General features: G+C 38.8%; 62 protein-coding genes and 2 riboswitches (2 of these 64 only partly in view). Of the genes, 16 read left to right on the forward strand and 46 right to left on the reverse strand.

The genetic code is table 11. The features are described 5' to 3' along the window. From CEQ21_RS10500 to CEQ21_RS10520, 5 genes are all read right to left on the reverse strand, one after another. Window positions 1-684, reverse strand: partial view of a DNA-3-methyladenine glycosylase family protein gene (locus tag CEQ21_RS10500; protein WP_185764565.1) — the 5' portion only. It extends 177 nt beyond the left edge of the window; 684 of the gene's 861 nt are visible here — the first part of the coding sequence; it begins with the start codon at window positions 682-684; the stop codon falls past the left edge of the window. A 116-nt stretch (window positions 685-800) separates the two neighbouring features. Beyond that, on the reverse strand, window positions 801-1,544 hold the full coding sequence (gene pdaA, locus CEQ21_RS10505) for a delta-lactam-biosynthetic de-N-acetylase (RefSeq protein WP_185767221.1): 744 nt from the start codon (window positions 1,542-1,544) through the stop codon (window positions 801-803). Between the two features lie 111 nt (window positions 1,545-1,655). Continuing rightward, the gene (locus tag CEQ21_RS10510; RefSeq protein WP_328593474.1) at window positions 1,656-3,185 is read right to left on the reverse strand and encodes a fumarate hydratase; all 1,530 of its coding nucleotides are present in this window, start codon (window positions 3,183-3,185) and stop codon (window positions 1,656-1,658) included. Between the two features lie 134 nt (window positions 3,186-3,319). After that, a complete protein-coding gene (locus CEQ21_RS10515) occupies window positions 3,320-3,505 on the reverse strand; it encodes an SE1561 family protein (RefSeq protein WP_127741785.1) in 186 nt (61 codons plus the stop codon). Between the two features lie 213 nt (window positions 3,506-3,718). Next, window positions 3,719-4,210, reverse strand: a complete 492-nt coding sequence (locus CEQ21_RS10520) for a YtxH domain-containing protein (protein WP_185764566.1) — start codon at window positions 4,208-4,210, stop codon at window positions 3,719-3,721. Window positions 4,211-4,314: 104 nt separating this feature from the next. Between CEQ21_RS10520 and yfkAB the strand changes: the two genes are divergently transcribed. Further along, window positions 4,315-5,439: a radical SAM/CxCxxxxC motif protein YfkAB gene (yfkAB, locus tag CEQ21_RS10525; protein ID WP_185764567.1), complete on the forward strand. Its 1,125-nt coding sequence runs from the start codon at window positions 4,315-4,317 to the stop codon at window positions 5,437-5,439. Between the two features lie 40 nt (window positions 5,440-5,479). Here the strand turns inward: yfkAB and CEQ21_RS10530 are convergent, their stop codons facing one another. The 3 genes from CEQ21_RS10530 to cax form a co-directional block, all read right to left on the reverse strand. Then, window positions 5,480-6,205 (reverse strand): YfkD famly protein, encoded by a 726-nt coding sequence (locus CEQ21_RS10530; protein ID WP_419181612.1) that lies wholly within the window; start codon window positions 6,203-6,205, stop codon window positions 5,480-5,482. A 193-nt stretch (window positions 6,206-6,398) separates the two neighbouring features. Beyond that, complete coding sequence (locus CEQ21_RS10535) at window positions 6,399-7,010, reverse strand: YczE/YyaS/YitT family protein (RefSeq protein WP_185764568.1); 612 nt, start codon at window positions 7,008-7,010, stop codon at window positions 6,399-6,401. Window positions 7,011-7,411: 401 nt separating this feature from the next. Beyond that, window positions 7,412-8,485, reverse strand: coding sequence for a calcium/proton exchanger (gene cax, locus CEQ21_RS10540; RefSeq protein WP_235907237.1), 1,074 nt, complete (start codon window positions 8,483-8,485; stop codon window positions 7,412-7,414). Between the two features lie 227 nt (window positions 8,486-8,712). On the opposite strand from cax, the gene CEQ21_RS10545 reads away from it, so the two are divergent. From CEQ21_RS10545 to CEQ21_RS10555, 3 genes are all read left to right on the forward strand, one after another. Continuing rightward, window positions 8,713-9,132 (forward strand): pyridoxamine 5'-phosphate oxidase family protein, encoded by a 420-nt coding sequence (locus CEQ21_RS10545; RefSeq protein WP_185764569.1) that lies wholly within the window; start codon window positions 8,713-8,715, stop codon window positions 9,130-9,132. Window positions 9,133-9,270: 138 nt separating this feature from the next. Continuing rightward, window positions 9,271-10,446, forward strand: a complete 1,176-nt coding sequence (locus tag CEQ21_RS10550; protein ID WP_185764570.1) for an MFS transporter — start codon at window positions 9,271-9,273, stop codon at window positions 10,444-10,446. 201 nt (window positions 10,447-10,647) lie between these two features. Beyond that, entirely contained in the window at window positions 10,648-12,573 is a 1,926-nt protein-coding gene (locus CEQ21_RS10555) for a heavy metal translocating P-type ATPase (protein ID WP_185764571.1), read from the forward strand. Window positions 12,574-12,804: 231 nt separating this feature from the next. Here CEQ21_RS10555 and CEQ21_RS10560 read toward each other — a convergent pair whose 3' ends face one another. From CEQ21_RS10560 to CEQ21_RS10570, 3 genes are all read right to left on the reverse strand, one after another. Next, complete coding sequence (locus tag CEQ21_RS10560; RefSeq protein WP_185764572.1) at window positions 12,805-13,626, reverse strand: YihY/virulence factor BrkB family protein; 822 nt, start codon at window positions 13,624-13,626, stop codon at window positions 12,805-12,807. A 122-nt stretch (window positions 13,627-13,748) separates the two neighbouring features. Beyond that, entirely contained in the window at window positions 13,749-14,141 is a 393-nt protein-coding gene (locus CEQ21_RS10565; protein WP_185764573.1) for a YtxH domain-containing protein, read from the reverse strand. Window positions 14,142-14,173: 32 nt separating this feature from the next. After that, window positions 14,174-14,647 (reverse strand): low molecular weight protein-tyrosine-phosphatase, encoded by a 474-nt coding sequence (locus tag CEQ21_RS10570; protein WP_185764574.1) that lies wholly within the window; start codon window positions 14,645-14,647, stop codon window positions 14,174-14,176. Window positions 14,648-14,838: 191 nt separating this feature from the next. Here CEQ21_RS10570 and CEQ21_RS10575 point away from each other — a divergent pair, with 191 nt between their 5' ends. Further along, a complete protein-coding gene (locus tag CEQ21_RS10575) occupies window positions 14,839-15,063 on the forward strand; it encodes a DUF1128 domain-containing protein (RefSeq protein ID WP_127740065.1) in 225 nt (74 codons plus the stop codon). Between the two features lie 67 nt (window positions 15,064-15,130). Here CEQ21_RS10575 and CEQ21_RS10580 read toward each other — a convergent pair whose 3' ends face one another. After that, window positions 15,131-15,646, reverse strand: a complete 516-nt coding sequence (locus CEQ21_RS10580) for a type 1 glutamine amidotransferase domain-containing protein (protein ID WP_144456092.1) — start codon at window positions 15,644-15,646, stop codon at window positions 15,131-15,133. Window positions 15,647-15,724: 78 nt separating this feature from the next. Next, window positions 15,725-16,435, reverse strand: a complete 711-nt coding sequence (gene treR / locus CEQ21_RS10585) for a trehalose operon repressor (protein ID WP_185764575.1) — start codon at window positions 16,433-16,435, stop codon at window positions 15,725-15,727. Between the two features lie 347 nt (window positions 16,436-16,782). Between treR and CEQ21_RS10590 the strand changes: the two genes are divergently transcribed. Then, a complete protein-coding gene (locus tag CEQ21_RS10590; RefSeq protein WP_127740071.1) occupies window positions 16,783-17,106 on the forward strand; it encodes a helix-turn-helix domain-containing protein in 324 nt (107 codons plus the stop codon). A gap of 249 nt (window positions 17,107-17,355) precedes the next feature. Here CEQ21_RS10590 and CEQ21_RS10595 read toward each other — a convergent pair whose 3' ends face one another. Then, complete coding sequence (locus CEQ21_RS10595; protein ID WP_375545208.1) at window positions 17,356-17,475, reverse strand: anti-repressor SinI family protein; 120 nt, start codon at window positions 17,473-17,475, stop codon at window positions 17,356-17,358. A gap of 36 nt (window positions 17,476-17,511) precedes the next feature. Then, a riboswitch (cyclic di-GMP riboswitch) is annotated at window positions 17,512-17,597 on the reverse strand. A gap of 669 nt (window positions 17,598-18,266) precedes the next feature. Here CEQ21_RS10595 and CEQ21_RS10600 point away from each other — a divergent pair. After that, on the forward strand, window positions 18,267-18,593 hold the full coding sequence (locus CEQ21_RS10600) for a helix-turn-helix domain-containing protein (RefSeq protein WP_127740073.1): 327 nt from the start codon (window positions 18,267-18,269) through the stop codon (window positions 18,591-18,593). 84 nt (window positions 18,594-18,677) lie between these two features. Here the strand turns inward: CEQ21_RS10600 and CEQ21_RS10605 are convergent, their stop codons facing one another. The 5 genes from CEQ21_RS10605 to CEQ21_RS10625 form a co-directional block, all read right to left on the reverse strand. Next, window positions 18,678-19,592 (reverse strand): pseudouridine-5'-phosphate glycosidase, encoded by a 915-nt coding sequence (locus tag CEQ21_RS10605; RefSeq protein WP_185764576.1) that lies wholly within the window; start codon window positions 19,590-19,592, stop codon window positions 18,678-18,680. A gap of 17 nt (window positions 19,593-19,609) precedes the next feature. After that, the gene (locus tag CEQ21_RS10610) at window positions 19,610-20,707 is read right to left on the reverse strand and encodes a carbohydrate kinase (RefSeq protein ID WP_185764577.1); all 1,098 of its coding nucleotides are present in this window, start codon (window positions 20,705-20,707) and stop codon (window positions 19,610-19,612) included. 122 nt (window positions 20,708-20,829) lie between these two features. Beyond that, window positions 20,830-21,651, reverse strand: coding sequence for a flagellar motor protein MotB (motB, locus tag CEQ21_RS10615; protein ID WP_185764578.1), 822 nt, complete (start codon window positions 21,649-21,651; stop codon window positions 20,830-20,832). Beyond that, window positions 21,644-22,444 carry a flagellar motor stator protein MotA gene (gene motA / locus CEQ21_RS10620; RefSeq protein WP_127740082.1) on the reverse strand — a complete coding sequence of 267 codons (801 nt, stop codon included), beginning with the start codon at window positions 22,442-22,444 and terminating at the stop codon, window positions 21,644-21,646. The genes motB and motA overlap by 8 nt, the downstream gene beginning before the upstream one ends. Before the next feature lie 504 nt (window positions 22,445-22,948). Continuing rightward, entirely contained in the window at window positions 22,949-23,326 is a 378-nt protein-coding gene (locus CEQ21_RS10625) for a DnaJ family domain-containing protein (protein WP_185764579.1), read from the reverse strand. Window positions 23,327-23,477: 151 nt separating this feature from the next. On the opposite strand from CEQ21_RS10625, the gene CEQ21_RS10630 reads away from it, so the two are divergent. Next, a complete protein-coding gene (locus tag CEQ21_RS10630; RefSeq protein ID WP_164849731.1) occupies window positions 23,478-23,633 on the forward strand; it encodes a hypothetical protein in 156 nt (51 codons plus the stop codon). Window positions 23,634-23,789: 156 nt separating this feature from the next. Further along, complete coding sequence (locus CEQ21_RS10635; protein ID WP_185764580.1) at window positions 23,790-25,880, forward strand: DNA topoisomerase III; 2,091 nt, start codon at window positions 23,790-23,792, stop codon at window positions 25,878-25,880. 28 nt (window positions 25,881-25,908) lie between these two features. On the opposite strand, the gene CEQ21_RS10640 is transcribed toward CEQ21_RS10635, so the two are convergent. Then, window positions 25,909-27,099 carry an MFS transporter gene (locus CEQ21_RS10640; RefSeq protein ID WP_185764581.1) on the reverse strand — a complete coding sequence of 397 codons (1,191 nt, stop codon included), beginning with the start codon at window positions 27,097-27,099 and terminating at the stop codon, window positions 25,909-25,911. A gap of 192 nt (window positions 27,100-27,291) precedes the next feature. Here CEQ21_RS10640 and CEQ21_RS10645 point away from each other — a divergent pair, with 192 nt between their 5' ends. Further along, on the forward strand, window positions 27,292-27,729 hold the full coding sequence (locus CEQ21_RS10645) for a MerR family transcriptional regulator (protein WP_185764582.1): 438 nt from the start codon (window positions 27,292-27,294) through the stop codon (window positions 27,727-27,729). Between the two features lie 33 nt (window positions 27,730-27,762). On the opposite strand, the gene pgmB is transcribed toward CEQ21_RS10645, so the two are convergent. After that, window positions 27,763-28,431 carry a beta-phosphoglucomutase gene (pgmB, locus tag CEQ21_RS10650; RefSeq protein ID WP_185764583.1) on the reverse strand — a complete coding sequence of 223 codons (669 nt, stop codon included), beginning with the start codon at window positions 28,429-28,431 and terminating at the stop codon, window positions 27,763-27,765. 307 nt (window positions 28,432-28,738) lie between these two features. Between pgmB and CEQ21_RS10655 the strand changes: the two genes are divergently transcribed. Further along, a complete protein-coding gene (locus CEQ21_RS10655; protein WP_185764584.1) occupies window positions 28,739-29,971 on the forward strand; it encodes an aminopeptidase in 1,233 nt (410 codons plus the stop codon). A 48-nt stretch (window positions 29,972-30,019) separates the two neighbouring features. Here CEQ21_RS10655 and CEQ21_RS10660 read toward each other — a convergent pair whose 3' ends face one another. After that, a complete protein-coding gene (locus CEQ21_RS10660; protein ID WP_185764585.1) occupies window positions 30,020-31,141 on the reverse strand; it encodes a DUF4309 domain-containing protein in 1,122 nt (373 codons plus the stop codon). A 231-nt stretch (window positions 31,142-31,372) separates the two neighbouring features. Here CEQ21_RS10660 and CEQ21_RS10665 point away from each other — a divergent pair, with 231 nt between their 5' ends. The 3 genes from CEQ21_RS10665 to CEQ21_RS10675 all read left to right on the forward strand — a co-directional run bounded on the left by CEQ21_RS10665 (window position 31,373) and on the right by CEQ21_RS10675 (window position 32,802). Continuing rightward, window positions 31,373-31,642 carry an acylphosphatase gene (locus CEQ21_RS10665; protein WP_185764586.1) on the forward strand — a complete coding sequence of 90 codons (270 nt, stop codon included), beginning with the start codon at window positions 31,373-31,375 and terminating at the stop codon, window positions 31,640-31,642. Between the two features lie 52 nt (window positions 31,643-31,694). After that, a complete protein-coding gene (gene mscL / locus CEQ21_RS10670) occupies window positions 31,695-32,096 on the forward strand; it encodes a large conductance mechanosensitive channel protein MscL (protein ID WP_185764587.1) in 402 nt (133 codons plus the stop codon). A 67-nt stretch (window positions 32,097-32,163) separates the two neighbouring features. After that, window positions 32,164-32,802, forward strand: a complete 639-nt coding sequence (locus CEQ21_RS10675) for a Bax inhibitor-1/YccA family protein (protein ID WP_127740103.1) — start codon at window positions 32,164-32,166, stop codon at window positions 32,800-32,802. A gap of 34 nt (window positions 32,803-32,836) precedes the next feature. Here the strand turns inward: CEQ21_RS10675 and CEQ21_RS10680 are convergent, their stop codons facing one another. Both CEQ21_RS10680 and CEQ21_RS10685 read right to left on the reverse strand, forming a co-directional pair. Beyond that, window positions 32,837-33,112: a hypothetical protein gene (locus CEQ21_RS10680; RefSeq protein ID WP_185764588.1), complete on the reverse strand. Its 276-nt coding sequence runs from the start codon at window positions 33,110-33,112 to the stop codon at window positions 32,837-32,839. 13 nt (window positions 33,113-33,125) lie between these two features. Beyond that, window positions 33,126-34,550: an aminotransferase-like domain-containing protein gene (locus CEQ21_RS10685; protein WP_235907238.1), complete on the reverse strand. Its 1,425-nt coding sequence runs from the start codon at window positions 34,548-34,550 to the stop codon at window positions 33,126-33,128. A gap of 108 nt (window positions 34,551-34,658) precedes the next feature. On the opposite strand from CEQ21_RS10685, the gene CEQ21_RS10690 reads away from it, so the two are divergent. Then, the gene (locus CEQ21_RS10690; RefSeq protein ID WP_144456119.1) at window positions 34,659-35,567 is read left to right on the forward strand and encodes a DMT family transporter; all 909 of its coding nucleotides are present in this window, start codon (window positions 34,659-34,661) and stop codon (window positions 35,565-35,567) included. Between the two features lie 142 nt (window positions 35,568-35,709). Here CEQ21_RS10690 and CEQ21_RS10695 read toward each other — a convergent pair whose 3' ends face one another. Next, window positions 35,710-36,213 carry an acyl-CoA thioesterase gene (locus tag CEQ21_RS10695; RefSeq protein WP_144456121.1) on the reverse strand — a complete coding sequence of 168 codons (504 nt, stop codon included), beginning with the start codon at window positions 36,211-36,213 and terminating at the stop codon, window positions 35,710-35,712. A gap of 84 nt (window positions 36,214-36,297) precedes the next feature. After that, window positions 36,298-37,233: a magnesium transporter CorA family protein gene (locus CEQ21_RS10700; protein WP_185764589.1), complete on the reverse strand. Its 936-nt coding sequence runs from the start codon at window positions 37,231-37,233 to the stop codon at window positions 36,298-36,300. 150 nt (window positions 37,234-37,383) lie between these two features. Here CEQ21_RS10700 and CEQ21_RS10705 point away from each other — a divergent pair, with 150 nt between their 5' ends. Further along, a complete protein-coding gene (locus CEQ21_RS10705) occupies window positions 37,384-37,620 on the forward strand; it encodes a hypothetical protein (protein WP_185764590.1) in 237 nt (78 codons plus the stop codon). 17 nt (window positions 37,621-37,637) lie between these two features. On the opposite strand, the gene CEQ21_RS10710 is transcribed toward CEQ21_RS10705, so the two are convergent. From CEQ21_RS10710 to CEQ21_RS10805, 20 genes are all read right to left on the reverse strand, one after another. Beyond that, entirely contained in the window at window positions 37,638-38,189 is a 552-nt protein-coding gene (locus CEQ21_RS10710) for an RNA polymerase sigma factor (protein WP_185764591.1), read from the reverse strand. 87 nt (window positions 38,190-38,276) lie between these two features. Further along, a complete protein-coding gene (locus tag CEQ21_RS10715; protein ID WP_185764592.1) occupies window positions 38,277-39,605 on the reverse strand; it encodes a polysaccharide biosynthesis protein in 1,329 nt (442 codons plus the stop codon). A gap of 196 nt (window positions 39,606-39,801) precedes the next feature. Next, window positions 39,802-40,434, reverse strand: a complete 633-nt coding sequence (locus tag CEQ21_RS10720; protein ID WP_185764593.1) for a response regulator — start codon at window positions 40,432-40,434, stop codon at window positions 39,802-39,804. Then, the gene (locus tag CEQ21_RS10725; protein ID WP_185764594.1) at window positions 40,431-41,477 is read right to left on the reverse strand and encodes a sensor histidine kinase; all 1,047 of its coding nucleotides are present in this window, start codon (window positions 41,475-41,477) and stop codon (window positions 40,431-40,433) included. Before CEQ21_RS10725 ends, CEQ21_RS10720 begins: the two co-directional genes overlap by 4 nt. Further along, complete coding sequence (liaF, locus tag CEQ21_RS10730) at window positions 41,474-42,214, reverse strand: cell wall-active antibiotics response protein LiaF (protein ID WP_185764595.1); 741 nt, start codon at window positions 42,212-42,214, stop codon at window positions 41,474-41,476. The genes CEQ21_RS10725 and liaF overlap by 4 nt, the downstream gene beginning before the upstream one ends. Window positions 42,215-42,330: 116 nt before the next feature. Then, entirely contained in the window at window positions 42,331-42,978 is a 648-nt protein-coding gene (locus CEQ21_RS10735) for a PspA/IM30 family protein (protein ID WP_185764596.1), read from the reverse strand. A 20-nt stretch (window positions 42,979-42,998) separates the two neighbouring features. Then, window positions 42,999-43,349 carry a lmo0954 family membrane protein gene (locus CEQ21_RS10740; protein ID WP_185764597.1) on the reverse strand — a complete coding sequence of 117 codons (351 nt, stop codon included), beginning with the start codon at window positions 43,347-43,349 and terminating at the stop codon, window positions 42,999-43,001. A gap of 183 nt (window positions 43,350-43,532) precedes the next feature. Continuing rightward, window positions 43,533-44,537 (reverse strand): ThiF family adenylyltransferase, encoded by a 1,005-nt coding sequence (locus CEQ21_RS10745; RefSeq protein ID WP_185764598.1) that lies wholly within the window; start codon window positions 44,535-44,537, stop codon window positions 43,533-43,535. Continuing rightward, complete coding sequence (locus CEQ21_RS10750) at window positions 44,534-45,307, reverse strand: thiazole synthase (protein ID WP_185767226.1); 774 nt, start codon at window positions 45,305-45,307, stop codon at window positions 44,534-44,536. The genes CEQ21_RS10745 and CEQ21_RS10750 overlap by 4 nt, the downstream gene beginning before the upstream one ends. Continuing rightward, window positions 45,304-45,507, reverse strand: coding sequence for a sulfur carrier protein ThiS (thiS, locus tag CEQ21_RS10755; protein ID WP_127740131.1), 204 nt, complete (start codon window positions 45,505-45,507; stop codon window positions 45,304-45,306). Before thiS ends, CEQ21_RS10750 begins: the two co-directional genes overlap by 4 nt. Continuing rightward, window positions 45,504-46,634: a glycine oxidase ThiO gene (thiO, locus tag CEQ21_RS10760; protein ID WP_185764599.1), complete on the reverse strand. Its 1,131-nt coding sequence runs from the start codon at window positions 46,632-46,634 to the stop codon at window positions 45,504-45,506. Before thiO ends, thiS begins: the two co-directional genes overlap by 4 nt. After that, window positions 46,615-47,229 (reverse strand): thiamine phosphate synthase, encoded by a 615-nt coding sequence (locus CEQ21_RS10765; RefSeq protein WP_185764600.1) that lies wholly within the window; start codon window positions 47,227-47,229, stop codon window positions 46,615-46,617. The genes thiO and CEQ21_RS10765 overlap by 20 nt, the downstream gene beginning before the upstream one ends. Before the next feature lie 142 nt (window positions 47,230-47,371). After that, window positions 47,372-47,481: riboswitch (TPP riboswitch) on the reverse strand. Between the two features lie 94 nt (window positions 47,482-47,575). After that, complete coding sequence (locus tag CEQ21_RS10770) at window positions 47,576-48,772, reverse strand: Ger(x)C family spore germination protein (protein WP_235907239.1); 1,197 nt, start codon at window positions 48,770-48,772, stop codon at window positions 47,576-47,578. Continuing rightward, on the reverse strand, window positions 48,769-50,367 hold the full coding sequence (locus CEQ21_RS10775) for a spore germination protein (RefSeq protein WP_185764601.1): 1,599 nt from the start codon (window positions 50,365-50,367) through the stop codon (window positions 48,769-48,771). The genes CEQ21_RS10770 and CEQ21_RS10775 overlap by 4 nt, the downstream gene beginning before the upstream one ends. After that, window positions 50,364-51,482, reverse strand: coding sequence for a GerAB/ArcD/ProY family transporter (locus CEQ21_RS10780; protein ID WP_185764602.1), 1,119 nt, complete (start codon window positions 51,480-51,482; stop codon window positions 50,364-50,366). The genes CEQ21_RS10775 and CEQ21_RS10780 overlap by 4 nt, the downstream gene beginning before the upstream one ends. Before the next feature lie 36 nt (window positions 51,483-51,518). Continuing rightward, complete coding sequence (locus tag CEQ21_RS10785; RefSeq protein ID WP_185764603.1) at window positions 51,519-52,640, reverse strand: GerAB/ArcD/ProY family transporter; 1,122 nt, start codon at window positions 52,638-52,640, stop codon at window positions 51,519-51,521. Window positions 52,641-52,655: 15 nt separating this feature from the next. Next, window positions 52,656-52,898 carry a hypothetical protein gene (locus tag CEQ21_RS10790; RefSeq protein WP_185764604.1) on the reverse strand — a complete coding sequence of 81 codons (243 nt, stop codon included), beginning with the start codon at window positions 52,896-52,898 and terminating at the stop codon, window positions 52,656-52,658. Between the two features lie 165 nt (window positions 52,899-53,063). Then, on the reverse strand, window positions 53,064-54,209 hold the full coding sequence (locus CEQ21_RS10795; RefSeq protein WP_185764605.1) for a DEAD/DEAH box helicase: 1,146 nt from the start codon (window positions 54,207-54,209) through the stop codon (window positions 53,064-53,066). Between the two features lie 199 nt (window positions 54,210-54,408). Next, window positions 54,409-55,107 carry a GTP pyrophosphokinase gene (locus CEQ21_RS10800; RefSeq protein ID WP_185764606.1) on the reverse strand — a complete coding sequence of 233 codons (699 nt, stop codon included), beginning with the start codon at window positions 55,105-55,107 and terminating at the stop codon, window positions 54,409-54,411. Between the two features lie 190 nt (window positions 55,108-55,297). Next, on the reverse strand, window positions 55,298-56,861 hold the 3' portion of the coding sequence (locus CEQ21_RS10805; protein WP_185764607.1) for an ABC transporter ATP-binding protein. Its footprint extends 287 nt past the window's final position; only the last 1,564 of its 1,851 coding nucleotides appear in the window; its start codon lies off the right edge, out of view; it ends in the stop codon at window positions 55,298-55,300.

Genomic DNA, 56,861 nt, shown 5'->3' on the forward strand with positions numbered 1-56,861 from the left:
TAAAAGCACATTCTGAATCGTCCATTGGCCAATTCCTCTGTAGACGATCAATTCCTTCATAATCTCTTCATCTGTTCGATCATAAAGGCTCTCTAAGCTCAGCCTGCCTTCAGCAATTTCCTTCGATATATCAATAATATATTCTGCTTTTCTTGTGCTGAATTGCAGCTCTCTTAATTCTTCTACCGTGAGTGCTGCAACAACTTCAGGATTCGGGTAAAACCATGCTCCATTAAGTTCTGTTCCGTATGCTTTAACAAATCTTTCTGTTAAGGTGTATGCGAATTTTATATTAAGCTGCTGATGGATGATGCATTTTACGAGACAATTATATGGATGAAAGTCGAGTACGAGCGGTGTTCCGAAATGACTGTTAAACAGCTCCTTCAATTCGGTGCCTTGAAAATGCTCATGAACACCAATAAGTGAGCTTTCCCATTGAAAAATCCTTGTAAGCTCTCGAATAACTTTCTCTTCATACTTTATTGGAAGTTCTTCTAGCTGGAAGACTGGCCCTTCCGTTGTGCCAATTGCTTTCACCTTGACAACAATTTTTTCATTTTCTATACCAATAGGCACCTTTATGGACCTTTCTAAGGCATCCACTTGATGCAATGGATCTAAAGCTAAGCGGCTTAACACAAGATCAAAATTATATGGACCTGATACCGGGACAATACGCAATAGAATCACCTGTTCTGTTTTCCTCTATTATAGCATGGATATATGTGGAAGTTCTATGAAACAGCCTATACTTTTACAAAAAGAAAACAAGCCCACCGTAAAATGGGCTTGTAAGTTTATTTCTTCTGCTTTGCCATAAAATCATCAAGGCTTTTGAATGTATAGCCTCTTTTCTTCAAGTCTTTGATTGATTGCTCAAGAGCATCTGCATTGTCTTTAGACACAGTATGAAGGAGCATTATGCAGCCTGGATGTGCCTGCTTCATGATATTGTCATAGCTGTATTGCCAGCCTCTTTGCTGATCGGTTTTCCAATCGACAAACGCTAGTGACCAAAACACCTGTGTATATCCTAGCTCCTTGCCGAGCATTAAAGTCCGCTCACTAAAAATACCGCGCGGCGGCCGTAAGTATTTCATGCCTTTTTTCCCGGTTATCGCTTCTGTTTCTTTCGCAACCTTCTCAAGCTCATCTGTCAGTCTTTGATCAGAAACTTGTGTGAAGTCTGGGTGATGATAGGAATGATTTCCAATTATATGACCTTCGTCAGCCATTCGTTTCACTAAATCTGTGGCACTTTGCAAATAATGTCCTGTCACAAAAAAAGTGGCTGGTACCTTTTCCTTTTTCAATACATCAAGGATTTTTCCTGTATAGCCATTTTCATAACCATTATCAAAGGTTAAATACAAGACCTTTTTATCAGGACTGTCCTTATAAAAAGCCCCGTATTTTCCTAAAAGATCATCAAGCGGCTGCCCTGCTTCTGCTGGCTGCTCATTGCTTGCTTTTTTGAAACCCCAATGCAGTGGCTGATTGGAAACGTTCGCCAATACTGGATGCTGAATGAGCAGAAACATAACAAAAAAGGCCGAAATCAATTTGAAGTGCTTCACCTTTCTCCCTCCTTTTAACAAATCTAAACTTATTATTTGTTAGAGTTAGGGAAAAATGATTGGTAAATTAAACAATCATTTATAAACAGGTTCTTTAAACTGAGTGAGCTTCTCTAATGATGATTTTTCAATATCCTCATGTAGGGAATTACCATGAGAATCCATTGTCACAACAGCCCGGAAGCCCTCCACCTGCAAATGCCACATTGCTTCTGGGATACCGAATTGCATAAGGTCAACACCTTTAACTGCTTTTATGCAATCAGCATAATATTGGGCTGCACCGCCAATTGCATTTAAGTAAACACCGCCATGCTCGGCTAAAGCATGTAAGGTTTTTGTTCCCATCCCGCCTTTACCCATGACAGCGCGGATGCCGAATTTTTTCATAATATCTCCTTGATAAGGCTCCTCACGAATGCTCGTTGTTGGTCCTGCCGCTTTCACATGCCATATGTCTTCATCATCTTTTAGCATTACTGGCCCGCAATGGTATATTACTTGTCCATTTAAATCAACAGGAGAATCGTTTGTGCTTAAGTGTTTATGAATTGCGTCTCTTCCGGTATACATCATTCCGCTGATTTCAACAACATCGCCGACCTTCAGGCGACGGATTTCCGCCTCAGATATTGGTGCATTAAGCTTAATGACTGTATCATCGTCAGTTGATTTTTTTTTGCCGGCGAAGGTAATTTTCTCTCCATCCTGGTATTTCCATGCAATAATGCTGCCTGTATTTGCATCAAGCTTTATTCCTAATCTGCGGAATGCCCAGCAATTATATGCAACAGATACGAAGAAGCTTGCAGGAATGCGATTCATTACACCAATTTTGCAGCCAAGCAAGGTCGTTTCTCCGCCAAATCCCATTGTACCGATTCCAAGCTTATTAGCATTTTCCATGATATATGCTTCTAGCTCAGCAAGCTCCGCGTTTTCATTAACATCGTCAACCGTCCGGAAAAGCTGTTCCTTTGCTAAATCATAGCCGCTTGAGCGGTCTCCACCGATTCCCACACCAATAAAGCCGGCGCTGCAGCCTTGTCCTTGTGCTTGATAAACAGAATGGAGAATGCATTTGCGAATGCCATCCAAGTCCCTGCCAGCTCTTCCAAGCCCATCAAGCTCACAAGGCAGGCTGTATTGAATATTTTTATTTTCACAACCGCCGCCTTTTAAGATTAGACCGATATCTATGTAATCCTTTTCCCACTGATCAAATTTGATGACAGGTGTTCCTGCTCCTAAATTATTGCCGCTGTTTGCTCCATGAAGTGAATCTACAGAATTAGGACGAAGCTTACCTTTTTGTGTTGCCAATTCTATGCATTCATGAATTACTGCCTTTATTTCCAGTTGGTTTGTACCGACAGGTGTCTTAATCTTAAATGTTGGAAGCCCTGTATCCTGACAAATTGGTGACACTTCCATATCCGCCATTCCGATGTTCTCTTGAATTGTTTCAAGGCTCATCGCTGATCTCGTTCCAGCGCTTTCCCATTGCGCTGCTGATTTGATGGCACGGCGGACATCCTTCGGAAGATTTGTAGATGTTTCTTCAATCAATTGATATATACTCGTTCTTAAAGCTTTGATATTCATTTATTTTCCCCCTCAACCCTTTTTAAAGCATGTCTCCTTTTAAATTATACTCTTACTCATAAGTCTGTAACAGCCATTTGTAATCGTTTTCATATTTACAAAATAAAAAAAAGCCCCTTAGTGGAGCTTTCTCATTATTCATCTCTATGTTTAAATTCATTACATTTCGATTCAATATCGTCGATCATCTCAATCAAGCGGTCGATATCCTCAAGCTCCGCCTCTTCCGGATCAATAGCATCCAACACATCAAGAAACATATTTAATCTCGTTTTTAAAAAATCTACTTGTTCATTTTTGTTTGTAATAGAAGTGCCCAACAAAAATCTCTCCTTTCACTTTCATATCCATCGTACCGAAAATATCAGCTTCCGGCAATCTTTTTCCTTCTATACATATGTTTGCACAATAACACCGTTTTTACACCTGTCATCATTTTTGTTCCGAAAAAAAAGATCACCTACAGGTAATATAGGTGACGAGTTCGATTTTTTTTATGTTACACTATACTATACGTGCGTTTCGCATCATAATTATAAGGTAGCCTTTTCCCTTTCTATTAGGGAGTGGTCTTGTGCAACGACAGGGAGAAGCTCTGTGTCATTGGATGAGTTATTGTTCATTCCAATCTGGGACTTTGTCTCCTGTAATTTATGTTGGATAGACTGATATTGGCGCTTTGATTGAAAGTAAAGCTGCTTGAAATCTCCTGCTATTTCTTTTAAATCCTGTGTCCTTGCATTGATTGTGTTTTGAATATGCTGAAACATCGTTTGGCTGTCATTCATAACCTCTCGCATTGTATCACTTAAATAATGCAATTTTTCACTAGTGTCTTGCTTTACTTGAGCAGGGTTTTCTCTTAGCTCATGAACTAGCTGGTTGGTTGAATCCTTCCACTGCTGCACTTTCACCTTAGCATTTGTCCTTGTTGTACGATCCATGAGGGATAATGTTGTCCCGATGACACCGCCGATGACAATTCCAGCCAATAGTTTACTGTTTCCCTTGTTTTCATTAGACATCAGATCATCTCCCTTTTTTATATCAATACTTGTCTATTTCCCATATGATTTGAGATTTAAACAAGCAGATGCTTAATACGCAACTTTTTCAAAGGAGTAATAGCATGATTTCTCAAAAAAATCCGATTGTAAATCCTAAGAACGACCCTTGGGAAGCTTATATGGATATAACCCAGCATGGAGGGATGACCCTCTCCAATATAGAATTTACAACCACAACATTATGTAATATGCGCTGTGAGCATTGTGCAGTCGGCTACACTCTTCAGCCGAAGGACCCGAATGCCTTGCCAATCGATTTGTTACTGAAAAGACTTGATGAAATACCTCATCTTCGTTCTATGAGCATAACAGGCGGTGAGCCGATGATGAGTCGCAGGTCTGTGGAAAACTATGTTGTTCCGTTATTCAAGTACGCCCACAGCAGGGGTGTGAAAACACAAATTAACTCTAACTTGACTCTTGACCTTGGCCGCTATGAGCCGATTATTCCATATTTGGATGTTCTTCATATCTCCCATAACTGGGGAACAGAAGAAGAGTTTGCAGAAAGAGGCTTTGCGATGATGGCAAGAAAGCCGTCATATGAGCATAGAAGCAAGCTTTTCCAAAACATCATCACTAACAGCCGGGCATTGGTTGAAGCTGGTGTTGTCGTATCAGCGGAAACGATGCTGAACAAGCAAACACTGCCTTACTTAGAGCATATTCACCGCCAGATTGTTGACGAAATGAAATGTCAGCGCCATGAAATTCATCCTATGTATCCTTCTGACTTCGCTTCTACGATGGAAACTTTGTCACTAGAGGAAATGCGTCAAAGTATTCATCATTTACTTGATATTAGAGACGAAAATGTATGGATGCTTTTTGGTACACTGCCGTTTTATCCGTGCAGCAGCACAAAAGAAGATCAGGAGCTTTTAAAGCGTTTATACGCAAGTAAAAACGTCACTGTCCGCAATGATCCTGACGGCCGTTCTCGATTGAATGTTAACATCTTCTCAGGAGATGTTATCGTTACAGACTTCGGTGATACGCCAGCTCTTGGTAACATTAAAACAGATAAGCTTCCGGACATCTTCCAGAAGTGGATGGCAACAGACCTTGCTGCCTCACTTAACTGCCATTGCCCAAGTGTGCAATGTCTTGGTCCAAACGTGCTTGTCAAAAACAGCTACTATCGTGATATCGACTTCACAAAAAATAAAGCGCTAATAACACGCTAAAATAAAAAGCAGCGATTATCACCAATCGCTGCTTTTTTTATTATCTCGGTTTTTCGCTTGCAAGAAACCCGAAGGAAACATGATCCTGAACAGGAATCCATGCACCAATGCCTTGGGATGTCACGTTTTTGACGACAATTGATTTTTTGCCACCCTTAAGCATTAAATACACTTCACCGTAAGTGACCTTTCCCTTTTCATTAACTGCAGGTGCATATCCGTATAAATAGCCTAGTCTTTTGGCAGGAATGTTATAAATTTGGTCCTTTTTCGTTCCAGTTCCTATCACTGTTTCAAAGGCAAGTGGCAGCCCTGAATTTTGCATTGCTTTTAGCATCATCATTTTTTTGACTTCTTCTGCATTAGGTATCTTCGCAGTCAAACCGCCCCTGATGATTTTTTGGGATTCTTGTACATAATGAATTTGAAATGGTGCTTTGCCACCTCTGTTGTCATAAAAATTCGTATTTATTTTTTGATATTCCCAGTTTGGAGCTGTTTCTGTTGATTCGTAATTTAATGGCCATTGTCCAATATAAACAATCGCTTTATAACCAATTGCAAAAGGTGTGCTGTTAACAGTTGTCTCATTAAGCATGCGAATCAAATCAGGATTTTCTATCTTCACCTTTGAGGAATTAATAAGCGTCTGTGTCAGCTCACTTGGCTGCAGCTTCGGCAAATCCTGAGAGGGATTTGGATAGGTGTTTTCCTTCGTGATATTCATAACCGAATTCGGAATAGCAACCAGCTTTGATTTTGGCATATCTTGTTTGTCCTTCGGTTTTTCTGCAAATGCTGGTGCAATACTAGGCAGTACCATAAGCAAAGCTAGTAGAATAATACCAATGCGTTTCAAATTAAAGAACTCCTTTCAAACCTAACAGTAATGTTTACTGTTATTTTTTTCGGAGTTCGCCTAGATTATGCTACTTTGGACAAACAATTTTTTTCAGATGCTATTTAATCGCCAATTTATCCATGATCCCGCAGCAGATTGGATGGAATACTTGAATGGCAGGTCCGATTCCAATCGCAATAATAACTGTTCCAACTCCAATCGGTCCATTAACCATAAAGGCAAAAATCAATGCCAAAATCTCACCAATTAGCTTGGATGCCATGATATTAAGTCCAAATCTTTCTTGCAGACTCACCATAAATTCGTCAATTGGGTTTAAAGGAAAACTAGCCTGCAAATATAGAGAAATTCCCAGTCCGATAATAACAAGTCCGCCAATTAACAGCAGCAGCTGATTCATAAACAGGAAATAATTGAAAACGTTGATAAGATGCGCCATCCAAAAATCAACAAAAAACCCAAGAATAAACACAGTGAACAATGACAGCAATGCAGGCTTTCTTCTTAGCAAAAGTGCATTAACGAAGATTAGCAGGATGCCGATAATGACAATCCAACTGCCAATTGTTAAGCCAATTAATGCCGACAAGCCAACATTCAAGGCATCCCAAGGTCCTGCTCCCAAATTTGCTTTAATGGTCAATGTCGCCCCAAATGACAAAATCAACAGTCCAACAATGTAAAAAAGGCTCCGGTAAAACAAAGCCATATGATAACTCCTCCTTTCTTTTAAGCTCGTCTTTTATACATATGCGCTAGTCCCAGAAAACTTGTACAAAAAACTTAAAATTAAATTAACTGAATATTTACATTAATCTAATTTTATATTATAATAGGCTTATCAAACAAAAGGAGGGCAGCTAATCACTTCGCTTAATACAAAAGGAGGATAGACCATTTTTGACAAAGGACAGTTTAGCATTAACCGTATCTATTAAAGAAAAGTTGGTGGTGGTCCGATGGAAGCGACTTGATTTTGTCCGAGGAAACATAAGCAAACAATAATTATACTTATTTAACCTACATCAAAACGATAAAGGTGATGCCATCTATAAAAAGCCGTCCAGCTGTAAAGAAAGCTGGACGGCTTTATGTTTTTTAAAGTACTGCTTACAGCAGGTAGAATCCCACTCCCATAATCAAGTAAGCAGCAAGCAGTGTTGCGCCTTCAAACCAGTTCGTTTCCCCATCATTTGAAATGATAATCATGAGTAAAACAGCAGATGCCATCGATACTAGCTCTGGTAAACTAAATACAAGTGACAAGTTTGTCGGGAACATAAGCGATAGCAATACGAGCAACGGTGCTACAAACATTGCTACCTGCAAGGTGGAACCAATTGCAATTTCAACAGAAATGTCCATCTTGTTTTTATATGCCATAAGGACTGCAGAAGCATGTTCTGCTGCATTCCCAACAATTGCGACGATAATTATCCCGATAAACAGCTCTGACCAGCCGAACGATTCTGCAACAATTTCAAATGTATGAACAAGATTCTCAGATATGTAGGCAACCGCCAATGTTGCAAGGGCGAGTATTAGCACACTTCTCTTTACACTCCACTCAGGCACCTCTTCATGGTGGCTTCCTGCAGCTCCACCCTCTTTGTTACTTTCTGTTTGATATACGCCTCGATGTGTAACAAGCTTAAAGAATAGTGCTGCTAAGTATAACAAAATAAGAATGATGGAAATTCCAATACTTAATGTTAATGTTTCTGATTCATTCATGGATATCGAGAATACCTCTGGAATAACAAATGCAACGATAACCGCAAACATCAGTAAGCCTGAATTATGTCTTGCATCAAACACATTATATGTTTGTACCTTGTATTTAAGGCCGCCAATAAAAAAGGACAGTCCTGCAACAAGCAGCAGGTTTCCAAGAACGGAACCTGTCAAGGAAGCCAAAACAACCTCTGTCAGTCCCTCTCTCAAGGCAAAAATCGCAATGATTAATTCGACTGCATTGCCAAATGTGGCATTCAGCAAACCGCCAATTCTTGGTCCGGCGACAATCGCCAAGCTTTCTGTCGCTCTCCCCATAAAGCTTGAGAGGGCAATGATGGTCAAACAGTATACGATAAACATGAGAATGCTCGGCCAGTGCAGCAATGAGCCAATAACAGAGATTGGAACCCCAATGAGGACTGCCAGGGCAAAAATTTTATTTATCACTTACCCCACTCCTTTTATTTTTAAGATTTAAAAGTCCCTGAATTTATTTTTCCTAAACATCGTTTTTTCAAACCTTTCTCACAGTTCACAGACCAGTATATTTCAGGTTTATCTAAACCATTCCGTAATATACCAACATTTTCTGCTTTTTTAATTAGGAATCAGGGTATATAAAATACAGATAATCCACCAATACTAACAAGGAATGGAAAGGAGTTTTTTAAATTATGAGTGAAGCATTAAAGACAAAGATACTGGAACTATTTAAAAATCAAAAAACTGGCACATTAGCGACAATACAGGATCAAAAACCATACAGCCGCTTTATGCTTTTCTTCCACGATGACCTGACACTTTATACAGCAACAAATAAAGAGACACATAAGGTTGATGACATTGGACAAGAGCCAAATGTTCATATTCTTCTTGGTGCCCAGGATGCTAACCTTGCTGGTGCATATTGTGAAATTGAGGCAACAGCCACTATTGAGGATTCAAAAGATAAAAAAGAAAAATATTGGGATGACTCGCTCAGCAAATGGCTGGGAGGTCCCGATGATCCCAATTATGTGCTATTACAATTGAAGCCACAGAAAATTCGTTATTTCGCAGACTCTGCTTCACAAGCAGAAGTGCTTGAACCGTAAAAATTTGAGCTGCCGCAAATATAAAGCGGCAGCTTTCTTTATGTAAATCGACATTTTCTTATTGCCAATTCTTCGCTCCTTACGTTACCATTATTTAGGGATACTAAATTTTTTTACAGCTATAAGGAGCAATACATAATGACTAATAAAAAGTTTGCAATACTGATCAGCATTGTCAGCATATCAGGCTTCAGCCAAGGGATGCTGCTTCCACTGATTGCTGTTATCTTTGAAGGTGACGGCCTGTCTTCAAGTTTAAATGGATTGAATGCAGTAGGCTTATATATGGGCATCCTGCTTATTTCTCCGTTTATGGAGTACCCACTCCGAAAATACGGATATAAACCAGCCATTGTTTTTGGCGGACTGCTCGTTATTATATCTTTAGCTATGTTTCCGTTATGGAAAACATTCTGGTTTTGGTTCTTTTTGCGTTTGCTTATTGGCATTGGAGATCATGCCCTCCATTTCGCAACACAAACATGGATTACAACTGTTTCCTCAGAAAAAAACAGAGGAAGGAATATTTCCTTGTATGGCGTGTTTTTTGGTATCGGATTTGCAGCTGGCCCTCTAATGACACCATTAGTGAAACTAAATGAGGCCATTCCCTTTATACTCTCATCTGTCTTATGCTTTGCCGCATGGATATTCACCTTGTTCTTGAAGAATGATTTTCCTCGGCAAACGGTCGAGACAAATTCATTTAAAGATACAATTTCTCGTTTTTCATCTGCTTTAAAATATGCATGGGCAGCTTTTCTTCCTCCATTGGCATATGGTTTTTTGGAATCGAGCTTAAATTCCAGCTTTCCTGTTTACGGACTGAGACTGGATTTTCAGCTTTCTGAAATCTCCATTCTATTAACATGCTTTTCCATTGGTGCGATTGTTTTTCAATTCCCGCTTGGAATATTAAGTGATTCTTTCGGACGAAGAAGAACTTTAATAACCATTCTTTTTGTCGGCTTTGTCTGTTTTCTTTCAGCAAGCTTTGTGGAACAAAGATTTATCGGGCTTGCAATCTGCTTGTTCATCGCTGGCATGGCAGTTGGCTCGACCTTTTCCCTTGGTGTCAGCTATATGACCGACCTAGTGCCGACAAGCTTGCTTCCGACTGGAAATTTGCTGTGCGGAATGGCATTCAGCATCGGCAGCTTAACAGGACCATATCTTGGTGGCCTGTTTATTCAATATGTTGATAATCTTAGCTATTTCCTTGTTATAAGTACAATGCTATTGCTGTTGGGCTTCATCATTTTTATTTCCGCCAAACAAAGAGGTCAGAAGCAAGCAAATACAGTCCCAAATTAAGGCAAAAGTATACCAATTGCTGTTAGTTTATGTTAGGATGAATATAACTAAATACGAATGAAAGCACAAAGTCTGATTTTCTATCAGCGTGCTTATGAAATTTTGCTGTCACCTATACAGGTGGCAGCTTTCGTGTTTTTTAGGGGTAATGAAGCTGATTATCTTTCTCATTAATAATAAAAAAAATTAGGAGGAATACCTATGTTGACGGAAACAAAACCAAATACACAACAAGCACCTGCACCTAAGTCAGCCTTCTTAGAAAAGGTCCTGCCACATCTTGAACTGATTGCTGCCGGAATATGTGGTCTGTTGATTCTTACAGGCTGGCTGCTTAATCACTATCATTCAGAAGCACTATCCACTATCTCGTATATACTCGCATTTATTATCGGCGGCTTTGCGAAAGCAAAGGAAGGTATCGAAGAGACGATTGAAAACAAAGCATTGAATGTCGAAATGTTGATGGTGTTTGCTGCTATTGGCTCGGCAATTATTGGCTATTGGACAGAAGGAGCTATATTAATCTTTATTTTCGCTGTTAGCGGGGCTCTAGAAACATACACGATGAATAAAAGTCATAAGGAAATATCTGCATTGATGAATCTTCAGCCAGAAAAGGCATGGAAGGTTATGGTTGATGGTTCAGTTGAGCTAATTCCGGTAGCCTCCCTTTCCATCCATGACAGAATTTTAATAAAGCCAGGCGAAAGGGTCCCAGCAGATGGAAGGATACTTTCAGGCGAAACGGCAATAGATGAAGCAGCTATAACTGGCGAATCACTGCCTGTAACAAAAATTATTGCTGATGAAGTTTTCGCTGGGACAGTGAATATTAGCGGTTCTGTGACAGTTGAAATAACGAAAAATGCTGATGAAACACTTTTCCAAAAAATTATCGCACTTGTCCAGTCAGCGCAAAGTGAAAAGTCGCCTGCTCAAGCATTTATTGAAAAGTTTGAAGGCACTTATGTAAAGGTAGTATTAGCCATTGTTGTTATTATGATGTTCCTGCCTCATTTCGTTTTAGGCTGGAGTTGGACTGAAACATTTTACAGAGCAATGATTCTTTTAGTTGTTGCTTCTCCTTGCGCACTTGTGGCGAGCATCATGCCTGCGACCCTTTCCGCCATTTCTAATGGAGCACGAAACGGGATATTGTTTAAAGGCGGCGTCCATTTGGAAAACTTGGCAGCAGTCCAGGCAATTGCCTTTGACAAAACAGGAACACTTACAAAAGGAAATCCGACTGTAACAGATATATATGTGAAGGATGGCTATGAAGAGGAAACGGTACTCCTTTATGCAGCAAGCATTGAGAATCACTCAAATCATCCACTAGCCAAAGCAATCGTGGAGAGTGCAGCAGCAACCATTCAAAAGCCGCTGTTGGCACTTGCTAATGTTCAAGACAGCTCTGGTTGGGGCGTTACTGCAAATATTAATAATATAGAATGGAAAATCGGAAAAGCAGAATTTGTGGGTGCAAGTGAAGCAAAAAGCTTCCATGGCTCTATTTATGACCAGTTATCACAGGAAGGAAAAACAGTAGTTTTTATTGCGACAGACGGTGAAATAATTGCATGTATCGGCTTAAAGGATATTGTCCGCAAAGAAACGCAAGCAGCAATTCAGCTATTGAAAGATTATCAAATTCACACACTTATGCTGACAGGTGACAGTGAAAAGACAGCACATGCGATTGCCAAGGAAAGCATGGTCCATGAGTATATAGCAGAATGTCTGCCAGAACAAAAGGTTGATCATATAAAGACACTAAAGAGTCGATATGGTATGGTGGCCATGGTTGGTGACGGCATCAATGATGCACCTGCACTGGCCACTGCTCAAGTAGGAATTGCCATGGGCGGTGGCACAGATGTGGCCCTTGAGACAGCAGACATTGTCCTAATGAAAAATGATCTTCCAAAAATTGCAGAAGCGATAAAATTATCAAAACGCATGAATAAAATCGTCAAACAAAATGTCGTATTTTCTATCACTGTTATTATGCTGCTGATTATTTCTAATCTCCTGCAAGCAGTTGATCTCCCCTTCGGCGTTATCGGCCATGAAGGCAGTACCATTCTTGTCATTCTCAACAGTCTCCGTCTACTGCGGAGCTAAATAAAAAAACAGCCACTTCACACTGAAGTGGCTGTTTTTTTATTTAGTGATAACCATTTTGTCCGTTTGCTGAACCGGATGTTTTATGTTTTGGCTTGCTCTTACTGTTTTGTTTAGTCTTTTTGCCCATTGTTATCACCCCGTTATAATAATTTCCCCAAGCTTATTTTATGTTTCCTGGTCATTTTTATAAGAGGTAAAATTCGGGCTTTTTACACATATGCTGGCAATTTAGCAAGGCTTCTTCTTGCGGCTTGTGAATATTGCGTTGACAATTCCGCCAATAATGATAATAATCCCTGTTAAATAAAACCAGATCATCAGCACGATAATTGCACCAATCCCGCCATATGTTGCTGAATAATTGCCGAAATTACCTACGTAAAAGGAAAAGCCCAGTGATACAAGCACCCAGCCTATTGATGCAAAAAGGGCGCCAGGAATGGCACTTACACAAGTGATTTTCTTATTCGGAGCTACCCAATATAATGCAAGAAAAACAATAAACAAGATGACAGGAGACACTAAAAAGCGCAGTGCTCTCCAAACACTTAGAAACTCATCCGATAAATTGAACTGTGAAAACAAAAACACACCTATCTGTTCACCAAACACTGGCAGCAGCAATGCAATTACCACAACAGCAATCATACCAAGTGTTAATACAACAGACATAGCTCTTGCCACAATAAAGGAACGTGTTTCTTCTACTTCATACGCCTTATTGAGTGCCTTGATAATCGCATTCAATCCATTTGAAGCAGACCAAATTGTTGCAATGATACCAAAGGAAAGCAATGTCCCGTTTCTGCTGAGAACTTGCTCTAGGTTTGTTTCAATGATATCCATACTGTCACCTGGAGCAAATTGTGCAATCAAATTTAATAAATCATCCTTTGTGATTGGCAAATACGGCAATAATGTCATCATAAAAATGATGAGCGGAAAAATTGAAAGTAAAAAATAATATGCGAGCTGTGCCGCAAGACCAAATACATCATCATTTTTCACTTTTACTGCTAATTGCTTCACAAAACTAGTTGCCTCTCCCATAAACCCCACCTGCCTATTTGTCGGTTTAGCTAATATTGTTCTTTTCCCCTACTTCCAGCAAGGACAAACCTGTTCTTGATATTATCCCCTTAGGACAGGCATTAGCTATAATAGTATTGGGTTTAATGTGTATACTGAGGCAAGTACTGTGTGCTTGATGTGCTTGATATGCTTGATGTTAGTCCTTGCGGCTTGTACTCCTCCTGTATACTGCCTGAAGTGAACGCATCCTTCGTTTCCTTCACAATGCTTGCGATTGTCGGCGTAACCTCTTTTAGCTCCTCGACCTTTTCCATAATGAATGCAACATCGCTAGAAACCTTCTCAGCTGTCAGCTTTACCTTTTCAGATGTATCTGTAATACTTGAGCTCATTGAGTCAAAATCGGTGAAGGAGGACTTTAAATTTCTCATTTTATAAATAGAGTTCTGTCTTGTTTGTTTATCAAGCATACTTAAAGAAGCTCCTATCAAACCGCCCAATAAAATCCCTTTCGCTAAGCTAATCTGTGCCATATGCATCTTCCTTCCGGTTAGAATTTGGATAGTTACAGATGGTATTTATTCCTGATTTTTGTCAGCAATCCCTTACATCCATCTGTTACCATCTGGAATACCTCATCAAAGTTGCCAGTATAATACGGGTCAGGTACTTCTTCATATACCCGATTCTTTGCAAAATCCATCAGCAAATGGACTTCGATTTCTTCGAGTTGTTCATTAAGAATCCTAATATTTTCCCGATTGCTGTTATCCATTGCAATTAAATAGTCGAAGCTGTCCAAATCAGCTAGTTGCAGCTGCCTTGCCAGTATCCCTGTATCGCTAATTAAATTCTTTTTCAATATTTCTCTTGTTCCTTGATGCGGCGGATTACCTGTATGCCATCCGCCAGTACCTGCTGAGTCGCATGTGATGCGGTCTTGTAGCTTTTCTTTTTTGACAAGATCTCGAAATATTGCCTCTGCCATTGGTGAACGACAAATATTTCCTAAGCAAATAAATAACACACGAACTTCCATCCTATTTTTCCTCCAATTCATAAGAACATACATTAATTCCTAACAGCATGTTTTGTTTTAGCTTATCGCAATTTGCTTCATTTTGAAAACACAAATATGAATTGACATTTGTTCGTGCACATGAAAAGATAGAAAAAAAGTGGGACAAAAGATTTGCTTGATCTAAGATCCTGCAAAAAGGAGAGATTTTTGTGAACTTAGAAATTAAATCAACAGAAAATGTGGAATATATGATTGAACAAATAAAAGAAAAGCTTAAGGTGCTTAATTTTGGCGCAATCAAACCTACACATTTTGATGAAGAGATGTATGTGGAGTTAAAAGAAATTTATGAGCATATCATGAAAAGAGATTCCTTTAGCCCAAATGAAATGCAGGCATTGGCTGAAGAATTAGGAAACTTGCGTAAGAAATAATATGGCGCTTCTTTTTTTTGCATCATAATAACAACAAACCTGTTAGCATCAGCTAACAGGTTTGTTGTTATTTCTCAAGCAGCTTTAATGATTCTCTAGTAAATGCGGGAATATCTTCTGGTGTTCTGCTTGTCACAAGCTGGCCGCCGCAAACTACTACTTCTTCATCTTTATAAGTTGCGCCTGCATATTCCATGTCTACTTTAATAGACTTATACCCAGTCGCATTTCTTCCTTCTAATGTTTTAGCTGTAATCAATAGCTGCGGTCCGTGACAGATTGCGAAGACTGGTTTATTGCTGTCCATAAAGGATTTTGCGAATGCAACAGCACGATCATCTCCACGGAGCTGGTCAGGCGAAAATCCACCAGGTATAAACAACGCATCAAACTCATCTGGAGTAACATCATCGATACTTTTATCGATTTTTACTTCTGCTTCCTTTTGTTTGCCTGTCACTGTTTTTCCTGCTTCGAATTCAATTGTTACTACCTCGTGTCCAGCTTCCTTGAAGGACTTTGCCGGCTCCGTATACTCTGAATCCTCGAACATATTAGTTATTAATGTTGCAATTTTACTCATATAGGGAACATCTCCTTCTTTTTGATTTCACAGATAAAATTCCCCAAATGGACAAGTTAAAACATTAAAATGCTAAAATTATTCATTTCGCCTTGCAAAATCAACAAATCTGAACTTGTCTGGCCTATGTCTTGATTCAGTATATTGGAAAAGGGTAGCGTTTTCAAAATAGATATAATTCTTCACAACAACAATCGCTTGAAACCCGTCTAAATCAAGAAGCCGATAATCCTCTTCTGTTGGAATCTCAACCGTAAATTCCTTTCTCGCAAAACCGATCTTCAGCTTCAAATCCTTTTCGATATAATCGAAGATCGAATGACTGCAGATTTCCTTTGTAAGTCCAGGCACAAATCTTTCTACAATATAGTCTTTATCAAGAATGATTTTTTCTTTATTTATTTCCCTGATACGAGACACTTCCCAAATCGGTTCATCCTTTTTTAGATTCATTTCCGTTTGGAGAATTGCTGTAGGTATGTTTTTATGAAAGCTCTCAATATGAGTCACCGAGCTACTGCCCATTTTTTCAGCTAATTCCTTAAAGCTTACAAGTCCTGATATTGGAAACTGCAGCTTTTGCATATCTAGTACTAGCGAACCTTTTCCGCGCAATTTTTGGATATAGCCCTTCTGAGCAAGTATATTTAATGCCTTGCGAATTGTTTCTCTTGATGTATCATACCGCTCTGCCAATTCATTTTCAGAAGGCAGTATACTGTTTGGCGCATATTTTCCGTTTCTTATCGCTGTTTCGATTTCTTCAAAAATTACTAAGTATTTATTCATCCTTTTTCACCAACGTTCAATTAGCCTTTTATTTCTTCGCCTCTATTCTACCTTTTTTATTATGGCTTGTCTAAATACGAAAAAACTAAAAAAATTGTAAAAAGAGGTTTAGGCGGTGAAAAAACAGGGTAATGACTATGATGAGTATTAATAAATAGGATACAGGAAAAAATTTTGTTCATAATTTTTCATAAATTAGTACCATTTATTTCGGTAAAATTGTATAATTTATGAACTTTTTTTGGTAGTATTAACAAAACCATCGAACAATTTGTTCTTTATATGGAACTTTTGGATTATATTTGTTATGATATTATTACATATAGTGATAAGGTGTGTGAGACTGTATGATCGGTGATCGTGTTAAAAAACTTCGCTTAGAAAAAAGAATGTCATTGTCAGAACTTGCTGAACAAGCAGGTGTTGCAAAATCTTATTTAAGTTCCTTGGAGCGCAATCTCCAGTCAAATCCATCCATACAGTTTTTAGAAAAAATTGCTTCTGTTTTTAATGTTCCAGTGGACCATCTTATAAATGAACAGCAAAATAAAGATGACCTTGATACAGAATGGCTGAAAATTGTGAAAGAGGCAATGGACTCTGGTGTTTCCAAAGCTGAATTCCGAGAGTTTCTTGAGTATAATAAATGGAGAATTGAACAAAAAAAATAGAACTTTTACAGTTCACTTAAATAAGATAATCATAAGACACAAGCAATTGTGTCTTTTTCATTTATTCTTTAAAGTAGTCTGTAAAAGCAATATATAAACGTACAAAAATAAATCTATGCTTGCTTCATTATATATCTGAATTTTAAAACAATTTAAGGTGTAATAAAAATAAAAAATTGCGCGCAAATTTTCCCTTTACATGAACTAATGAGGTTTTATTAAATACTATTTTTTGAATTAAGTAGTCTTTTAATCGTTATTGATGAAATTACGCACATCTTTTATGTCCAGTCCTATTTTTTTTGCTTCCTTCATTAACTGAATCCATTCTGTGTCTAGTTCTTCTACAACTAATTTTTCCTCTATCACTTAATTCTGCCCCTCTCCCAAAAATACTTATTGTACTTTGGCAGTCCGGCTGTCATTGTTTCACAACTTTAGACCCGTGACTTTGCGTCCCAATCTTTCGAATTGGTTTGCCCTGTTCTTTTATGCATTTTATTATATAACTTTTCTTTTTACATATGTGCATAAATTTGTCAGAAATATAGTATTTTAACAAATTATTTTTCTACTTTTTTCTACATTCTACCTTTTTTTGGTATGTATTTTCGTGCTATTTGTTTAATCCTGTTGGTTTCTGTCAAAATATCCGACTAATTTTTATTTGTCTTTTTTTACATATTGATTTCTATATGCTGATAAAACTTTCTTAAAAGAATAATTTACATGAATTTTTTCAAAGGTCATTGCATCAAAAAACGGGTACTTGGTAAGGTCATTATTACAGACTGGACAAAACCATTCTCCTCTTTCACTACTGCTGTATGATGGCCTATTGCACTGATCACAGTTTTTTCTATACATATTACACCTGCTTTACATATTCAATAGTCGCTTGAATGGCTGATGACCATTAATATCAAAAATAGTTCTTTTTAAATGATTTTTTGTTCTTTTTATAGAACTTATAAATTCAGTATAGTTCAATTATCTCATTTTGGAAAATTCTAAAATCTGCTATTTTTTCTCTTTAACGAACGAATATCGTTCTTTTTCTCGAATATACTCCGTTTTGCTAGCTTTTTTGTATTTTTTATTGAACAAAACGTTCGTTATAATGAAATTATGTTTTATATTACATAAGGAGATTTTTCTAAATGGTTGGTACAGCATTGAAAAGATTGCGGTTAGAAAAAGGCTACTCTATTAATGAGTTATCTGACCGGGCAGGTGTCTCGAAGTCTTACTTAAGCTATATTGAGCGGGGAATTCAAAAGAATCCTTCCTTACAGGTCCTTTCAAAGCTTGCTTCTACCCTTGACACACATGTGGAAGAGTTACTCGAAACAAATCCAACTTCAACGGACAACTTGGATTCAGAATGGGTAAACTTAGTAGAGGAAGCCATTAAAGAAGGAATAACAAAAGATGAGTTTTCTTGCTACTTGGAGTTCATTAAATTCAAAAAGTCATCTGCAGATTAACGGCAGCTTTTAATGGATTCGCTTCCATTAAAAAAAGACATATGGATCAACCAAAAAAGGAAGCACCATATGTCTTATGCCGGATCACTTTTTGTTTAATTCAACAGCAATCCTTGAGCCTACTTCAGCATTATTTTTTACTAATGCAATATTTGCAGTTAAGCTTGTACCTTCAGTAAGTTCCTTCACTTTGCTAAGCAAGAAAGGTGTAACGTTCTTACCGCTAATGCCATTTTCCTTCGCTTCATTTAATGCCGTTTCAATGATGTTTGTAATATATGACTCTTCCATAGCATCATTTTCAGGGATTGGATTTGCAATTACCACTCCGCCTTTAAGGCCAAGCTCCCATTTTGTACGAATCATGTCTGCTGCCAATTGTGGCTCATCAACAGTGAAGTTGACGTTAAATGGACTTGTTCTTGTATAGAAGGCAGGTAATGTTTCTGTACCATATCCAACAACAGGCACACCGAATGTCTCCAAGTATTCAAGTGTTAATCCAATATCAAGGATTGACTTCGCACCAGCACATACAACAGCTACACTTGTTTGAGCCAGTTCCTGTAAGTCTGCAGAAATATCCATTGTTCGCTCTGCTTCACGGTGAACTCCGCCGATTCCGCCTGTCACGAACACTTCTATCCCAGCAAGCTCAGCACAAATCATCGTTGCAGCAACAGTAGTTGCACCATTTTTCTTATTTGCAATCAAATATGGCAAATCTCTTCTGCTTGCTTTTTCAATATCATTGCTTTGTGCTAAAAATTCAATTTCATCATCAGAAAGTCCTATCTTAATTTTCCCATCAATAATGGCAATTGTTGCAGGCACTGCACCGTTTTTACGGATAATGTCTTCAACTTCTTTCGCCGTTTCTACATTTTGCGGATATGGCATTCCATGAGAAATAATCGTTGATTCAAGTGCCACAATCGCCTTGTTGTTCTTCTTAGCCTCTAATACCTCATTTGAGTACTCTAGCCAACTTGTTTTCATGTATTCATTTCTCCCTTTTAATCAAAGTATTTTTTGAAGGTATCTTGCAGTTTTTTCTGGTTTAATAATGGATTAACTGTTTCGTGTGATTGCAGTGTCAACAGTGAGCAAGCAATGCCAATTTTGCAGCAGTTTTCTGTATTCAACCCTTTTAAATAAGAGTACATTATGCCAGCAACTAAAGAATCTCCCGCACCTGTTACGTCTTCAATTTCAATAGGAGGGGGCAAAATGACACCAGCTTCCCCTAGTTTTGTAAAGAAAATCAGCCCCTTGTCCCCACGAGTTATTACCACTCGCTCGACGCCTTTTTTCATGATGATTTCAGCGGCCTTAAAGAAGTCACCTTCCTCGTAAATCCTCATATCAGATAATGCCTCTGCTTCATCCTTATTGGCAATAAGCCAGGTTACTCCCCTTAGGTCATTCGGCAGCTTCTTCACTTTTGGAGAAGAAACAGGTGTGACACAAAGCTGCAGATTTTCCTTCCTGCTTCTGACAATAACTTGCTCAAGAACGTCAGCAGGGAAGTTTGTATCTAAAATTATTAATTCGGCGGAGGCAATATGACCCCAGCGCTTTTCGATTATGTCTTGTGTCATACTGTCGTATATAGACATATCGGCCAAAGCGACTGTCATCTCTCCTTCTACATCAAGTAAAGCTGTGTATGTACCTGTAACATAATCTTCTGAAACGAGAGTTGGTTTCATATCAGCGTAAAGCTTTGTATAGTCAATTATCCAATCACCGCTATGGTCTGCCCCCACCATTGTTAACAGGGAGCTGTCCATTCCAAGACGCCCAAGGTTTTCTGCAATATTGCGGGCAACCCCGCCACATGATTGACTCGTGCTGGCAGGATTTGAGGTTCCGAACTTAATCTTCTCCTCGACTTGAATTTTTCTGTCTATATTAGCACCACCAATGCAAATAACTTCTCTTTTTTGTGGTAATACATAGGCCCTTCCTAGCAGTTTCCCTTCACGTGTTAACGCAGAGATATATCCTGCAACTGCTGATCTTGATAATCCTGTTTTTTCGGCAAGTTCATTTTGCGTTAGGAACGGATTTTCTTGTATCAGCTGCAATATCGTAATCTCTTTTTCATTCATTTTTTTCACCTCCATATTTTACAACTTATGTTTAAATTATAAACTTATGTTTATTTCAGAACAAGCATTATTTTCTAATTTTTCGAAACTATACGGTTTTGACAAAAAAAAGAAGACTATTTCTAGTCTTCTGAAACGGTTCTTGGCTGTATTAAAATTTCAACACGTCTGTTTTTCTCTCTGCCTTTTTCTGTTTTATTGCTGGCAATCGGCTTAAATTCACCATAACCTTTTGCACTGAAGGAACTTGGATTCAGCTTGTCATTATTACGCAATAACAGCTTCATAAAGTTAATCGCTCTGGAGACACTTAAATCCCAGTTTGATTCGAACTCCGCATTCTTAATCGGTACATTATCTGTATGACCGCTGACAATGATGCTTCTCGGCGGGTCCATGATTAAAAGATTGGAAATCTCTGAAACTAAATGTTCATCCTTTTCTCTAATATTGGCATTTCCTGATGTAAACAGGACATTATCTCTTATGGAGACAAGCAAACCTTCATCTGTTAAGGAAGTCTCCAATTTATCTTCTAAGTTGTTTTTTTCTATATAACTATCTAATTTATCTTGAACACCTTGCAGCTCTTCTTGATCTTGCTTTTGCTGCGCCTCTGAAAGCTCTTCCTCTGACACATTTGTGCTCTTAGAAGATTCTTCCTGAGATGCGTCTCCCTTGGTTTTATTGTTTTCATCCAAGTCGGACTTTTCTTCTACTTCAGCAGGAGTAGGACTTGGATATTCAAAGATACCTGTTCCTGCTTGAAATTCCTGATTAAAAACTTCTGCCAATGCGGCAAACTTTTTCTGATCAACAGAGCTCATCGCATATAAAACGATAAACAATGCCAGCAATAATGTCAGTAAGTCAGCATATGGAACAAGCCATGATTCGTCAACATGCTCCTCATGATGCTCCTTTTTCTTTCTTTTCTTACTCATTTCCGCTCACGCTGCCTTCCATTTCCTCAAGGAATTTCTTCCTTTCAGATATCGGCAAATAGGATGCTAGTTTTTGTTCGATAACACGTGGTGCTTCTCCTTCTAAAATAGACAGGATTCCTTCAATCATCAAGTATTTTTGTTTTGCCTCGATTTTTGACTTTCTTTTCAGCTTGTTAGCAAATGGATGCCATAATACGTAACCTGTAAAGATACCAAGCATTGTTGCAACGAATGCTGCTGAGATAGCATGACCAAGACCTTCTGAATCGTCCATATAACCTAATGCGGCAATTAGCCCGATAACAGCTCCAAGTACTCCAAGTGTCGGTGCATACGTTCCTGCTTGAGTAAAGATTAATGCAGAAGCCTGATGGCGATCTTCCATCGCTTCAATTTCTTCTGATAGAACATCACGAATATATTCAGCACTTTGACCATCTACTGACATAGACAAGCCATTTTTCAAAAACGGGTCTTCCACTTCATCTGTTTTTGATTCTAATGCCAACAAACCTTCTTTACGTGCTAATTGAGCCCATTCAGAAAACATGCGGATAAGCTCCTTCGTGTCTGGAACCTTTTGTTCTTTAAAGATGACTCCAAATAATTTAGGAACTTTTTTAATTTCACTTGTAGGGAATGCAATAACTACCGCTGCTATAGTCCCTAATATGATAATCAAAAGGGCAGCTGGGTTTGCAAGAACAGAAGGGCTTACCCCTTTAAAGACCATTCCGACCCCGACTGCGATAATTGCTAATATAATACCAATCAATGATGTTTTATCCATAAAAACCACCTATCATACAGTTTATTCTTTTATCTTTTATTGCTATTACTTTTTTGTTTTATTACATTTTGATGACTTTCTCTTCCTTTTCTTCGACATTTCTCAGCAAGTTTTTAGAAAAAAATTGATTTTTATTTATATGAATTTTGTGAACGTTTTTTGAACACGACAAAAACAGCTGAAAAAAAAGCAAAATATAACCTTCTAAACATCAATAATTATTATTTCTGCTAGCTAAAACTACCTTGGGATTTCAAATATAGTATAGGTTTACATTTAGTTCATCCACTGCGTGCGACGACTAGCTTTCCCTTAGTAGAAGTCGTGTGTCTCCGCTCCATCTCACTAGTATTTAAAACTAAGAACAAAAAACTGAACTATTAATCGATATCCGATAAATAGTTCAGTTTTAACTAAGACTTATTCTTATGTCACAACATCTTTCTAACGGTGAATAAACACTTTAAAGGTGGATTGAGTAAGTATTGTTTCTAAATAACCAGGCTATCTCCTCAATTTATCCTCTACCTTTTGCTGGTAGCTGCCAAATAGTTTTGAATGGCTGGTCCCTGTTCTTTTTTTCATTATTTGGTGGAATTGGATTAGCTTCTGATTGTATTTGGTTTGTAATTTTGCTGTTTCAGCTTTATCCGTGCATGCCTTGATAAGATCCTCGATTGAAAGCAATTCTTGCTTTATTTCATTTTCTTCGACTGAATGTCCGCTATTTTTCAAAATTCGGTAGGCCATGCGCAATTCCTGCGGCACAGCTGCCAAGCTGTCTTTAGGCAAGGGTTTTCCGAATCCAGGAAGATTATTGAATTCTCCGTCTTGATAAGCTCTTTTTATCTTATCTTCCGATACAATTGAAGAGAAATCCATCAATGCACATCCTTTCTTTTTTTATAAGTATAGCCTAGCAAAGGAGGAAATTCTTCACTTATACCCGTATTTGCGATTAAAAATATAACGTTTAGAAGAATAGAAATCTTTCTTTATCAGGACACTATTACAGTAAGAAAGGGGTGTAATAATGGCTAGAGGAAAACATTTCGAACATAAGAAAAAGCATCACCCAGGTCCACTCCCAGAAGGTGTAAGAAAACATACACATGCAGAAGATGCACCTGAAGATGAAGAATTTATCGTGACACAAGAAGCTTTTAAAAATCGTATAGAAGAAGAATGACTGCATGGAAAGGCGGCTTACTTGCCGGCTTTCCTCTCCATAACTATCCTCCGTTTATCCATTCCCGAACAACAAATGGTATAATATTGTTGATAAGACCTGAAGGCTGCAGGCGATTTGCCTGTTAAGATACAACAGGTGCTGGAAGGAGCAAATATGAAATCACTCGTACTTTGTGAAAAACCGAGTGTGGCAAGAGAAATTGCCAGAGTCCTCGGATGCAATAAAACATCGAAAAGCTATATAGAATCAGACAAATATATCGTGACATGGGCATTAGGTCATCTTATTGAATTGAAGATGCCTGAGCATTATGATCCTAAATATAAAAATTGGGATTTAGCCGACTTACCAATCATTCCAGACAAGATGGATCTTAAAGTCATGAAGCAAACAAGCCATCAGTATAAAGCAATTGAACAGCTTGCTAAAAGAAAAGATGTTCATGAATGTATCATCGCAACAGATGCCGGGCGTGAAGGCGAGCTAGTAGCAAGATGGATATTGGATAAAATGCGTTTCCAAAAGCCAATGAAGCGACTATGGATTTCTTCACAGACAGACAAAGCAATTCTCGATGGGTTCCGTAAATTGAAATCAAGCAAAGAGTTTGATTCATTATATGCATCAGCAGTATGCCGGGCCCAAGCAGATTGGCTAATCGGCTTAAATGTAACACGCGCATTAACGACTAAGTTTAATGATCCCCTTTCTGCCGGAAGAGTACAAACACCTACTTTATCTCTTGTTATTGAAAGAGAAAAACAAATTCAAGCCTTTGTACCGAAGGAATATTGGACAATCAGTGCCAAGATAGGAGAATCAAGCGCACAGTTTGAGAAAAATGGAGACAAACGAATTTTTTCTCAAGAACAAGTGGAAGGAATTATTAACAGCACGAAAAATGAGCGCGCGATGGTCACTTCCATGACACGTAAGGAAAAAACAGAGCATCACCCTCTTCCATATGATTTGACAGAGCTTCAGCGTGATGCAAACAAAATTTTCGGCTTTTCTGCTAAAAAGACATTAAATGTTATGCAAAAGCTGTATGAACAGCATAAATTAGTGACATATCCAAGAACGGACTCCCGCTACTTGACGACAGATATGAAGGATACCATGCTCGATAGGCTTCAAAGCGTGTCAGCAGCTTACAAGGAAGAAACACAAAAGCTGCTTGTCAAAAAAGGCAAAATGGAAGCAGCAAATATATTCAATAATGACAGGGTTTCGGATCACCATGCCATCATTCCAACAGAACAGGCTGTGTTCCTTCATAAGCTGGATAATGATGAAAAGAAAATATACGATTTAATTGTTAAGAGATTTCTAGCACTCTTTTATCCGAAGTATAAATATGAAGTTATTGCGACAACATTGACAATTGGCGGACATAGCTTTGTTATTCATGATACAAATGTAATCGAGCCTGGGTTTAAAGTTTTAACGGGCACAAAAGCTACAAGCAACACACTTCTCAGCTCCTTAAAGCAAGGTGAGGAAGTCGCCGTCAGCTCTGTTAAGAGTGAGCAAAAATGGACAGAGCCGCCACTTCGTTACAGTGAAGCGGATATACTAGGCAAAATGGAGAAGTTCGGCTTAGGCACACCTGCTACAAGAGCTGAAATTATTGAGCGCCTTGTTACAACAGAGGTTGTTGAAAGACAAAACGGCCGCTTCCACTCAACTCAAAAAGGGAAACAGCTTCTTGAACTGGTTAATGATGACTTGACTTCGCCTGAGCTGACAGCGACATGGGAGCAAAAGCTTGAGGACATTGCAAAAGGCAAAGCAAATCCAGATAAATTTATGCAGGAAATTAAACAGCAGACAAAGCAGTTTATTCTTGAAATAAAAAACAGCGATAAAGCATACAAAATCCAGAATCTTACTGGTTCTAAATGTCCAGAATGCGGCTCTTTCCTGAAAGAAAAGAACACCAAAAACGGCAAGCTTCTTGTCTGCTCCAGCATGGACTGCAATTTCAGCAAACGGAAGGATCCTAAGCTTTCCAATAAACGCTGTCCGCAATGCCATAAAAAGATGGAAATCCATAACGGAAAAGCAGGCACCTACTTCCAATGCCGTAGCTGTAATGTTGTTGAAAAGGCAGAAGATCGCAAGAAAAAAGTCAGCAAAAAAGAAGAACGAAAGCTTGTTCAGAAATACACGAAGGATGAAGGCTTCGGCAACAGCCTTGGTGATTTATTAAAGGCAGCTATGAATAAAGAGGACGATAAATAAGAAAAAGCAGACCAATGGTCTGCTTTTTTCAATGTGAAATTCGGTCTACATGGTGAAGATGCTTTCTGCCTGTTGCAACAGCTGCCATTGCCAGCAATACAAAAATTGCTCCGACTATAAATGGCACATGCGGAGAATATACCTCTGCCAATTTATTCGCAAGCCACGGTCCAACTGCTCCACCAAAAAAGCGAACAAAGCTGTAGGCTGCCGAAGCTGTTGCTCTCTCAACAGGAGCTACTTCCATAACTGCTGTCGTTATAAGTGTATTGTTTGTTCCTAAGAAAAGCCCTGCCACAATAACTGCAACAATAATTACTGCCTTGCTGTCTGTCCAGATGCCCATTGCGAGTAGTGTTGAAGCAAATAAAATCAGCATGGCAGTCATTGACTTAATCGTACCGAATCTTTCCTGCAGTCTTGGCGCAATGAAAACAGAGGTAACAGCTAGACATAAGCCCCAGCCTAGAAAGACGTAGCCTAAACCATGTTCATCCAATTCCATCACAAAAGGAGAGTATGCCATCAATGTGAAAAAGCCTATATTATATAAAAAGGCCGTTAATCCTAAACGGAATAATCCAGGATATTTAAGTGCCTTAATCGGATCTAAAACAGAGCTTTTCACCTTTGGCTTTTCTAATTTAGGCATTTTCAGCAATAATGCTAAAAAGGCGATAATCATTAAGATACTTACACCGAAAAATGGTCCTCGCCATGAAATCGAGCCAAGTTCCCCGCCAAGAAGCGGACCTACTGAAATACCTAAGCCAATTGCTGCTTCATAAAGTATAATAGCTTTTGCCGTTCCACCCGTTGATAATCCAACAATAGCTGATAATGCTGTTGCAATAAACAATGCATTTCCTAAGCCCCATCCGCCGCGGAAGCCGACAATCTGCCAGATACCATTAGAAGATCCTGCTAAGCCAGCAAATACGATTGTAAATAAAATCCCTGTCAGCAGTGTCCATTTAATCCCAATCCGGCTTGATACAACCCCAGTGATTAACATTGCAATCCCTGTGATCAAGTTATAGCTTGAAAACAATAAAGATACCTGACTTGGTGTCGCATCCAACTGCACAGCAATTGCAGGCAAAATCGGATCAACAAGCCCCAGTCCCATAAAGGAAATAATCGTTGCACAAAAGATTACCCAAATGACTAGCGGCTGTTTATTTGGTGTTTCCAATGAAGTAACAGTCTCCCTGCTCATTAATATCATCCTTCTTTTTATTAATTAATCGATTTAATAATCCATGTAAAGTATAACCCTTATTAACGTTTACGTCAACGTTAATGTTTGGTGGTGAATCGCTTGCTCTTTTCTTTTCAATATGCCAAAGTTAATAAGAGTTAGTTGGATTACATGCTGCTTTTTTAGAGCATTGTTAAAAGGAGCAACAATATGGAATTTCTGAAAATTGATGATGTAGCCAAAAGGAGCGGATTGACTAAACGGACAATTCGTTACTATGAGCAGATAGGACTTATCCCTTCCCCAGAAAGAAGTGATGGGGGTTATCGTTTATATACAGAAGAACATGTGACACTATTACAGAAAATCACCAACGCAAAGGATGTACTTGGCTTCTCCCTTCAAGAACTGCAGGAGTTCATTGCTTTAAGTGATGCTTTGGAGCTGCAGAAAATTGATTATCGGCAAGTAAAAGGAACGAGCCTGCAAAGAGAAAAGCTGGAAAGAATATTAGAAACGACATTAGAGCAACTGAAGCTGATTGAGTTAAAAAAGCAAAATATCCTTAAAGTCGAGGAGGATATAATCTCATTAAAGAACCGGGCGGAGGCTGCATTAAAAAGATGGGCCGAAGAAGACAGTAAATAACAGAAAGCCAGCATTCCTCATGCTGGCTTTCTGTTATTTACTATTTGCAAACTGGCTGAGCAATTCCTCAACAGTTAAATAATCTGTACTCGGTACATTCCACTCTGCTTGCTTCAATGTAGCGGAATTTCCGATGCTGACGGAAAACATTTGTGTTTCCATTATTCCTTTAAGCCCTGCCTCCCCATCTTCCACAGCTGCACAGCTCTCATATGGAACACCAAGGCAGTCGGCTGCTGTTAGGAATATTTCCGGATCTGGCTTTCCGTTTTTCAGCTTTTTGGGATCAACAATGCACTCAAACCAATCTTTTATACCGAATTTCTCCAACAGAAATGGAGCATTGGAGCTGGAAGAAGCAATCCCCATCTTAATGCCAGATTTTTTCAGATGGAACAGGAATTCATACATACCAGGAAGCATGTCTCCTTTTGTGAATTCAGCAATAAGCTCCCTATAGTACTCCCCTTTTTTATTTCCTAGCAGCAGCTTCTCTTCCTCTGTAACATCCCTGCTGCATCTGTTCGAAAGCTCGTCCATCAATACCTTCCGAGGTATCCCTTGAAAGCGAAGGTTGTCATCTATTGTATATGGAACCCCAAGCTCATCAGCAATTCTTTTTGTTGCTTCATAATAATGCTCGACAGTATCTGCAATTACACCATCAAAATCAAATATAACAGCTTTTAAAGTTCGTTTCATGATTTCCTCCGTCACGTAATAATCTATATATTATAGCAAAAACTTAGAGGTGATGCCGTCTCTCGCTAAATCAAAAATAAAGGCTAGTTATTATCGGAACATAGCTTTATTGCAAATAAATCTTCTACTATTATGACAAATCAGTTTATTTATGAACGTAAACAAGCTACAATGAATAAAAGGATTTGCCACATCAGACATTATATTGATAAAGCAGAACGACTCTTGCATGCAAATTGCGAGATATCGTATCAGCTCTTAAAAGGCAATCGTTACATATTACGCTCTTTAGCAAAGGAGAATAGCAATGAGTACATTTCAGCAGAATTTAGAAAAATACGCAGAACTTGCAGTGAAGGTAGGAGTTAATATCCAGCCTGAACAAACGCTTGTAGTTAATACAACAATCGATGCAGCAGAGTTTGTCCGCCTAGTCGTTCGCAAAGCATATGAAGCAGGTGCAAAAAATGTTGTCGTGAACTGGACAGACGATACTGTTACAAGAACAAAATACGAGCTTGCGCCCGCTGAGGCATTTTTAGAATATCCGGAATGGAGAGCAAAAGAAACAGAAGAGCTTGCTAAAGCTGGGGCTGCATTCATGTCCGTCCTATCATCAAGTCCTGATTTACTTAAAGGCATTGCAACAGAAAAAATCGCTAACTTCCAAAAGGCATCTGGAAAAGCATTGAGCACCTTCCGTAAATATGTGCAATCAGATAAGGTCAGCTGGACTGTTGTCGGTGTCCCTTCTGCTGCATGGGCGAATACTGTATTTGCAAATAAACCGGAAGAAACACGCGTTGACCTTCTTTGGGACGCTATCTTCAAAGCATCCAGAGTGGATCAAGAACAACCAATCGAGGCATGGAAGCAGCATGACAAGAATCTTCATGAAAAAGTTGATTACTTAAACAACAAAGCTTATAAAAAGCTGCATTACAAAGCTCCTGGCACAGACTTGACAATTGAACTGCCAGAAAACCATCTATGGTGCGGTGCTGGAAGTATTAATGAAAAAGGCTTTGAATTTATGGCAAATATGCCAACTGAGGAAGTTTTCACAGTACCTCACAAAACTGGTGTAAACGGCACTGTTGCAAGCACAAAGCCATTAAGCTATGGCGGAAACATCATCGACAACTTCTCCGTAACATTTAAAGACGGCAGAATTGTTGATGTGAAAGCAGAGCAAGGCGAAGAGATTCTGCGCCAGCTTGTTGAAACAGATGAAGGCTCTCATTACTTAGGTGAAGTCGCACTTGTACCGCATCGCTCGCCTATTTCAGAGTCCAATATTCTTTATTACAATACATTGTTTGACGAAAACGCATCGAATCATTTAGCAATTGGAAGCGCGTATGCATTCTGCATTAAAGGCGGAAAAACAATGTCCAGCGAAGAATTGGCTGCTGCAGGTTTGAACGAAAGTATTACACATGTCGACTTCATGATTGGGTCTGATAAAATGGATATCGACGGCATTACAGCAGATGGAAAAACAGAAGCAGTCTTCCGTAATGGAGATTGGGCTTTCTAAGAATAACCAAAAACAACCCTGGGAGATAAGTCTGCCAAGGTTGTTTTTTTATTTACTGTCTTTTTTGACAAGCTGAATTTGCTCTAATTGCTGGCTGCTGTCCAGAACGAATTTCATTTCATAATGGTTAGCAGAATACATAGCAATGTAGCCATCATGATTCTTGTTTGCTGAAAATGTATTTGGCTTACCTAATATCTCATTGATAATAGACATATTTATCTTAAGGCGCATGCCAGGAATCGCAATCGAAGTTACCTGCTTTGTCTGATCATCATAGTAGTATGTGACTTCCGGGTAAGTTACCATCATTGTTCCATCACTTTGCTTTGCATCTGTATACTCTTTATTTGACTTGGTAATTTCGCTTATGCTTGTACCAATTGGATACTGGCTGCCTAACAGCATCCCCTGCTCCGCAATTGTTAAAGCATCTTTTGAGAGAGTAAGATTTTTAAATGGCAAGTAGTATTCTTCCTCCTCAAGCCATTGCTCCATTTCCGTTTCTTTATCAATATAGGTTGTGTCCGTCTCTTTCAGCTGCAGACGCTCTGAACTCAACGTCCATGTAGTCACTTCGTACAAATCGGAATTCTTTTTTTCTGCTGTCTGCAGATAGTTTTGCTGGATACTTTTGATTTTGCGCTTTAAGACTGGAATTTCCTTATTAGAAAGGGACGCAAGCTCTCCGTCCTTCATCACATACAGTGATGCAACAGTATTATCCTTAGCCTTTGTTTGATAGACTGCAATAATACTATGCTTATTGACGGTATATGTGCTAATATTTTTATTTTTAGTATTAAATACGAGCGGTTCCCGCAGTTTAATCGCTTGTTTAAGCTCTTTTTTATCATCGTCTGACTCCGCCGTTAAATAAAGGGAAAATTCCCCTTCTACAATAGAATCATCTTTATCTCCGAGAAAGCTATCCTCTTTAAGTGGATATTTTTCTGTTTCATCGCCAACTAAATATGCTTCGTATACTTCATTGTCCTCCTTAAGTGTTAAAGAGGATATTGCATTTTCCATGATCCACTCTACCTGTGTTTCAGCAAGTTTCGCCGAAGCCTCACTCTCTTCGGTCTTTTTTGAACTTAGTTGAATTGCCCCCACGACAACCAAAACAGCACACAATATAAGTATGCCAATATATATATATAGTTTCATTATATTCTCCTGATTATAAAAACACGTAATTTGCTTATCTTTTTTTAACGTACTTATTAATATTAACAAAATGGCTACCTTTCTACAAATCAAGGTTTTTCCAGTTTTCGTTTACATATTATTTGGAAAAATCAGCATAAGGCTGCAGCCCTTTTGGGACTGGCTCCTTTTTATGTTATCCTATACTTAGTTCTGGTCAGAAAAACGATATATGGAAAGGGTTGATATTTAATGGTTCAATATCATCTTACCATCAACGGAAAGGTTCAAGGCGTCGGCTTTCGCTACTTCGTCCAAATGAAGGCAATGGAATATAATGTACATGGCTGGGTCAAAAACAGAGACAACGGTTCTGTTGAAGCTGTCATTTCAGGACCAAAGGAAACGCTTGAAGTATTTATTGCTGACATTAAAAAGGGAAACAGGTTTGCCGCAGTACAGAATGTGGAAATCACTGAACAGCAAGCCGAGTCGTTTCGCTCCTTCAGCATTCGTTACTGACTCTTGGTTAGGAACAACAAAAATTAGTGTTATTAAAGTTAGGAGTTTTTTTATGTGGAAAGAATTTAAAGCCTTTGCTGTCAAAGGCAATGTCATCGATCTAGCAATCGGTGTAATTATTGGCGGGGCATTCAGCAAAATTGTCAGCTCCCTTGTGAATGATATTATCATGCCGATAGTCGGAGTTCTCCTTGGGGGTGTTAATTTAACAAGCCTTAAATTAACCTACGGCAAGGCAACTGTCCTTTATGGACAATTTATCCAAACAATATTAGACTTTTTTATTGTCGCCTTTTCTATCTTTATGGTTATCAAGCTGATTACCAAGTTCAAAAAGAAAAAAGAAGCAGAAATTGTCGAAGAAAAGGCACCATCCATTGATGCAAAGGAAGAATTATTGATGGAAATCCGAGATCTCCTGAAAAAAGACCGAGTCAGACAAGAAGAAAATTAATTTTTTTTGAAACATAAACTATGTTTCATACGTAAAGAGGTTAAAATATAAACAATGGAGTGACTTTATGTACGCGCATAGTGTTAACACAAATCATTTACCTGCTGTCTTAAGAGCATTTGCCTTATCCTTAGGAATTGCAACTGTTGGAACATTAGTAGGTAACTTTATTCCAGCTTCACTCTTTTTACCATTAGCAATATTAGAGGTTGTGATGCTTGTTATTGCCTTCTTTCTTAGAAGAGGGAAATCAATGTCCTATTCCTTCCTTTATGCCTTTACGTTTATTTCGGGAATAACGACATATCCAATCGTTTCCCATTATATATCCACTATTGGTGCAAATGTCGTGATAATGGCTTTAGGAACAACAACAGTCGTATTTGCTGGACTTGCAATATATGCAACGACAACAAAACGTGACCTTTCCTTCCTCGGCGGAATGCTAATGGCAGCATTACTTGCCTTGATTGTGATCTCTATATTTAATATCTTCTGGCCTTTAGGCACCACTGCGATGCTTGTCTATTCCTTTATCGGAGTGCTTGTGTTCAGCGGATATGTACTTTTTGACTTTAACCGTATGAAGCACTACGGAGTTTCAGCAGAGCAGGTACCATTAATGGCTTTAAACCTGTATCTAGACTTTGTGAACCTGTTCATTAACATCTTAAGAATCTTTGGAATTCTTTCAAGTAAAGATTAACCTAAATGCTGCCTGTTCACTCAGGCAGCATTTGTTATTTCAGCAATCTTCCTTTCACATTGCGAATGAATTCGGCTGGATCATCCTTAATAATAAACGAGAAAACTCCTTTATTTGTGTGCAAGTACAGCATTTGATAAAGGTTATTTGTTTTTTTTACAGATATGTCATAAACAATCTCTAACTGAAAAACATTTTCCTCAGCCATAATTCTGTCACTGCAAAGAATCAGGCTTTGTTTTATCTCTTGGACGACCTGCCTATTAAATTCAATCCTTCTTGTGACAACATAATAAGCCAATTCTGCCATTATTACCTCCTGCTCATTTATGCATATTGTCTGTCAATAATGAATCATAAATACTTGTTAGTAAGTGCATTCCTTTTCTTATGCCTTGTTCATTTAGAAAGGAATAGCTGAGCCTTATATATGGAATATCCCGTTCTAAAGGGTCACAAATCTGACCCGGAACATAAGAGACAGAGTTTGCAAGCGCCATAGCCTTTAGCTTGTTTTTATCCATTGTCTCGTCTATACGCACCCAAAGGTTTAGCCCGCCTCCAGGGCTATCCCAATGGAAGGAATGGTCCCGAAGTGCCTCTTCCATCTTTTCCTTCCTTATCTGCAATGCTATTCTCAGCTTTTCCATATGTGTACGCACCCTGTCAGATGTTAGATAAAACAAAAAGGCCTTCTGGCTTAGAAGTGGTGTCCCATTATCAGCAAGTGCCTTTCCTTTAATCAGCCATTTCATCAGACTTGGATGTGCGACCATTGCACAAATTCTTAATCCTGGAGCCATATATTTGCAGAAACTTCGCAAGTAAATAATATACCCACCCGTATCATAGGAGTAAATAGGCGGTGGCGGAGTTTCGTGAAAGTAGATTTCACGGAAGGCATCATCCTCGAGAATGATACATTGATATTTTTCAGCAAGCTCTGCCAGCTGTTTTCGCTGCTCAATTGGCACAGTATAGCCTGTAGGATTCTGATATGTCGGATTTGTGTAAAACAACTTTGGCTTATACTTCTTCATAAAGTATTCCACTTCTTCTAGACAAAAACCTGCTGCTGTTATAGACACAGGTATAAGTTTTGCCCCTCTGTTTGCGAATATATCAGCCGCACCACTGTAAGTCGGGCTTTCTATCAGCACATAATCGTGTGCTTGAACAAATACCTTGGCAATGATATCAATCCCTTGCTGTGCTCCAGATGTGATTACTATTGATTCCTCTGGTATGTATAAACGGTCGTACTTTTGAAAGTAGGCTGACATACCTGCTATTAGCTCTTCATCACCTTTAACATTTGCATAAGTTCCAAGCAAAAGCGGATATTTGTCAAAAATCTCCTTAGCATGCTGAGAAAGGTACCTATTAGGCAATAATGTCGGATCAACAACGGATGCTGAAAATTTATAAGTGACTGGCTCACGATGGATATCGGAGAGATGACTGTTATGAATATAAGAACGAATTGCTGGCTGCTCCTCTGATATATTGCTTATATGGTCACTATCTTTTCTGTAATAGCCTGTTTTATCCTTTGCATAAACATGCCCTTCCTCTTTTAAAAGCTGGTATGCCTTCAAGATAGTCAAACGATGAACACCAAGAAGCCCGGCAAGGCTTCGTACAGAAGGAAGCCTTTTATCTTTTGGCCACTCCCCTGTTTGGATACGTGTTAGCATATATTCATATACTTGCTTGTAAAGTGCCGTTTGTTCAGATTTCATAACCATATTGATCCCTCCTTTATCCATTATTGTACCATTTCCTTAAATCTGTTCTATGTGAAATTATCTGGTCTGTCCTACCTGTTTTACAATAACGGCAGGAGGGATTTCATAATGACCATTTTCTTGTATAGTTTAATGTGTTTTATTTTTGGAACTACTTTTTTAGCAATCAAGGTTGGAGTTGACGAAGGCTTTCCACCCTTTCTGTCTGCAGGAATCCGTTTTTTGGCTGCAGGCGCAATTCTGTATATCATCCTGCTTGCCCGTAGAAAGACATCTTGGAAGCTTCTTTTGCGCAAAGAGCTGATGTTCACAGGATTTACCTTAACATTTATAACATTTGCTTGTCTTTATTGGGCAGAACAGTTTGTTTCCTCAGGAATTGCGGCAGTGCTGTCAGCTTCTGCTCCGATTATCATTATTCTTATCCAAACTGCCTTTATGGGAGTAAGAATTGATAAAGCCAGCATTGTCGGTATCATACTAGGATTCGCTGGAGTTTTCTTCCTATTTCTTCCGGGTCTATCCATCACTTGGAATACTTTCTGGATTATCGGGTGCGGAATTATCCTTTTTGGTCAATTTGGCTATGCAACAGGTTCAATTTGGTCTGGGAAAACGATTAGTACATTTAAAAAGGAAAGTCCAATGGCATTGAATGCTGTGCAAATGATATACGGAGGACTGTTTCTGCTGCTTTTATCTCTATTCGCAGGGGAACCTGCGCCTAATATAACCATACCGGGACTTTTGTCGATTCTTTATTTGACTGTAGCAGGGTCCATGATTGCCCATACTATCTATTACTATCTTGTCGCAAAAACAAATGCCTTTCTTCCTTCGACGTGGTTATATGTTTCACCTTTAATCGCGTTAACAATAGGTCACTTTTTTTATAACGAAGCTGTTCATCCGGTCATGCTTGTTGGTGTTTTACTGATTTTATCAAGCCTTATTTTAGTAAACCTTGGAAAGATACTGCAATTTGTGTCCATAAAAAAAATGGCATCCTCTAAATGAGGACGCCATTTTTTCAAGGGCTTTCGTCTAAATAAGACAAAGAAAGACGGATAAGACAAGATTCTAGAAATATCATCATTTCCTGGAAAATAATTTAGCTATTCGACAGCATTTCCTATAAATCACACTTCTAGATATCTGTTCACTTGGACTTATATTTCCGAGCAAGCTCCTGTGTCTCTGCTTTTCTGTTTCTTCTCATCTGGGCACGAACTTTACCTGATTCAAACAAACTGATTTCTTCTTCCGTTTGTGGGACAACCTGCGGCACTGCTGTTGGTTTGCCGTGTTCATCTATGGCAACCATTGTCAAAAAGCTGAGAGCACAAAGATGTTTTTCTCCTGAAAGCAAGTCTTCAGATGTCACCTTTACGAACACCTCCATAGAGGAGGTTCCTGTATAGGTTACAAAGGCTTCTAAACAAACTGAATTGCCCTCTTGAATTGGATGAAGGAAATCAACTGAATCAGTTGAAGCTGTCACAATATGCTTTCTTGCATGTTTCATGGCAGCAATAGCAGCCGTATCATCGATATATGCCATTAATTTTCCTCCGAACAATGTGCCATAAGTGTTCGTATCTGTGGGGAAAACAATGCTCGTTTTAACAACAAGCGACTCACTGCAATATTTAGAACCTACCATATATCCTCCTTAGGATTGCTTTCTAAGATTACTTACTATAAGTATTATATGTAATTTACTATTTGCCGTCTATTGGGCTTCATGCTATTGAAAAAAAGAATTTTTCTTTTTTGCCTTTAGAAGATCTCCCATCCAGCCCCTTGTTTTTAAATAAGCATAAATCAGTACAGTAGTCAGGACGATTAAGGCAAGCGAAATGGCATAGCCAAATTTCCAATCGAGCTCAGGCATATATTTAAAGTTCATCCCCCACAACGCTCCAAGTGCCATAATAGGCGTACAAAGGGCTGTAAACACTGTCAATGTCTTCATAATTTCATTACCGCGATGCTGAGAAACAACCTCTTCAAAGTGGACGAGATTATTTAATTCTTTTTCATACTCATCAACTAAAGTAAGTCCTCTCTGAATTCGTTTAGAAACGCGCTTATAATCTCTGCCATCTGTGACATCATCCCCAAAGGCTTCCTCAATGGCAAACTTAAGCTCTAAAAATGGCATCATGACGTTTTTCCAAATAAGTATTTCATGCCTTGACTGATAAATCTTATCTAAGGTTTTTGTACTATTTTTCTCTTTTACGTCCCATATCAACTCATCTAGTTTCTCCTCGTATGTATCAATATGGTAAAGAATATCTGTCATAATGTTGCCAAGTATCACCATAAACCCATCTACAGAGGAAATCGAATTGCTGGCAGATTGAATAATATCTGACCTTTTATTAAGATGCAGGCTGTTATCATGATAATCCAATGTGATGAGATATTTATCAAATAGGTAGAAGTAAAACAGCTCATAATCTCCTCTTTCCTCAATTTTGCGATTATAGATAAGCGAACCACTTAAAGACTCCTTGCCGATTATGGATGTATCCATTTCCAAATAGTTTCCCTTTTTTTCATTGATAATTTTGTGCCAATCTTCAATAGGAATGTCCACGTCTGCTTTTAATTGGTCGATCTCTTCAATCTTTTCAAGTGCATACCAAATCCACTCGCCCATGTGATGCTTTTTCAAAAAGACCACTCCGATCGTTTTTTGTTTCTATTTTCCCCTATTTCTGTAAAAAAAAACTTAAATGTATTTGAGCAAGGTTTCTCCGCTAATACTCTTGGGTAAATATAAGTAAGCAATAATTATTGGACAAACTATTCGGAGGGATGAATTATGAAAACGATGCGAACATTGGCGGTTGTAGGTGCAGGCGTTGGGAGTTATCTTCTCTTTACCTCAAAAGGAAAAGAAATGATGCAGCGAGTCACTCAGATGTTACACTCCAAAAAGGACGAATCAACTATCATGAAGGCTGGAAACCCCGATCCGCAAGATATCGATGACAATAATATGGTTAGTGAAGGCGCAATGTATTCAGTAAACTACTATAATAAGCAGCGACCAGAGTAAGAAAAAAGGTCTCCACATTAAATGGAGACCAGCTTATTTACTTTCGGACGCAATTGCTCTTTTGCTCTTTTCATGCGTGTTTTAACCGTTGAAAGGGGCGTTTTTGTTTTGTCGCTAATCTCTAACAATGTATTGTTATGATAATAGAATAATAGAAGAGGCTCTTTGTACATTTGTGGCAGCTCTTCTAATGTATCAATCATTTCTTCATGAGCGCATTTGTTTATAATCGTATCCTCTGGAGGCAAGGAAACGGACGTCTCCCGTACATATGTATATACCGTTTCCTCCCAGAATTTCTTCGATGTCTTTTCTTTTCTCCAATAATCACGGCATTTATTTATCGCTATTTTATATAACCAGCTTTTTGCTTTACTGTAATCTTCGAAGGAAGAAAACGATAGATAGGAAGATATAAGTACTTCCTGATAAATATCTTCGGCTAGTTCTTTATGTTTGACCAATGAAAGGATATAAGCAAATATCGCATTTCCATGTTCTTTAATTATCTCTTCATAACAGGCTTCATTACAATCACCTGTGTAGTTATTAATTAGGGGTTCCATCATTATCCTCCTTCCCCTAGGACGCTTCTACACAATAAACGAAACAGCACCTATAAACCCCTACACTTTTTTTAAAAGTTTTTTATTTTTTTATTGATGTGCTTGTTTGCCTGGTGAAAGCCAGATGGAAAAGCCGATTTTTTTGCAAATGGTTAAATAATGCAGCAGTGCCAGGATGACAGCGCCTAAATTCATGCCTATTGCTATGCCGCCCATCTGTAAATGGCTTAAGGAGCCAAGATAGTAGATAGCTGTATACGAAAAAATAGTAGCCCAAACCGAGTGGAATACCGCATCCTTTAAGAGTCCGAGGCCAATAAGGAAAGCCTGCATTGGAATCGTGAAATAGTGCAAGAAGAAATACGGCCATAATAATTGCACAATGGAAGCAGCTTGAGATGAGTGAAAGAATTTCATTGTCAGCGGCTCTGCATAAAAGTAAAAAATGGCAATAGCAACTGAACCGTACCCAAGAGTGATCAGCATCACTTGCTTAAGCAGATGCTGTAAATGTAAGTAATTCCTTTCAGCATAAGCCTTTGACACGGTCGGAATAAGCATTGTCATAAAGGAATGCGCAATGAATGCCGGAAAAAAGCCGATAGTCAAGGCAATCCCTGCAAGCATCCCATACTGCTCTGTCGCATTAGCTGCTGTTATACCCGATGCAACCAGTGCCCCCTTTATTAAAAAGGGCTGTATAGCATGGGACAAAGCATGAAAAATCCGCAAGCCTGTCGTCGGAATGGACACAGACAAAAGATCCTTCCAAATTGCCTTGCCACCCATCCGCTCATTTTCACCTTTTCTAATGCGTTGATACTGAACGAAAAACATATGAAGCAAATACAAAAATACAACTAAATCACTGCCAACAATGGTACAGAATGCGATTAAGACAGATGTTTCCAAATCAAAGGAAAACCATTGAAAAAGAAAAACAAGCATTCCTAGTTGGACAATTTTCCGCAGGAAATTAGATGCTGCTATTTTTCCCATTTGCTGTTTGCCCATAAAGAATCCTCTTGCGATCGACGTAAAGGAAATAACCGGCAGCAGCAAAAGAACGAGCCATTTTAAGATTGGGTGATAGTCCTGGAATATTGGAATAAACGGAATGACGAAACCAGCGACTATCGTCAGCACAATTGTAAAGATGATTGTCCATTTTATTACTTGTTGAAGCATACTGTGATGATAGACTGAATCCTTTTCAGCAATAAACTTCGAAATAGAGACAGGAAGCTCAAAGCTCGCCAGCAGCACAATAAGGAATATTGTTGGCAGAACTGTCATGAAAAGTCCAAGTCCCTGTTCCCCCAATTCCCGCGCCATAACCATGTTAATCAAAAACTCAATACATTCACCAAAAAACGCCGTAACAATCAATAAAAGCGTACCCTTATAAAATGAGCTCATCGATCTCTCCTTACAAAAAAAATAGATTATTTTCTTTTGCTTTTAAACCATCATATGAGACAAGTTATAAAAATATATTTATTTGTTTTAAATTGATGTTAATCAAACGTTTGTTTAAATAGGACAAACCCAATAACGACAAGGCTTTATATCAATTGAAATAAAAAAAATCCGCAAGATTTCCCTGCGGATGCTTCTATTCAACAAGCCGATATTTAAATGCATAAATAACAGCCTGGGTCCTGTCCTGCACTTGTAGTTTGCTTAAAATATTACTAACATGTGTTTTGACTGTTTTTATGGCAATAAACAAAACATCAGCAATTTCCTGGTTGCTTTTCCCTTCAGCCATTAGCAGCAGTATTTCCATCTCTCTTGCTGTTAGTTCGTCATGAAGCAAGATTTGCGGCTTCTCTCTCATTTTCATCATCATTTTATCAGTGACCTCTGGTTCGAGAACAATCTGACCATTAAAGGTAGAACGGACTGCCTCTGCTATTTCACTTGCCTTTGACGTTTTCAGCATATAACTGGTCGCTCCTGCCTGCAATGCTGGATATACCTTCTCATCATCCAGAAAGCTCGTTACAATAATAATTTTCGCTTCTGGCCAGGCTTCCACAATATGCTTTGTTGCTTCAATTCCATCCATTTCATTCATGACCAAATCCATTAAAATGATATCAGGACGCAATTCTAAAGCCATATCAATTGCCGTTTTTCCATTGTCAGCTTCACCGACGACTTCAATATCCGACTGTGCCGATAAATAGGAGGACACGCCTATCCGCACCATCTCGTGATCATCAACAAACAAAACTCTAATCATGCTTTCGCCTCCACATCTAAAATCATTGGCACCTTCACTTCAAGCCGTGTCCCTTTTTGCTGCAGACTGACAATTTTCAGCTGACCGCCAATTTCCGCTGCCCGCTCCTGCATATTCTGCAGTCCATATGAGCCGGTTTTGCTTTCTTCCACATCGAATCCAATCCCATCATCCATGACCCTTAAGATAATATATTGTTCTCTATGTAAAAGCTGCACATCAAACTTACTTGCTTTTGCATGCCTAAGAGTATTTGATACAGATTCCTGCAGTATACGGAATAAATGGTCTTCAATCCCTTTATCTAAACTAAATTCCTCTAGCTTCCATGTGATTTTCATTTCTACTTTATGGACAAGCTCTGATAAAAGCTCCATTATTCCTTCTTTTAACGTTTTATCCTTAAGAGCTGCAGGTCTCAAGTGCAGCAGCAATGCTCTCATTTCAAGCTGTGACTGGTGGATCGTCTCTTCAACTAACTTTAACTGCTTTGACTCAATCGGATCGCCTTCTGGTTGCCTTCTTTCATTGATTGCAGATAATAGCATGGATGCAGCAAAAAGCTGCTGACTGACAGAATCGTGAAGCTCTCTTGCCAGCCGATTCCGTTCATCAGCAATGACAGCTTGCACTCTAGTATGCTGATCCTCTGCTTGCTCTGTCACAAGCTTTTGTGATAGGCGAATCTGTTCCTTAAGTTTGTTTTGTACATTCGTTATTTTTGCCCCTAAAGAATGTATTTCCTCATAAAAGCCAGAGCTCTCTCGTTCCAATTCCTTATTTTTGTCTCCGCTGTGAATGATTCCATCAAGTGCATTAAACTGCTTCCTCCACGAATACCCGCTCATAACACCAAAAAAAAGACCTATTGCCACATCCGCACTTACCAGAAATAAAACAAATGGGATATCAAGGACTTGCTTTTCCCAAATATCATTCCAGCTATCTAGTGGAAACACAAGCAGGAAGGCACCAGATGTGAACAGAAGCAGAATTAATGCAATACTCATTCCCCATAAGATTTGCCTTTGAATTATGCTCATATTCTTTTCACCTCAAGATTTCCTACAAGGAAAGAGGTGATAATCTTCACTCTTGTCTCAGCCTGGTCAAAGCCAGTGCTGCTTCTCATAATATTCATATTGAATGCATTGACCGCATTTTCTTCATCAAATATATACGCAGAACCGAGCAGGACAGAATGGTTGACACTGACCTCTAAATCATAAGGAATGTATATCTTGACATTGCCGACTAAATTTCGTACTGCTATTACTGTCTCCCCTTGCGGTAAAACGGTATAGCTTAGATCGATGATTGTGTCGCTTGCACCTGTTTGAATATTGATATCCTTCCATTCATAAACATGATCAGGTGTCTCATTCCGATGAAACAGGCGATTGCGAAACATTGGCTCCTTTTTAATAATGACTTCATCATCATCATCTACTGCTTCCTTATGCTTGATGATCGGCTTGATTACTTCTTTATTGTTCTTTTTCTGGATATACTGCACAAACCAGTAAAAAAGAAGACTAAACAGCAGGAATTTAACTGTAAACATATTTAGAACACTGATTAAAAGTATAAGCAAGCCAGCCCAAAACATCAGCTTTCCTATTTTCCTTTTTCTTCCCTTTTTACCGTAATACATTAATCCAATCGAAACTACAAAGGAAAAAATCAGCCCTGGGTGTAAAACAAAAATCTCTAATAGAAGCAGGAATCCAGCGATGATGACAATCCAACCTGCAAAGTCTTTCTTTATTCTCTGAAACAACGGAATTCCTCCTTCCATTCATGCTTGCTACGCTCTTCCGGCTATTGATAATAGTATATTATCCACACTCGGAAAGGCGTATAAAAAACCTACGCCTTTTAAGAATATCATTTTTTTCAGGAAGTGAAAGTTTCATCTTTCTTTTCCTCAATCTTTTTTTCTAAAGCAGCTATTTTTTCATCAATTGTATGCTGATAGTACTTGTTTGTTATCTTTTTCTCCAGACCGTCAATATATGTTTCCATTTCGTCGAACTTAGCTGTTCCTGCAGAATTTCCTTGTTTATCGGTAATTTTATTCATTGTGTAAGAAGCTCTAGTCATGTTTTCCTTCCCCATCAGCTCAAGACGACGAATATTCATATCCTTCAGTTTGTGCTTCATTTCTGCATATTTTGCTTCTAGCTCACTTGTCTGCTTATCAGTGATTTTCAGTGATTCCGTTAAACGGACAATTCTTTCCTCATAATGATGTTGTTCTGTCTGTGCAAAAGAGAACAATTCCTCTTCGCCAGCCTGTGAAGCAATTTCTGCTTGCTTTTTACGTTTTGCTGCAAGCTCCTCAGCCTCTTTAAGCTCTTTTGTGAATGCTTCTTTTAGTACGTATTGTCGTTTCACAAGCTCTTTTACTTTTTCTGTTTCTTTTTCACATTCTCTTAAATATTGGTTAAGAAGCGTTAGGGGATTTTTGTTTTCCTTTTTGTCGAGCACTTCGTTTATATCTGCCATTACTGCATTTTTAATTCTTTCTAATAGGTTTGCCATAATTTTTTCCTCTTTTCTGTTTAGTTTTTATTTAGTTCAGACCATTGCTTTTCAAAATTCTGGAACGGATCATCTGAGTTTGATTTCTGTGTAACTGCGCCTGATTTTTTCCACTTCTTAAACACTAACAACAGGACATATGCTGCAACAAGGGCAATAATTGCTGGAAGGTTGCTTGCTGTGATGCACAGTAACACGATACCTAAAGCACCCCAGCCTATTTTTGCTCCAGTTGTACCTGCCTTCATAAATTGCTTGAACACAAGGTACAGCAATACTCCGCTAATAACTAATCCTACTAAAGGACCTAAATGTGACAGCAGAACAATTGCCGCCGTCGCTCCTATAAGAAATAAACCAACTTTTTTCATCAATCAATCTCTCCTTTCTTATACTCCTATCATAGCTTTCGACATGATTTTTCATAACGTGCTTCCGCTTGATTTCTTTCTAAGACTTGAGGCTTAGTGAATGCTCAGCATTTTAAGGCATACGAAAAAAAGACCTTCATGCAGAAGGTCTTTATATGTAACACCTTATAAACTCAATCCTTTTCACCCCACGAGTCTGCTGTAAATCGCCCTTGCTCTTGTCCGCTCGCTTGTACCATGAATAATGGCACGGCCGTCCTTAAAGAGAACAATGCGATGGTCTTCATATTCACATGCAAGCAAATATGGATTTACTATCATATTTTGAACAACATGCTGGATGCTTTGGGACAATGCCTTTAAATCATAAATATGGGAAATGCCAGGGCGTATTTGGATGGCATCTCTGCCGCATAGTATGTCTGTCTTTGTTTGATTAACAGCTTCTAAATATGGAAAGGCCTTGTGACTGCAGGCAGGACAATGCGAATCCTTCAGTTTTCCTGTATGAATTTCTGCTTTTTGCATATTCCAAATATCATAGGATATAAGCAAAGGTTCCACGGCCTTTCCAGTGAGAATTTTCAAGGCATAAGTCGTTTGAAATGCTGCCACAAGCTGGACAATTGGGCTGATGACTCCGACACTGTCACATGTCTCTGTTTGTGCAGGGAGATGCTTAACAATACAGTGCAGGCAGGGTGTAGTGCCTGGAATGACGGGATATGTTAAGCCATAGCTGCCGACACACGCACCAAATATATATGGTATATTCATTTTTACGGCTGCATCATTAATGATGAGTCTTGTTTCAAAGTTATCCATGCCATCGATGATAATCGAAGCGTCCTTGATGATTGTCTCAATGTTTTGACCTGTTATATCCTCTATACGACAATCTATGGAAACATCACTGTTTATTTTCTCTAATCTCTGTTTTGCAGCTACAGCCTTAGGTAGCTTTAAGGCAGCATCTTCCTCGGTATACAGCTGCTGTCTCTGGAGGTTGCTCCATTCGACATAATCTCTATCTATTATAGTCAGCTTCTTGATGCCTGCTCTTGTCAGCATTTCCGCTGTCGAAGAACCAAGTGCGCCGACACCTAAAATAACCGCATGACTTTCTTCCAGTCTTTTTTGGCCTCCAGCTCCGATGAACAGCTCCTGTTTGGCATACTTTCTTATCATGATGTTACCAATCCGCTTATTGGGCTGCTCGCTTCGCCATATTCCTTCACATCCATTCGGCCAGCTTCAAAGCCAAGTCTTCCTGCTTCAATTGCCAGACTCATCGCCTTTGCCATTTTAACAGGATCGCCTGCATTGGACACTGCCGTGTTCAGTAGGACGCCATCTGCCCCAAGCTCCATTGCATAAGCTGCGTCCTTAGGAGAACCAACACCTGCATCTACAATAACAGGAATGGCTGATTGCTCAATTATCAGGCGGATATTTAACGGGTTAATGATTCCTCTTCCAGAACCGATTGGAGCTGCGCCTGGCATCACAGCATGTACACCTAACTCCTCGAGACGCTTAGCTAACACCACATCGTCAGACGTATACGGCAAAACAGTGAAACCTAACTCCAGCAGCTTTTCTGAAGCCTTCAATGTTTCAATCGGATCTGGCAGCAATGATTTGCTGCAGCCGATAATCTCCACCTTAACCATGTCACAAAGACCTGAAGCCTTTGCAAGCTTTGCAATTCTAACAGCTTCGTCCGCATTTTTCGCTCCTGCTGTATTAGGCAGCAGCGAATATTTTGTTAAATCCAATTGCTCAAGGAAGTTAGGCTGAGATTCCTCAAACACATTCATTCTTCTGACAGCAAATGTTAATATCTCGGCACCTGAGACTGCTACAGCCTCTTTCTGTATATCATATGATGGATATTTACCTGTCCCAAGCAGTAATCTTGATTGAAATGTGTGATTTCCTATTTTCAACATAATTATCCTCCTCCTACAAAATGAATAAGCTCTAATATATCCCTATTAACAAGGGTTGTAGATTGATAGTTTTCTTTGTCAATAATTTCTCTGTTTAGCTCTGCTATAACTATTCTGTCCTTAAGTCCATACCATACTAGTAAATCTTGCAATGTCACAATCTCTTCCGGTATATCCGCAGATTTCCCATTCAATTGAATAATCATTGCAGCACACCCTTTCTTTCTGCAACTTTTTCTGCCCTATCAAGCTTGAAGGCAGTAACCCAATCCTTGTTAACACTTCTTCCCATTAATAAATCCCTGATCATCATCGCTGTTGCCGGTGCCATTAATATCCCGTTTCGTTGATGTCCTGCTGCAAAATAAAGGCCTCGGGTTTCAGGATGTTCACCGATAAATGGTCTTTTATCAAAGGATTGAGGCCTTAATCCTGCCCAGAACTTATGTGGCCGCATTGTCGAAATTTCCGGCATCAGGATTTTGGCCTTCTCCATTATTTCCTGGATTCCTCCGAAGGTCGGCAATTCATTCCAATCATTCCATTTCTGCGTTGCTCCGATAACCAATTGATTGTTATTCCTTGGCACGATGTAACTTTTCTCATGAAACAATGTTTTCGTTAATGGCATTTTGTCATTTATAACAGACAAACATTCTCCTTTTATGGGAACTATGGCATGCTGCAAGCCAGCCTCAGAAAAAAACTTATTTGACCACACTCCGCAAGCAATGATTACATTATCCGCATAAAAGCTGTTGTTCGTTGTCTTTATTAGAAATCCTGTACCTTCTTGGACTACTTCAAGCACCATCGTATGTTCAAAGATTCTGGCACCGTTTTTTAGGGCGCCCTTACAAAATCCATTGCAAGCAGATAATGGCGTTACATGAACATCGTCTTTCATATAGACAGCACCGAGTATTTCCTGACTGGCATGCTTTTCAGCCATATACACCTCTTCCTTTGACAGCCATTGGACAGGGGGCAGCTTCATAACATCTTCTAGTTTTCTTTTCTCGCCTTCTGAAAACACAAGGTTTAAAATGCCGCCTTTTTTCAGCTCGATATCAATACCACAAGTATTTTTTAATTGCTTTGATAGACTGTCATATTGACAATGGCTGTTTGCAACAAATGAGTATATATCCTTGAATTCCTCCCATTCAGAATGGGCACCGAGCATTCCTGCTGCAGCACTCGTTGTTTTTCCGCCGACTTCATTTGCTTCAAATACAGCGGTTTGAATGTTTTCTGCCGATAGGTAATAGGCAATCGCATTGCCTATAATACCGCCGCCAATGACAGCCGCTTCAAACTTTTGAATTTGCATACACTTTGCACCTTTCATAATAGTTTTGAGCGGCAAGTTGCGGATTTTCCGCCCCAAAAATCCCTGACATGATGGCAATGCCATCCGCTCCGCAATTATTTATTTCACTTACAAGCTCCTCCGTAATTCCGCCGATTGCATATACAGGAATGCTGACCTGCTTCTTTATTTCATGCAATATTTTGATTCCATTTGGAGGAACCCCTCTTTTACTTTCCGTATGAAAGCAATGCCCGTAAAGGAGATAGTCAGCTCCCTCCCTTTCTGCATCTAATGCTGATTGAAGGCTATGCACAGATCTTCCTGCAAGCCGGCAGGCAGTTTTCTTTCTGACTGCCTCAATTGGTAACCCCTTTTCAGGTAGGTGTACATGAAGCATATTGGCCAGCAGCAAAATTTCTCCCCTTCCATTAACGATTATTTTTCTTTTATCTGCTCCTTTTGCCAGCAGCTGTTTGCATAGACAATAAATTTCTAACATCGATTTTGACTTCTCCCTTATATGCACATAATCAACATATGGAAGAATTTTCAGGATGATTTCACCTGTTTTTTCAACTGAAAAGGAATCATTTGTTATTGCAGCAAGCTTCATTTTAAACCACCTTTACCTATCTACTTACTCAACATTAAAGTTTAGCCATCCCTCCAAATTCTGTCTTTTCCCAACAAAAAAACCACTTTCCCGCATAGGAAAGTGGTTTGTGATTTTGTACAATACTCCAAAAAGTGCACAACAAAACAATCTGCCACTTTCCTACGCAGGTGCGAACCTGTTCAGGTTATGAGGGTTTAAAAGTAGCTACTTTATTCTCAGCCCTTATCAAGGGATCCCCTAGTGATGATTTTCATTTTCGTTTTCTTTTGTACTTAAAGGATATCATATTCACCTTATATTTCAAGCAATTATGTGAAATTTTAAGAATCATTTATCTATTTCGTTATTTTTCTACTTCGTCAAGGAAGCTATCTGATCTAATTCCTGTCCTTCTTAGAATGAAATCAAAATTCACATTTACCTTCGCTTCCGCAAAGTAGCTATTCCAGTCATCCTTGATTTTTGCAAACTGATTATTATGCTGTCTTCTCATTATTTCCCCAAATCCAAAGATATCAAGTCCGTACTCATTTTGCATTTTCGCGACAGTTTTTTGTATTTTTTCAGCAGCTGACTTGCTGACAAGATCTTCATATTTCTTAAAGGTTTCTATTTTATCCAATGACTTATAGCATTGCGTTCCTTCAATATAACCCTCGGATTTAACGTTAATAGTAAATTCAGGCCTAACTCCGTCCATCTTCGTTTGAACATTTGTTGTTGAATGAATAATCCTAACAGCACTATATTCATTTTCACCGCATTGTACTGTTAATGTTGTATTTTTGAATTTGTCTGTTATCCATAAATATACCCTCGTATCGTCTAATGGCAGAAAACCCGCCAGCTTCTTCTTATTGAAGAAGGCAAGTGAATCAACTAATACAATCGCTTCGGGCGTTACATTATTCATATTCTCAACAGATGCTCCGACCTTTTTATCCCCTTCGACAACTACTGTATTTAAGACAGCCTCTTTCCCCTCTAAGGTGACATCATTGATAAAGTCATTTATCCGCATGTCCGGATCCCCGCCCCAATCTTGGAACATATTCTCAAGCTGTGTGGACAGCTTCAATGAAGACGACTTACGGTACAGATTTGTGACCTTCAATACATCAGACGCCTTATTACCTTTAGCGATGAGAATCTTAAAATCATCGCGCAGCTCTCTGTTTCTCTCTAAATAATCAATAAAATCAATCATACCTGACTTTGCCACTTCTTCTGAAATAACAAGCAGCTTCATATGAGAAAACACAAGATACTGTGCATAATATTGGCTGAACTGATGGCTGACTTCTGATAAGGTTTCCCCTTCAATCGTTTCAACTAATGACGGAGCATTTCCTCCGCTCGTCCGTGAATTCAGCTCTGCAGCATTCAAGGCTTCAACAGTAACCTCATATTTCCCGTCATCACCTTTATCGATAGCCATCCCAGAAACTAGCTTTATCTCTGAAAGCTCCTTTCGATCCCAGCATCCACCCAAAAGGCATACAATTAAAACAGAAATTAACATCTTTCCAAACAGCTTCAATCTCCGCTGCCTCCTTTCGACTGCTTAGGAGGAGATGGAGAGCCTTGAGGCTTTTGCTTATCCAGGGTGGTAGGACTTAAATAAGCTGGCCGCTTGTTTTGGAACCAAATCGGTGTGCGAATAAAGATATCCTTCTGATCCTCGACTATAAATGGTGCAACTGGCGCTAGATAAGGAACACCGACAGAACGGAGTGAGCTAAGATGTGCCACCATGAATATCAACACGAGTAATACACCATACAATCCTAGGATGGAAGCGACTATAATAAGAACGAATCGGATAAGCCGTGAAGCATTCGCAAAGCTGTAGTTTGGAAATACAAAGTTGGCTATTGCCGTAATTGCCACAATAATGACCATGATATTAGAAATGATTCCCGCTTCTGCTGCAGCCTGACCGATAACTAACGCACCAACAATTGAAACTGTCTGCCCTACGGCCCTTGGCATACGGACACCGGCTTCTCTTAGTATTTCAAAGGTTATTTCCATAATAAAGACCTCAATTACCGCAGGGAACGGCACACCCTCCCGCTGGGCAATAACGCTTAACAGCAATGTTGTCGGCAAAAGCTCTGGGTGAAAGGTCAAGACTCCTACATATGCAGAAGGCATAAGCAGACCAATCATAAAGGACAAATATCTTATCATCCTGATAAAACTGCTCATAAAATAGTTTTGGTAATTATCCTCAGACGATATAAAGAAATCTGTCAGTACAGCAGGAACTAGTAAAATAAAAGGTGTTCCATCTGTAATAATACAAATTTTCCCATCTAAAAGCGCAGAACTGACAGAGTCTGGTCGCTCTGTATTTAAAGCTAGCGGAAAAACAGTCGCTGATTTATCTTGGATAAGCTCTTCTATATTTGCAGACTCGAAAATAGCAGAAATATTGATATCTTTTATCCGCTTCCGAACCTCTTCTAGAATCTTCTCATTAACAATTCCTTTTATGGAACCAATGTACACACTTGTTCTTGTTTCATTACCTACCTTGAACTTTTCAAATTGGAGATTATGATTTTTGATTCTTTTTCGGATCAAGTTAATGTTTGTAGATATATCCTCAACAAAGGCATCCTTCGGTCCTCTGACAACTGTTTGTGTTGTTGGCTCTGAGACCGTTCTTCCTTCACTGTTAATAAAGCTTATAGTGAGTGCTGCCGGAACGCCCTTAATGATAACAGCAATTCTTCCTTCTAGAATAGTCTCAGTCATTTCACTTAGTGTATGGATGAGCTTATATCCTGAAACTCCAAAGGCTTTTTTTCCGAAGGCTTGCAGTTCATCTACACTGGTGATTCTTATATCCTGTTCAACAGGACTTTCTAAGGTTTGTCCAAGCATATCTTTGAGGAAATCCGTGTTAATTACCGTGTCCAAATAGAAAATAATTGCTTCAGACTTACCAACTAGGATGTCATCTGCCTTTAAATCAGCAGTATGTCCAAAAATCTTTTTCGTTTCATCCTTTATCGTTTCAAAGCTGATGTTTTTCATCTCAATTTCTTGTGCTTTGCTTGGTGTGGAATTGGAAGGAATTTGTTTTTTGGCGTTAATATTCATCAGTTTCTTCAAAAACTTATTCATGCTTTTACCTCCTTGCCTGCACTTCGGTCTTTTCTCCATTTCTTAAACAATAATGTGACAAGCACTAATATAGGCACTCCATATTCCATCGGCAAATGCAGGACAAAGATATCCACATAAAGACCTTCCCGAATATGATCCGAAAAATCATTACTAATGAAAATGGAAAACATCGATACGATGCATGCGATAGGAATGGAAAAAAAGCGATACGGCTTATTAAACACATATTCCAACCCCTTAAGACCTCCGTATATAAAAACAGAGCTTTTAATTAAAATCCCAAGCATAATAATGAAGACGACTAATGCATCAATTCTTTCAATAAATTCCCCGATGCTTACTAGCCTCGCCGCACTAAGTAAAGGAAAGTTAGAACGGATAGCGATGTTCTCCCCTAATGACGTAATTATTAGGAAAACAGACAGTAGCAAGAGCATGCTGGCGATAATAACGCCGAAAATACTAATAACTCTGCTGTATTTAAAGTTAGTCACATCAGCAAGCACCACTGTAAATGCAATCATCTCTCCATAAGGAAAGACAGATATTGATGGTACAATTGCTTTCACTATCGGTTTCCAGCCATTAGCAGCAACCGGTTCTAAATTAGAAATTTCAATATTGCCGCTGCCGTACAAGAAAACAAAAAGCATCAACATGAAGGCAAATGTATATGGTGTGAAAATTTCCGAGGTTCGGCCAAGTACCTCAATACCCATATAAAGAATGTAGCCTATTACAAGCGCAAGCAAAGCAACGGTGACCTCGATCGGCGTTAAGGGTAATATCGCCGCTGAAATCATTTCTCCAAAGTCCCTTATTACCCGACAGGCAATATAAAGAAAATAACAAATATATCCAAGTGACATGACAATTGCAACAGGTCTGGAAAAGCAAATTTCCAATATTTCGAAGAAGTTTTTTCCGGGCTGCAAGGAAAGTAAAAAATAATAAGCAGATATAATAAGCAAACCAATAAAAAGCCCTGCTATGATGACAATCCAAGCATCACGCTTTGCTTCCATACCTACCCCGACTACAATAGCGCTGCCGAGCAGGAAATTTATAACTAATGTAATTAATTGGCTTAATGATATGTTTTCCTTTAGCATACGCTCAACACCTTATGTCTTAATGCACAGCAAGATTTACATATTCCTTTCTTTCATCTGCTTGCTATGTTTTCCCCTCCATTTCTTAAACAGGAGGATTACCGTCAATAGAAGTGGCAGTCCGAACTGGAGCGGCACATGCAATAAAAACGGGTTGGAGAATAACCCTTCATCTAAATGATCCGAATACCCTTTTGCAATAAAGATCGAGAAAAGAGAAACCACACATGATATTGGGATTGCAAAAAAACGAAATGGAATAGTGAAAATATACTCTAGTCCCTTTAATCCACCATATATGTATATAGAGCTCTTCACTAATGTTCCTAATACCATTGTGAAGACAACAATAGCATCAACCCGCTGAATAAATTCGCCAATTGAAATTAGCCGTGCTGCACTCAACAGAGGGAAATTAGAACGAAGGGCAATATTTTGACCCAATGAAAGAATAATCAACAATGATGATGCTATGAGAAGAAGACTGGAACAAATCACACTGACCATCACAACCTTGTTGCTTAAATCTAATCTCGTTACACTCGGAAGAATGAATGTTAAGAAAAGGAGCTGACCATATGGGCGGATGAGCTCATATGGAAAAATCACCTTCCATAAAGGTTCAAATCCCTCTCCCAATACTGGCTTAATATTGGATAAATCTAAATTTTTCCCTGAATATAAAAACACACATAATAAGACCATAAATATGATGGCATATGGTGTAAAAATTTCAGAAGTTCTTGCAAGTACCTCAAGCCCTAAATAAAGCACATATCCAATAACAAGCAGCAGTGTAAATATGCTGAATTCAATCGGAGTTGTCGGAAGAACTGTAGCTGAAATCAATTCGCCAAAGTCCCTGATGATACGACACGCATAGTACAAGAAGTAGATAGAGTAGACTAAGCTTAAGCAAATTGCTATCGGCCTCTTAAAGCAATACTCAAACATCTCGTACAGGTTTTTCCCCGGAAGAAGCGCGCTTAAATATAAATAAAATGTGGTAATCAGTATCCCAAATGCAAATGCAATTAAGAGGGCAATCCAAGCATCCTCTTTTGCGTCTAATGCAAGTCCGAAAACAATGGAGCTACCAATTTGGAAATTGAATACAAGTGCTGCTAGTTGGCTTAAAGAAATATTCTCTTTCAGCATCGGACTCCACTTCCTTTAGTTTTTAGCTTGTGATTTATTGCCTTGCAGCTTCTTTTTCAGTCTTCTAAAGTCAACTACTACAGACCAGATAAAGCCAAAGACTGCCGTTAGGACAATGGTGATTGCTCCTGCTCCAACCTCCGCCTTGTAAATGTTCATAAAGCAATTTTTTAAGCTGTCATGAAAAACAAACAAATCAAGTATGAGTGTAAGGCTCCCCATCATGCCAATCATTAATAAATAAACAAATGTAACCATATATCATTTCACCTGCAAATAGTAATATTCTTGTCTTATCTTGTGAAAATTCTCCAATATTATGTAGAAAATATTTGCAGGGATAAAAATAAAAAATGCTGGTGAAAATTTCGCGGCATTTAAACTGCAAAAAAGCCGCTAATTAGTTAGCGGCTTTTCATTTGTCTATTGATTATTTACTTCTGAAATTTCACCTTTAAAGAAAACTTTGCGCTCTAGCGGGAGTTTAAGTTCTTTCAGCATTTGCTTTAATTCTCTTTCTTCTCTGTCTGTCACAAGGCTGATGACTGTTCCTTCCTTGCCGAATCTGCCTGTACGACCGGAACGGTGGATATACTGTGTTTTGTCTTTAGCAAAGTCATAGTGGACAACATGTGTTATATTTTGGATATCTAATCCGCGTGCTGCAACGTCTGTTGCAAGCAGCATAGATGTTTTGCCTGAACGGAATAGTCTTGTATATTTTTGTCTGTCCATTTTGTTAAGATCGCTATGAAGTCTGCTTGTTTGAATCTCTTTAAAGGCAAGTTTTTCGTGGAGTACATCCAATGTACCGATATCCTTAACAAAAACAAGCACTTTCGCATTCTCCAAACGAGAGATTTTCTCCATTAGCTTGATCTTGTCTCGATGCTCTGCCTGGAAATAGATATGGTTTACATCTGCTGCTTCAATACTCGTATCCTTTTTAACAGTGATAACAGCAGGTTCTTGCAGCAATTCCTTGCCAAGCGATGCTGTTCTTTCTGTCAGTGTTGCTGAGAACATAACAACCTGTCTTTCCTCTTTCTGTGTTGCTTTAATGATTTGACGGACATAGTCAATATGTTCAGGAACTAACATTTGATCTGCCTCATCAAGCACAATCGTTCTTACTTCATGCATTTTAAGCTTCTTCTGCTTAATAAGCTCCAACGCTCTACCAGGTGTACAAATAGCGAGGTGAGGACTTTTCTTCAGCTTTTCCAACTGTCTTTTTACATTGGCTCCGCCGATAAAGGAAGCGGAACGGATTCCACTGTTTTCTCCCCATTTTTGAACCTCACCAAGTATCTGCATAACCAGTTCTTGGGAGGATGCTAATATGATCGCCTGCATAGCTCTTGATTCAGCATCAATTTTATTTAAAACCGGCAGTAGGTATGCCAACGTTTTTCCAGTTCCTGTTGGTGATTCAGCGATGATATCTTTTCCAGCTAATATTTCAGGTATCGCCTGTTCTTGAATATTTGTCGGTTTTTGAAAGCTTGCTTTCGTCCAATTTTCTGCTACGAAAGGTTTCATCTTATTTAAAAGGTCTTGATTACTCATTTTATTCTCCTTCTTTACACAGCTTACGCTTTTGCTCTTCACTAGGAAGAAATAGCTTTTTTGCACTATGGCTGTTTATTGCCTAATATCTACTTATTATAGATTATTCTCCTAAAAATAGATATGCAATCATGATAGCTGTTAAACAATGAAAAAAGACTGTCGGCAAAGTTGCTGCCGACAGTCCTGTAAAAGTTTATTAAACAAGGGTTTGGGCATCTCCGACTGTTTGGTAAATATCCACCCTGTCCTTAATCTTTTTCATTTTAACATCCAGTTCATGTGCAGCATCTGCTGCTTCCTTCAGCTCTGCAAGCAAATATTCTGGAATGCCTTTATCAAATTTATAATATATTTTATGTTCAAGGCTCGCCCAGAAGTCCATCGCAATTGTTCGTATTTGCACTTCCACAAATACTTCTTCCATTCCATTGCTTAAAAACACTGGGACCTTGATGATTAAATGCAGGCTCTTGTAACCATTTGGTTTTGGATTTTCAATATAATCCTTTACTTCGATAATTTTCAAATCGCTTTGTCTCTTAAGCATTTCATATAAATCATAAATATCTGAAATGAATGAGCAGGTGATGCGGACGCCGGCAATATCGTGAATATGCTCCTTCGCATTTTCAACCGTTATGCCAAGACCTTTCCTATTAAGCTTCACCATAATTCCCCTTGGATCTTTAATCCGGGATTTTATATGTTCAATCGGATTATGATTGTGGATAAATTGAAATTCTTCATTTAATATTTTAAGTTTCGTATTAACTTCCTCTAAAGCAAAACGATAGACAATCAGGTTGTTTTTCCACTCTATCAGTTCATTGGAGAGATCATCTAAATTCCATTCGCTTATAGGTAGAAGTCCTTCATTCTTGTTAGTACGATCCATAAATCAATAAGTCTCCTTTGGTTTTCTTATAACCTTTTCTGCATTGACTCCTATGTTTTTCAAAAGCTCGATAATCTGATCGATCGTTTTCATTTAACCATTCACCTCTTCGCCAATGTTAAGGATGACAGCATCTAACCCTATTATAAAGAAAAATGACCGGTCAGTCAAATATCCTTTACCTGGCAATTTAAGGACAGGTTTCGTCGTTTTCGCCAGCATCTGTGCTGAACTGATTTTGGTTCAAGCGAGCATAAAATCCATTTTTTTGCAAGAGCTCGTCATGTGTCCCACGTTCGATGACTTCTCCATCATTCAAGACTAAAATACAATCAGCATGCTTAATTGTGTTAAGTCGATGGGCGACAACAAAGGAGGTTTTCCCTCTCATAAGCACCTGCAGCGCTTCTTGAATTTTCACCTCTGTTATCGTATCAATGCTGCTCGTTGCCTCATCAAGAATTAGAACCTTTGGATCGGCGAGTATTGCTCTAGCAATCGACAACAGCTGCTTTTGACCTTGACTTATGCTGTTTCCGTCTGCTTCCAGCACAGTTTCATAGCCGTCTGGCAGACTATCAATGAAGCCATGTGCATTGGCAAGTTGCGCTGCCTCCTCTACTTCTTTATCCGAAGCATCTAATCTTCCATAACGAATATTTTCGCGAATAGTTCCGCCAAATAAATAGGCATCCTGAAGAACAAAGCCCATATGCTTGCGCAAACTCTCCCTTTTTATTGACGTAATATCCTTACCATCTAGCTTGATGACTCCACCAGTAGCATCATAGAATCTGGACAGCAGATTAATGACCGTTGTTTTCCCTGCTCCTGTTGGCCCAACAAGAGCAACTGTTTCACCAGGCTTAGCACGGAAGCTAACACCCTCAAGTATTCCTTTATCTTCTTCATAAGCAAAAGACACATTGGAAAAGACAACATCCCCTGATACTTGAAAGAGTGAAACTGCCTTTTCTTCATCCTTTTCCTCGCGCTGCTCATCAAGCACTTCAAACACTCGTTCAGCACCGGCAATGGCCGACAATAATGTGTTGAACTGGTTGGAAAGATCATTCAAAGGACGAGTGAACTGTCTTGAGTACTCAACAAATATGACGATAACTCCAATAGAAATGTTTCCTGTTTTTAAAATAATTAGACCGCCGACGCCAACTATTAGGGCAAAACTAATATTATTGAGCATATTCATCAGCTTGGGGATAAACCCTGAATAAACCTGTGCCCAATAGCTGACATTCTTCAAATTTTCACTTTTATCCACAAGCTCCATAATCATTTTATCTTCTAATGAGAAGGTTTTAACAATACGCTGACCTGAAATGGACTCTTCAATAAAACCATTAAGCTCTCCTAATTTTTGCTGTTGCTGCTTAAAAAGCAGGCCTGTTCTGGCTGTAATCCATTTCATGCCCCAATACATGGCAGGTATGATAATTAAGCTCAAGAAAGTTAGGAGCGGACTAAGCCAAAGCATAATCGAAATTGTCCCTATAAGTGTCAGTACACTTGAAAAAATCTGAATGACAGAGCTGTTAAGTGTTGAGCTGACATTTTCAATATCATTTGTCACCCTGCTCATCAATTCTCCATGCTGTTTCTTATCAAAATAAGAAATCGCAAGCTCATGAAACTGGGCAAACAAGTCAGTTCGGAGCTTATAAACAGTCGATTGAGAAATGCCAATCATCCAGTAATTCTGCAAGAATAGGCTGACAGAATAACAGAAGTAAATA

The sequence above is a fragment of the Niallia circulans genome, from assembly GCF_007273535.1.
GTDB lineage: Bacteria > Bacillota > Bacilli > Bacillales > Cytobacillaceae > Niallia > Niallia circulans_B.

Bases quoted from the DNA above. Each gene is read 5' to 3' on its own strand.
- pdaA (WP_185767221.1), bottom strand. From the start codon at position 1,544: ATGTTTCTGCTCATTCAGCATCCAGTATTGGCGAACGTTTCCAATCAG.
- CEQ21_RS10510 (WP_328593474.1), bottom strand. From the start codon at position 3,185: ATGAATATCAAAGCTTTAAGAACGAGTATATATCAATTGATTGAAGAA.
- CEQ21_RS10520 (WP_185764566.1), bottom strand. From the start codon at position 4,210: ATGTCTAATGAAAACAAGGGAAACAGTAAACTATTGGCTGGAATTGTC.
- yfkAB (WP_185764567.1), top strand. From the start codon at position 4,315: ATGATTTCTCAAAAAAATCCGATTGTAAATCCTAAGAACGACCCTTGG.
- CEQ21_RS10530 (WP_419181612.1), bottom strand. From the start codon at position 6,205: ATGCCAAAATCAAAGCTGGTTGCTATTCCGAATTCGGTTATGAATATC.
- CEQ21_RS10535 (WP_185764568.1), bottom strand. From the start codon at position 7,010: ATGGCTTTGTTTTACCGGAGCCTTTTTTACATTGTTGGACTGTTGATT.
- CEQ21_RS10545 (WP_185764569.1), top strand. From the start codon at position 8,713: ATGAGTGAAGCATTAAAGACAAAGATACTGGAACTATTTAAAAATCAA.
- CEQ21_RS10550 (WP_185764570.1), top strand. From the start codon at position 9,271: ATGACTAATAAAAAGTTTGCAATACTGATCAGCATTGTCAGCATATCA.
- CEQ21_RS10555 (WP_185764571.1), top strand. From the start codon at position 10,648: ATGTTGACGGAAACAAAACCAAATACACAACAAGCACCTGCACCTAAG.
- CEQ21_RS10560 (WP_185764572.1), bottom strand. From the start codon at position 13,626: ATGGGAGAGGCAACTAGTTTTGTGAAGCAATTAGCAGTAAAAGTGAAA.
- CEQ21_RS10565 (WP_185764573.1), bottom strand. From the start codon at position 14,141: ATGGCACAGATTAGCTTAGCGAAAGGGATTTTATTGGGCGGTTTGATA.
- CEQ21_RS10570 (WP_185764574.1), bottom strand. From the start codon at position 14,647: ATGGAAGTTCGTGTGTTATTTATTTGCTTAGGAAATATTTGTCGTTCA.
- CEQ21_RS10580 (WP_144456092.1), bottom strand. From the start codon at position 15,646: ATGAGTAAAATTGCAACATTAATAACTAATATGTTCGAGGATTCAGAG.
- treR (WP_185764575.1), bottom strand. From the start codon at position 16,435: ATGAATAAATACTTAGTAATTTTTGAAGAAATCGAAACAGCGATAAGA.
- CEQ21_RS10590 (WP_127740071.1), top strand. From the start codon at position 16,783: ATGATCGGTGATCGTGTTAAAAAACTTCGCTTAGAAAAAAGAATGTCA.
- CEQ21_RS10600 (WP_127740073.1), top strand. From the start codon at position 18,267: ATGGTTGGTACAGCATTGAAAAGATTGCGGTTAGAAAAAGGCTACTCT.
- CEQ21_RS10605 (WP_185764576.1), bottom strand. From the start codon at position 19,592: ATGAAAACAAGTTGGCTAGAGTACTCAAATGAGGTATTAGAGGCTAAG.
- CEQ21_RS10610 (WP_185764577.1), bottom strand. From the start codon at position 20,707: ATGAATGAAAAAGAGATTACGATATTGCAGCTGATACAAGAAAATCCG.
- motB (WP_185764578.1), bottom strand. From the start codon at position 21,651: ATGAGTAAGAAAAGAAAGAAAAAGGAGCATCATGAGGAGCATGTTGAC.
- motA (WP_127740082.1), bottom strand. From the start codon at position 22,444: ATGGATAAAACATCATTGATTGGTATTATATTAGCAATTATCGCAGTC.
- CEQ21_RS10625 (WP_185764579.1), bottom strand. From the start codon at position 23,326: ATGGATTTCTCTTCAATTGTATCGGAAGATAAGATAAAAAGAGCTTAT.
- CEQ21_RS10630 (WP_164849731.1), top strand. From the start codon at position 23,478: ATGGCTAGAGGAAAACATTTCGAACATAAGAAAAAGCATCACCCAGGT.
- CEQ21_RS10635 (WP_185764580.1), top strand. From the start codon at position 23,790: ATGAAATCACTCGTACTTTGTGAAAAACCGAGTGTGGCAAGAGAAATT.
- CEQ21_RS10640 (WP_185764581.1), bottom strand. From the start codon at position 27,099: ATGAGCAGGGAGACTGTTACTTCATTGGAAACACCAAATAAACAGCCG.
- CEQ21_RS10645 (WP_185764582.1), top strand. From the start codon at position 27,292: ATGGAATTTCTGAAAATTGATGATGTAGCCAAAAGGAGCGGATTGACT.
- pgmB (WP_185764583.1), bottom strand. From the start codon at position 28,431: ATGAAACGAACTTTAAAAGCTGTTATATTTGATTTTGATGGTGTAATT.
- CEQ21_RS10655 (WP_185764584.1), top strand. From the start codon at position 28,739: ATGAGTACATTTCAGCAGAATTTAGAAAAATACGCAGAACTTGCAGTG.
- CEQ21_RS10660 (WP_185764585.1), bottom strand. From the start codon at position 31,141: ATGAAACTATATATATATATTGGCATACTTATATTGTGTGCTGTTTTG.
- CEQ21_RS10665 (WP_185764586.1), top strand. From the start codon at position 31,373: ATGGTTCAATATCATCTTACCATCAACGGAAAGGTTCAAGGCGTCGGC.
- mscL (WP_185764587.1), top strand. From the start codon at position 31,695: ATGTGGAAAGAATTTAAAGCCTTTGCTGTCAAAGGCAATGTCATCGAT.
- CEQ21_RS10675 (WP_127740103.1), top strand. From the start codon at position 32,164: ATGTACGCGCATAGTGTTAACACAAATCATTTACCTGCTGTCTTAAGA.
- CEQ21_RS10680 (WP_185764588.1), bottom strand. From the start codon at position 33,112: ATGGCAGAATTGGCTTATTATGTTGTCACAAGAAGGATTGAATTTAAT.
- CEQ21_RS10685 (WP_235907238.1), bottom strand. From the start codon at position 34,550: ATGGTTATGAAATCTGAACAAACGGCACTTTACAAGCAAGTATATGAA.
- CEQ21_RS10690 (WP_144456119.1), top strand. From the start codon at position 34,659: ATGACCATTTTCTTGTATAGTTTAATGTGTTTTATTTTTGGAACTACT.
- CEQ21_RS10695 (WP_144456121.1), bottom strand. From the start codon at position 36,213: ATGGTAGGTTCTAAATATTGCAGTGAGTCGCTTGTTGTTAAAACGAGC.
- CEQ21_RS10705 (WP_185764590.1), top strand. From the start codon at position 37,384: ATGAAAACGATGCGAACATTGGCGGTTGTAGGTGCAGGCGTTGGGAGT.
- CEQ21_RS10710 (WP_185764591.1), bottom strand. From the start codon at position 38,189: ATGATGGAACCCCTAATTAATAACTACACAGGTGATTGTAATGAAGCC.
- CEQ21_RS10715 (WP_185764592.1), bottom strand. From the start codon at position 39,605: ATGAGCTCATTTTATAAGGGTACGCTTTTATTGATTGTTACGGCGTTT.
- CEQ21_RS10720 (WP_185764593.1), bottom strand. From the start codon at position 40,434: ATGATTAGAGTTTTGTTTGTTGATGATCACGAGATGGTGCGGATAGGC.
- CEQ21_RS10725 (WP_185764594.1), bottom strand. From the start codon at position 41,477: ATGAGCATAATTCAAAGGCAAATCTTATGGGGAATGAGTATTGCATTA.
- CEQ21_RS10735 (WP_185764596.1), bottom strand. From the start codon at position 42,978: ATGGCAAACCTATTAGAAAGAATTAAAAATGCAGTAATGGCAGATATA.
- CEQ21_RS10740 (WP_185764597.1), bottom strand. From the start codon at position 43,349: ATGAAAAAAGTTGGTTTATTTCTTATAGGAGCGACGGCGGCAATTGTT.
- CEQ21_RS10745 (WP_185764598.1), bottom strand. From the start codon at position 44,537: ATGATAAGAAAGTATGCCAAACAGGAGCTGTTCATCGGAGCTGGAGGC.
- thiS (WP_127740131.1), bottom strand. From the start codon at position 45,507: ATGATTATTCAATTGAATGGGAAATCTGCGGATATACCGGAAGAGATT.
- thiO (WP_185764599.1), bottom strand. From the start codon at position 46,634: ATGCAAATTCAAAAGTTTGAAGCGGCTGTCATTGGCGGCGGTATTATA.
- CEQ21_RS10765 (WP_185764600.1), bottom strand. From the start codon at position 47,229: ATGAAGCTTGCTGCAATAACAAATGATTCCTTTTCAGTTGAAAAAACA.
- CEQ21_RS10775 (WP_185764601.1), bottom strand. From the start codon at position 50,367: ATGAATAAGTTTTTGAAGAAACTGATGAATATTAACGCCAAAAAACAA.
- CEQ21_RS10780 (WP_185764602.1), bottom strand. From the start codon at position 51,482: ATGCTAAAGGAAAACATATCATTAAGCCAATTAATTACATTAGTTATA.
- CEQ21_RS10785 (WP_185764603.1), bottom strand. From the start codon at position 52,640: ATGCTGAAAGAGAATATTTCTTTAAGCCAACTAGCAGCACTTGTATTC.
- CEQ21_RS10790 (WP_185764604.1), bottom strand. From the start codon at position 52,898: ATGGTTACATTTGTTTATTTATTAATGATTGGCATGATGGGGAGCCTT.
- CEQ21_RS10795 (WP_185764605.1), bottom strand. From the start codon at position 54,209: ATGAGTAATCAAGACCTTTTAAATAAGATGAAACCTTTCGTAGCAGAA.
- CEQ21_RS10800 (WP_185764606.1), bottom strand. From the start codon at position 55,107: ATGGATCGTACTAACAAGAATGAAGGACTTCTACCTATAAGCGAATGG.